Source organism: Olivibacter sp. XZL3 (assembly GCF_004368405.1).
Taxonomy (GTDB): Bacteria; Bacteroidota; Bacteroidia; order Sphingobacteriales; family Sphingobacteriaceae; genus Olivibacter.
The window spans coordinates 1-57671 of the sequence record NZ_SBJH01000024.1 but is presented as its reverse complement, the minus strand read 5'-3'; the positions used below and the strand labels follow the sequence as shown (position 1 = coordinate 57671).

The following is a 57671-nucleotide window of genomic DNA, read 5'->3' as shown; positions in this document are numbered from 1 at the left end:
CGGAAGTATCAATACTTCCGCCCAACCAGGCGCCTGTTACTTCTTCCGAAAAACCAAAATAACTTGCTATATAAGGCATAATGATCATCATCGGAATTGCTGTGATAAGTACCATCGACACGACGTACGACAATTTTTTGGAATCGCCCTGTATCGCTCCCGATGTAGCAATAGCCGCCGAAACACCACAGATTGAAACCGCACTCGACAACATCAAACCAAGTTCTTCATCTATTTTGAATTTTTTGCAAAGCCAAAAAGAAAAATACCAAACCGACAAAACAACAACTAAGGACTGGATAAGGCCTAGTGAACCTGCTTTAAGAATGTCTGAGAAAATCACGTTCGTTCCGAGCAGAACCAAGCCTATCTTCACCAGCAACTCAGCCGACAGCGCTTCTTTGAGCCAAACCGGCAGTTTAATCGTGTTGCCCACCAACAGCCCTACACATAAGCTAAAAATAACGGCCTCCAATCCCAGATCCTCCATTGTTTTGTTGCCGGCCAATAATAAGGCGAAAGCCGTTAGCAGGAAAACCACCGGAAAACCGAGTAGGTAAGGTCGGATTTTCCTTCCTGTGAGCAGTCCCCCAAGTACCAGGATAGCAAACGTAAAAACGAGCTGTTTTAATAAGCTAAACAAATTATCCGCCACAAAGACCGAGAATAGACTGTCGACATCCGACCATTTGTACTTAGGGGCTTCCAAATGAAACCCTAAAATAGCAAGGCCGATGATAATAAATCCTAATATTACTACCGTCCAATCTTCTGTCAGAAAATTTCGCCTAGGCAAGTTTTGCAACTCAGGAGACAAGTCCTGTTCCGATAAAACGGCTTCGGTTGAGGTTATTCCTTCATTCATGTTTTTAGTATCTTGATTAGTAAAAAGCCAAAACTATTGATAATAAGCAAAAGAAAAAAGGAAAAAATCAATTTGCGCGTTTTTAAACTATAAATTCCATAGATTTTCTCATCATACCCGTTCAAAACGATGCTACTAGCCGTTCGTGATGCGTAAGTTCACAGGTACTGCCGGATCTATTTGCTCTTCGGCAGGTTCTGCCGATACTTCCGATCTGACTACCACATCCTCTCGCACCATCGGTCCGCCTGCGGCCAGCTCGCTGCCGGGAACTTTTGATTTAAAGATCGGCCAAAGGAACTGGGCATACCACGCATCCCCCTCATAATGAGAAATGCCATACGATTTAGGATATTGTCTGGTAATCAAAGCGGTTCCAAATAACATATCCCAAAAGAAGAACATATTGCCAAAATTCCCTTTGTAATACCCAACCCCGTCATCCGTCACATCCGCATGATGTGCGTGATGGGTAGCCGGCGTTGAAATTGTCCTCTCTACCACCCAAGCCAGCGGATGCAACCACTTTTTCTCGTATAAGGGTTTATCCCACTTAATACTTGAATGGGCCATCTTTGTAATGATCGACTTGATTCCTTTCGCAAACAGTGCCGGATACCCCAAACCCAAGTAAACCAGCAAAGTAGTTAAATACGTTTGCGAAAAGAAGATGGTATAAATAATATTTTGTCTGGAAGCCATTGCCATGCCCATATAGGGCGCTGAATGATGGGTTCTATGAAATCGCCATAACCAAGGTACCTCATGGTGCAATCGATGGTACCAATACTGCGTCAAATCATCGTAAATGCAAATGATGACAAAGCCCCAGAAGAAAGGAATCCAATCCAGCGTATCTTTTGCATCCGGAAGTATAATCGGCAAAAATTTTAATCCAAAATAGGCCACTAAGGGCCTAGTTACTAATCTGGGCAAAGCGTAACAAGCTAAATCCAGGAGCTTTTCATTGCGGTTCCAATGCTTACCATACAAGCCGAATGAGAATTCAAAAACGCCAATTATGAGCGTAAGTGCTGCTAAACCCCATGTATTGAGGTTGGTAAAAACAGCTTCAATAAAGTTTGTCATTCCATTTACGTTTAATTGTCATTACTTATTTAATCCATGGTTTTTGACCTGTTATATAGAAATATAAAAACATCAATAAGATAGGCAGCGTATATATTATAATGCTCAGTAGCACATTTCTAACAATCCTATCTTTCGCTTCCTTTTCCATTTTTATCTGATTTTGTTTTAATTACTTAATTTGTCTAGGTTAATGCTACTTAATCTATTTAACGGAAGAGCAGCTGAACAAAGCGATACTCAGCAGCAAAATAATCGCCGGAATCAAGGTAATAACCACACCGATCAATATCTTTTTTAAGAGAAGCACCAAATCTTGACGGGTCATCATATTTATAGTTTAAACTTATTTACTTGTTCCAAAATCTCTTCTTTAGAACTTTGCCCTTGCTTCTTCCAAACCAACTCTTCATCTTTATAAAGCAATAGCGTCGGAAGCCCTTCAACGGCGAGCTCCCTTACTAAGCTCTTATTTTCATAAGCTTCGATATCCACCAGTTTAAGCACTTCGCTTTGTGCCGCGACTACTTCTTCGACAATTGGTTTTAATTTTTTACAGCCACCGCAGTAGCGCGACCCTACGTCCACCAATACTAATTGATCGGCTTTAATCTGTTGATTGAAATCGACTAACGACAATCCCTCTCCTACCGTAGATTCAACTGGTTTTCCTTGTCCGATCCATTTGCTGAGCCCTCCCGGAAATTCATACACTTCTTTAAAACCCTGCCTATGAAGCTTAGCTGCCAATACCCCGCTCCGGCCATTTCCGATTGAATAAACAAACACAGGTTTATTTTTAGCCAACTGTTGACTAAGTGCCGTGAATTGTTTTTCATTCGCTACATTCACTGCACCTTTAACATGGTTCTGCCGATATTCTTCTTCTGATCGTGCGTCTAAAATTTGTGCATTGGACCCCGCAACCGCAAACTTTTGCTCGAAGTCTGCAAAAGAAAGCAATGATTGTTTTTCTTCTTGGCCTATGGCTGCTCCGAATGTGAAGAGCAAGGCAATTACATACATGTTTTTTTTCATATCACCTTCTATTAGTTAAATTTACACGTCTATTATTGATATCATTCCGGTCAATTAAGGGATAAAGATTGTTCTTCTTCGCCTCTTCCTCGAACAGTTTCTTGAGCTCTTCCAGCTTTTCAGGGTTCTCTTTAGCCAGATCATGCAGCTCGGTAAAATCCTTATCCAGATTATAGAGTTGCCAATCGTTATTTAATTGTATCTACTACACTGATATTCTGCACGCCACCAGCGTCATGCTTGAACGCCTGACCGGCTTTCCAGCCATCCTTATAAATGGCTTTGGAACCGAAGATGTAGTAGTATTGCTGGGTATGACGCGATGGAGCCGATCCATTTTCAAAAGAATAAACAAGCGATGTACCCTGAATGGTATCCTGCTTAACACCTCTAATATAAACAGGTGCATCTATCCCTACATATTCCAACGTAGTAGGCAACAAATCGATTACATGTCCATACTGATGACGGATGCCCCCTTTTTCTGATATACCTTTCGGATAAAAGACGACCAGCGGGTTACGTGTACCTCCTTCCGAATGAGCATCCTGTTTCCAATATTTAAAAGGGGTATTCGTAGCCTGTGCCCAACCCAACGGAAAATTGCCATTCGTCGCCTCTGGGGTTCCAATAATATCAAAATCTTCCAAATGCGCTTTTACCGCCTCCTCCTCTGTCAATTCTTGTGTTAGTGCTGCGGCATGACTTCTTTTGATGGTTCCATACAAGGTTCCCTCTTTACTGGCGCCATTATCGCCGATAACCAGCAAAATCAAGGTGTTATCCAATTGATTAATTGATTTCAAATGATTGATAAGTCGGCCAACTTCATAATCCGTATAAGTCAGATAACCCGCGTAAACTTCAAAAAAACGTGCATATACTTTCTTTTCATCAGCCGATAGTTTATTCCAAGCTTTGATGAGAGGATTTCTGGCAGGCAGCTCGACATGAGCCGGAATGATACCCAGTTCTTTTTGACGTTTAATGGTCTCTTCACGATAAGCGTCCCACCCTTTGTCGAACTTCCCTTTATATAGATCCCGCCATTTCGCTTCCAGCTGATGCGGCGAATGCGTTGCCGCGGGTGCATAGTATAAGAAAAAAGGCTTATCGGGCGCTGCTTTCTTCTGGCGGTCAATAAAATGAATGGCCTTATCGGTAATTTGCGCACTCAAATGTCTTCCGTCTGATTCAACATGCGCATTATCTTCCACTAAATCGGGTTTATACTGATCCGTTGCCGATCCGAGAAAACCGAAGAAATGGTCAAAGCCTTTACCAGACGGCCAACGATCAAAAGGACCGGCATCGGTGGCGTCTTGATCGGGAGTTAGTCCATATTTACCCACAGCAAAAGTATTATATCCTTGTTCCCGTAGAATCTCGGCAATCGTTCCTTTGTCTGACGGAATCCGTCCATCCCATCCCGGGAAACCAAATGAAGACCATTTATGCGAAAATCCAGCTTCATGTACTCTACTTGAATTTCTGCCCGTCAATAAGGCTGCTCGTGTTGGGGCACACATCGCTGCTGTATGAAAATTCGTATAACGAAGTCCATTATTCGCCAAGCTATCGAATGTGGGTGTAGGTATCAATCCTCCGAATGTACTACTAGCACCAAAACCTACATCGTCTAATAGAATCCAAATCACATTTGGTGCGCCTTTAGGTGCTACAACCGGATCAACCCAAGCTTCTTTGGAATTATTAAACCGATCACCTATCACTCCTTTGAATGGTTCTTGTTGTTGCGTTATATTCTGACCCTGCACCGTGGGCAAGACGAACAGGCTCCATAAGCCAATAATTTTCAATGTCCGATTCATCATATTAAGTTATATTTTTAAAGTTCATTCTTTTGCGGAAGCCTCGGCTTTCGCTTTTTCATAATCATAAAACCATTTCACATCCTTATCGTAGGATTCTGCCTTCACCTGATGGTACCACTTGTCATACAAATTGACTAATCGCGCTGCCTGCTGAGGGTGCTCCTTTACTAAGTTATGCAACTCGGTACGATCGGTTGTCAGGTTATATAATTGCCAATTCTCCGATTTTTCAGCAACCAGTTTCCATTCTCCGTCCACAATCGCTCTGTTTCCTTCATGTTCCCAAAAGATTGGCTGTTTCCGTTGTAGCGGTTTCCCACGCAAAATAGGTTTCAAACTCGTGCCTACTGCTGGGATAATTGTATTCCCTTGGAACGTTTCGGGATATTGCGCTCCTGCTAAATCTACAAGTGTCGCCAAGATATCTACGATATGAGCAGCTTGTCTATCAAAAGAACCATTTAGGGAAGAAGGGATTCCTTTCGGCCAGGAAACAATCGCCGGAGAAGCTATTCCCCCTTCGTGCGTATGGTGTTTATAGGCCCAAAAAGGCGTACATGCTGCTTCGGCCCATCCCTGGCCTAAGAAAACCGTAGACTGTGCAGACCCAGGAGACGTCCCTTCATACCTAGCTTCTGCCCCCGGCTCTGCATTCCCTCCGTTATCCGACACAAAAAGAATTACCGTATTATCGAAGACACCACGTTCCTTCAATCCAGACACTAAATCCCCGATGCTTTTATCCAGATGTGTAATGACCGCAGCGTAGATCGCCATGATGTCATCATATTTCTTCTTATCCGCCTCACTTAAATGATCCCAATCAGGAACTTTAGGATTGATGGGCGGAAGTTTCCAGGAGGAATCGATCAATCCCAGTTCCAACTGCCGATTGTACCGTGCTTCGCGAAGCTTCGCCCATCCTTCTTTATATTTTCCTCGGAATCTCGCAATTTCCTCCTCCGGCGCCTGTAAAGGAAAATGAGGAGCATTATGCGCCAGATAAAGTAAAAAGGGTTTCTGCTCCTTCAACGCCTCATCAATAAACTTCAAACCGAAATCTGTCCATAAGTCAGTTGTATACCAGTTCGCAGGCAAGCGATCAGAATCATTGGCCAGCTCCTCTCCGTTCAGAAACAGTTGTACCCTTTCCGATTCTTTATAATAAAATCCACCAGCAGGTGCATTTAATGATCTATCAAACCCGCGTTTCCAAGGAACAACCCCGGCCTGCTGCCCTACATGCCATTTTCCAGTCATGGCCGTAAAATATCCTGCCGTTTGCAGCAGCTCTCCTATTGTAACCGTATTATTATTCAAATGTCCTCTGTAAGCCGGATGTTCAGGCCCTTTATCCTCCATCATATGCCCAATTCCCGCTTGGTGTGGATAAACGCCTGTTAGTAAGGCAGCTCGTGTAGGACAACACCGAGCCGTGTTATAGAAATTGGTTAAACGAATACCGTGGGCAGCCAGCTTGTCCAAATTGGGAGTGGGTATTTCACTTCCAAAACAGCCTAGATCAGCATATCCTAAATCATCCGCCAAAATAACAATTAGGTTAGGCCTTTTTTGCTGTGACCATACGGTGTTAAAACTGAATACAGCCAGAAACACCAAACTAAAAAAAACAGACTTCTTATACATATTTTTCACATTAAAGGTTATAAACATTAATTCCATCCGGGATTCTGCGTAAGCAATGGATTATTATCGATTTCTGTCTGTGGAATAGGATACAGATAATGCTTTTCAGCAGCATTCGTTTTACCGACCTTATGCAGGCTTTTGATGAGTATTCCGTTGCCTGCAGCATCTTTTTCCCTGATTAAATCGAACCATCTTTGGTATTCATAAGACAATTCCAAACGTCTTTCCAAGTAAACAGAATCGCGAAACTGATCTTTCGTCAACCCTTGGGTTAAATCAGGCAACCCGGCTCTGGCACGCACTCTATTGAGTGATTTATAAGCTTTAAGTGTCGGGCCATTCACTTCATTTTCAGCCTCTGCATGAATGAGCAGTACTTCCGAATAGCGGATAATAGTCACATTAGCGGCCGACTCTCTGGATACCGCTGTATTGTCGGGATCCCACCATTTATGCCAAAAAGGCGTCGAATCCTGTGCAACCGCCGGGTTTTGCAAAGGAAGACCGTATTTCCGACCGTTGGTCGGACTGGTAAAGCTACGCACAAAGGTCACATCCCTCCGCTTGTCGTCCGGTTTATACAGCTTATAAATACTGAAATAGTTGTCGTTACCTTCCGTATAGTATCGAACCATGTGCGCGTAACTACCACTGAGCCCGGGAATGGAGGTATAAATCGCCCTGGGATTTTCGCTATTCCCCTGGTTATTCGCGTTTGCTTTAAATTGCGCAGAAAACACATGCTCAATCCCATTTTTATAGGCGGGTAAGAACACATGCGAATAGTCCTCAAACAGATCGTAGTTATAGGCTCCGGAACCGCCATCGGCAGGAGACAATACCTCCTCCGCCTTTGTTATAGCCTGCTCATAATGCGCAGTCAGTTTTAATGGTAAAGACGCCTTTATTAAATACACTTTTGCCAGCAAGGCCTTAGCGGCACCGGCAGTTGCTCTACCTTCATCCGGAGAGCTATAGGCGTTCGGCAATACTTCAGCGGCCTCCGTTAAATCCGTTTCAATCTGCGCATAGACCGCTACGGAAGGAGCTCTTTCAATTTCATAGGCAGAAGGATCTACATAGTTTTGGTATTCCGTAATCAGCGGTACATCCCCAAACAGACGAACCAAATTGAAATAAAAGAGTGCACGCAAGAATTTAGCTTCCCCTAAAATCCGGGCTTTATTGCTCTCATTGGTAAAAGTAATATCCGGCACTTTGTCCAAAACCACATTTGCCTTCTTTATAGCAGCATAATGTTGCTGCCAAATTTCATATACCCGCAGATTACTTGATGAATGTGCCAAAACAGAGAGCGATCGTACATCAGGGTTGGTAGCGCCTGGCCCTGGATCTTCATCGTCACCCGCCATATTCATTCCTGTATTGAACAAGGTATTATAGGGCGATTGAACACTTTGTGTATTCAAATGGAAATAAACGGCGTTAATCGCATTAAGGGCGTCCGATTCGTTATTATAATATTGGTCTTCCGAAACAAAAGAGGCCGGATTCTCCTCTAGAAAATCCTTACAAGCCGCAAGAAAAAAAACGACAACGCCAATTACAAAAAGCTTTATATTTTTCATCTTATTTCCTAACTATTAAAATGTTACCAAAAGGCCTAATTGATATGATTTATTATTCGGATACACACCATTGTCCACCCCTCTGTCAATAAGCGACTGACCATTACTGCTTGCTTCGGGATCAAATCCAGTATAATTTGTCCAAGTCACTAGATTCTGCGCCGAAACATAAATTTTCAGGTTTTGAATTTTTGCAGCATCCAAGATCGATTTTGGAAGGTTATAGCCGAATGAAAGATTTTTAATTCGACAATAAGATGCATTTTCGATGAACCGATCTGAGATGGTAATGGCGGGGTCTTGATAAGCTTCTTTAACATCGGTATTCGTGTTGGTCGGTGTCCACCTATTCAATAATACGGAAGATGCATTGGTATAGCCGGTTCCCAGTTCCAAATTAGCGCGGTTCACGTTATATAATTTCCCACCTACGGATGCTTGCAAGAAAACAGATAAATCAAAGCCTTTATAATTAAACGTGTTAGTAAGCCCTCCTACAAAATCAGGTTGATTATCGATTACAATACGATCCCCCGCCTGGGTAATCCGTCCATCGCCATCGATATCCTTAAATTGCTGACCTCCCGGCCCGGAATTTGCCTGAGGAGTTAATGGCCTTGTACCTTCCTGAATAACTCCATCCGTTTGATACACAATAAAAGAACCTACAGGATGTCCAACCTTCGCTATAGACGGCGCAGAGCTGGAAGGTATATATTGGTCGATTCCCTCACCTAAACTAAGCACTTTGTTTCTGTTTCGGGAGAAGACCAAGAGCGTATTCCATTTAAAGTTGCCTATTAGGTTCTTTGAGCTGATACTTAGATCAATGCCCTGGTTGGAAACCTCTCCTACGTTTTGATACACAATAGCACCTTGGCCATTATAGATATCCGACAAGCCCGAAGTCCCGGGTACCGTTCTGGTTAATAGAAGATCTGTTGTTTTTTTATAATAGTAGTCGGCAGCAAGATCTACACGGCCGTTTACCAAGCCGATATCCACACCGGCATCAAGCTGAAAAGTTTTCTCCCAACCGAGATCTGGATTTGCAACGGTGCTTGGAGCATATCCTGCGACCGTTGTATTGGAGAAATTGTAAGGAAAATAAGTTAATGCAGCGAGCGATTGATAAGATGGGATATTTTGGTTACCTGTGGTTCCGGCACTTAAACGCAATTTCAAGTAACTGATACGCTTTACATTTCGAAAAAATTCTTCATTTGAAATATTCCAACCCAAGGCCGCTGAAGGAAAATAACCCCATTTATTTCCCGATCCGAATTTAGAAGATCCATCTGCACGCAAGGTGACGGTCAGCAAATAACGATCGTCGTACGCATAGTTTATACGCCCTAAGTAAGAAGCAAGCGACCAGTCTGTCGCCGACGAAGCAGGCGTACGACTCGTAACCCCCGCCCCCAAGTTATTATAAGTAAGGTCATCGGAAGAAAAACCAGCTGCTTCAGCCTTCAAACCTTCAGATTTTGATTGCTGTAAACTGAAACCCACCACAGCGTTTAATCTATTTTTGTCGTCCAAAGACTTTTCGTAGGATAGGGTGTTCTCATTCAGCCAGTTGAGCGTATAAAGTGACCCGACTATAGCATTCCCGCTCAGTGCAGCACCTTCATAGGTAGAAATGGGCAGGTATCGATTTTCCTTATTGTCAATTAAGTCGGCACCAATCAGCACTGTGGCTTTTAATCCGTCTAAAAGGGTATATTCTCCAGAAAAATTACCTAGAATACGATTGGTTTTTGAAACGTTGATAATGGAATTGAGGCTGTTTATCGGATTGGCATAGGCCGATTCAAATGGGCTATTAACCACAAAGGATCCGTCGTCTTGATAAATGGGCAAAGCTGGTGGCGTCAAAATCAGAGCCTGTACAATAGCGGGCGGGGCAATATTCGTACTGATCCGGCTGGCATTCAAGTTTCCCGTGATCTTTAATTTAGCACTATAATCGTGATTGACATTAATGCGCCCGGAAAAACGCTCAAAATCGGTATTGATAATCACCCCTTCCTGTTTTAGGTAATTGGCAGAAATACCCAATCTGGTTTTTTCAGACGCCGATAATATGGACAAGCTATGACTTTGTTGCGGTGCACTCCTAAATGCGGCCCCCTGCCAATCTGTACCAACGCCGGAAGTATCCAAGGAATAGCCGGACACACTTGGTAACGTAGGTGTTTTTCCAGAATTATAGGCTGCATCTTTACGCAATTCCCACCATTCACGTGCGTTCAATAACGGTAACCTACGAATCACTTCCTGCATCCCGTAAAAACCATCGTAGGTGATAGACTTCGTTCCGCCGGACCCTTTTTTGGTGGTAATAATTACCACCCCATTTGCCCCTCGGGATCCGTATATTGCCGTTGCGGAAGCATCTTTGAGCACATCGATCGATTCAATGTCGGCGGTATTGATGGTCGACAATGGATTGATGTTAGGGCCTGCTGCGACACCCGAGCTATTCACGCTGTAGTCATTATTGACAGGATAGCCATCGATTACATAAAGAGGATCACTACCGGCATTAATGGAATTATTCCCCCGAACTTGTACACTCACGCCAGCTCCCGGCTGACCGGAAGTTTGCGTAACCGTCACTCCTGATACCGAACCTTGCAAGAGACGTTCTACAGAAACCACAGGCTGGCTTTTATTTTCTGCCGGAACAGATGCAACCGATCCGGTTAAATCGCCACGCTTTTGCGTGCCATAACCCACCACCACAACATCCTCCAATTGATTAAAGTCGGGTTCCAAACCAATAGCGATGGGGCTTCCGGTAGCAACCACCTTTTTAACCTGGTACCCGATATAATTGATTATTAAGGTGTAAGGAAATTTTTGCCCGGTGACGAACTTGAAGTTTCCTTCTCCATCGGTGCTTGCCTTGTGTGTAGTGCCTTCTATGGATACGGTGGCACCCGGAAGCGGCTCCTTCGAATTGCTATCGAAGACTTTCCCGTCTAATGTCGAGTTAATCAGCGGTTTGGTAACTTGCGCTTGTAAAGCTCCATTTAAAACAAGAAGAAAAGTAAGTAGAAGAATTCGTCGTCGTGTTCTATATGACGAAATAATAAACGTATATAGCTTTGCAATAAAATCAATCATTGTATCTTTACAGTTAGGTGCATAAAGCCGTGCAATCCGCCTGAACGGTTACAGCAGCAAACATGAAATCCGGAAAATAGAAAGGAGAGAAAACGTTGTTAGCAACAACAGGAGTGGCACATGATTAATCGCATGGGAGCGATCGAAAAAACAATAGGATTGGAAACCCGTTTTACGCCGTCTTCGCGCAGTGGAAGAGTCACTTGTTGATTTGTTTTCATTTGTTCAGTTATTATCTCGATTATGATTAAGCCTCAGCTCTAACGACCTTTAATCTATTTTATCGTAAAATGCTATCCAAATACCTACCAAATAGACTACAATTTTAATAGACATTAATATCATCACAAATATAAACGTTCGTTCCTTCCCCAGTTAGGAACAAAAACTACTTATTATGTATATAAATAATGCGCATGAGTATCGACATATCCCCACGATCTTTTCCGGTAAGCTTCACCAGTGTATGCGCTCAACGAATCACAACCCTAAATTCGATTTGATAATCACCAAATTATTACCGACATTTGCAATGCTTATTGAGAAAGACGGAGGGATTAGACCCTACGAAGTCTTGGCAACCTGTGCTTACAAGGTGCTACATTCTACCCGGTTCGAGATCGGGAAAGATAAGCAAAAGTCATTTTCTAGGCTTTTTCTCAATGCAAGCATCATGTTAACAAAAACAATATCTATTAGGAGATAGATAACAACCTGTATATGGTTTACTGTGCCGTATGAGTATTAGAGAAGAACTAAACAAACGCATTTTAATTATCGATGGTGCAATGGGCACCATGATTCAGCCTTACGGACTTGAAGAGGCGGATTTTCGTGGAAGGCGTTTTTCCGACCATCCCTGTGAAGTAAAGGGAAACAATGATCTGTTAAACATCACCAAGCCTCAAATCATAAAAGAGATCCATGAGGCCTATCTGGAAGCAGGTGCCGATATCATCGAAACGAACACGTTCAGTTCGCAGGTGATATCGATGGCCGACTATCAGATGGAATCCTTGGTATATGAGTTAAACTACGAAGGAGCCCGGATAGCGAAGGAGGCTGCCACTCAATTTACGCATAAAAATCCGGAAAAGCCACGCTTTGTAGCCGGCGCCATCGGCCCTACTAACCGCACAGCTTCTTTGTCGCCCGACGTGAATGACCCCGGCTATCGGGCCGTTATGTTCGACGATCTTGTGCATGCCTATTACGAGCAAGTGCGCGGCTTGATTGATGGAGGAGCGGATGTATTACTTATTGAGACCATCTTTGATACCCTGAATGCAAAAGCCGCCATTTTCGCCATTATTCAGTACGAAAATGAACTAATAGCTGCGGGCAAACGAAACGAACGGATTGACATCATGCTATCCGGGACCATCACTGATGCCAGTGGACGAACACTCTCGGGCCAAACCGTAGAGGCCTTTCTAAACTCCATAAGCCACGGCAATATCCTCAGTATTGGACTTAACTGCGCTTTAGGCGCTAAAGAAATGCGTCCGCATATCGAAGAGCTTTCCGAGAAAGCGGGCTTTTACGTTTCTGCTTATCCGAATGCCGGACTGCCGAATGAGTTTGGTGGCTATGATGAGCAACCTCATGAAACCGCGCATCTAATCGAAGATTTTATAGAAAGTGGCTTCGTCAATATTGTTGGTGGCTGTTGCGGTACAACACCCAGCCACATAAAGTGCATCGCAGAAAAAGCGGCCAAAGCAAAACCGAGAAAAGTTCCTAAGCCGGAACCTTTCTTGCGCTTAAGTGGCTTAGAACCCATCACCTACACGCCCGATAGCGTCTTTATGAATATTGGCGAGCGGACCAATGTAACCGGTTCGCCCAAATTTGCCAAGTTAATCCTCAGCGGCGATTTCGAAGCGGCATTAGCCGTAGCACGGCAACAGGTTGAAGGCGGGGCACAAGTGATCGACGTTAACATGGACGAGGGGATGCTCGATTCCGAAGCGGCTATGACGCGCTTCTTGAACCTTATTGCCTCCGAGCCGGACATTGCAAAATTGCCTATTATGGTCGACTCCTCAAAATGGTCGGTTATAGAAGCCGGCTTGAAATGTTTGCAAGGAAAGGGAATTGTTAATTCCATCTCATTGAAAGAGGGCGAAGAGCTTTTCAAAGAAAGGGCTACCACCATTATGCAATATGGCGCAGCAGTGGTCGTAATGGCTTTCGACGAAATCGGTCAGGCAGATTCTTATGAACGACGGATTGAAATCTGTAAACGTTCTTACGATATCCTGGTAAAGGAGGTGGGTTTCCCCCCTCAGGACATCATTTTTGACCCTAATATATTGACGGTAGCTACCGGCCTAGAGGAACATAACAATTATGCGGTCGACTTTATTAACGCGACCCGATGGATTAAAGAGAATCTGCCCCTTGCTAAAGTAAGCGGCGGCGTGAGCAACATCTCTTTCTCTTTCCGGGGAAACAACGTAGTACGTGAGGCGATGCATGCCGCCTTTTTATATCACGCTATTAAAGCTGGATTGGATATGGGAATTGTCAACGCCGGGATGTTGGAAGTGTATGAAGAAATAGATCCTACCCTGCGGACCTATGTAGAAGATGTACTGCTAAATCGGCGGGAAGACGCTACCGAGCGCCTTGTTGAATTTGCTGAAACCGTTAAGAGCAAAGGCAAAACAGAGGTAAAAAGCGCAGAATGGCGGAGTACCTCAGTCGAAGAACGGCTATCGCATGCGCTCGTTAAAGGTATCATCGAATTCCTGGATGATGATGTGGAAGAAGCACGGCAAAAATACCCTCGCCCCTTGGAAGTTATTGAAGGCCCCCTAATGGACGGGATGAACATTGTAGGCGATCTCTTTGGAGCGGGAAAAATGTTTTTACCGCAGGTCGTAAAATCCGCACGGGTAATGAAGAAAGCCGTTGCCTACCTGCTTCCTTTCATAGAAGCTGAAAAAGCGAAGAATCCCTCGGCTGGAGACCGGAAAAATGCTGGAAAGATTTTAATGGCTACGGTGAAGGGCGATGTACACGATATAGGCAAGAATATTGTTGGCGTTGTACTGGCCTGTAACAACTTCGAAATTATCGACCTGGGCGTTATGGTTCCCAGCCAAAAGATACTGGATGAAGCCCGAAAACACGAAGTTGATATTATCGGACTAAGCGGGCTCATTACTCCTTCGCTGGACGAAATGGTGCATGTTGCGAAGGAAGCGGAACGGGAGGGTTTTAAAATTCCCATCATGATTGGAGGTGCTACCACCTCTCGCATTCATGCGGCTGTAAAAATCGCCCCTAATTACTCAGGTACCGTTGTCCATGTATTGGATGCGTCGCGCAGTGTAACCGTTGCCAGCAACCTGTTAAATGCCGAAGGCCGGGAGAGCTACGCCGCCACAATCCGAGCAGAATACGACCAAGCTAGAGAAAATCACCTGAGAAAAAAATCGGATAAAAAACTCATACCCATTGGACAGGCAAGAGCCAAGGCCTTTAAACTGGATTGGACAAGCTACCAAGCGCCGAAACCGGCCTTCCTTGGCACCAAGGTATTCGACGATTTCCCCTTGGAAGACTTATTGCCTTACATCGACTGGACGCCCTTCTTTCACACCTGGGAATTACGCGGTAGCTATCCAAGGATATTGACAGACAAAACAGTCGGCACCGAAGCAACAAAACTCTTTGCAGATGCGCAAAGACTGTTACAGGAAATCGTCTCCAATAAACTGTTAAAAGCGAAAGCCGTTATCGGATTCTGGCCTGCTAATACCGTCGGCGACGATATTATCTTATATAAGGATGAGGAAAGAGAAGAAGTGCTGACCCGTATTCATACCTTGCGTCAACAGGCCGAAAAAGCAAAGGACCAACCCTATTATGCTTTGTCGGACTTTGTTGCACCGGTCGATAGTGGTATTAACGACTATTGGGGAGGTTTTGCGGTTACCACCGGTATCGGTTGCGACGAGCTCGTGGCTGAATACGAAAAAAACTACGACGATTATAACAGCATTATGGTGAAAGCGCTAGCCGATCGACTGGCAGAAGCTTTTGCCGAGAAGATGCATCAAATGGTACGCAAAGAATATTGGGGCTATTCCAAGGATGAAGAGCTCAGCAATGAAGAACTCATCAAGGAGCAGTATGCCGGAATTCGGCCCGCACCTGGATACCCCGCCTGTCCGGATCATACCGAGAAAATTACGCTTTTCAATATGCTACAGGCGGAACAGAGCACTAGCATCTACCTAACAGAAAGTTTGGCTATGCATCCCACCGCCGCTGTCAGTGGATTTTACTTTTCACATCCCGAGTCTAGGTATTTCGGCGTCGGAAAATTGGGGAAAGACCAAATAGAAGATTATGCTAAACGAAAAAACGAATCTGTAGAAGCTGTTGAAAAATGGCTGGGACCGAATTTGGGATATTAAGAGAAAGTAGCACTTGCAGTAGCACTAAACTTTGAATCTACTCCGATCTATTTTATATATTTAAGGCACTAAACACGAATTATGGCAACTGGAAGCTTTAAAGAATTACGAGTTTATCAACTAGCATATGCTGCTGCAAGAAAAATATTTCTTCTTTCGAAATCATTTCCGAAAGAAGAAACTTACGCGTTAACAGATCAAATTCGCCGATCATCCCGGTCAGTCTGCGCAAATATAGGAGAAGGTTATAGAAAAAGGATTTATCCAAAACATTTTGTAACAAAAATGTCTGATGCAGACGGAGAAGCAACGGAAACCACAATATGGTTAGATTTTGCTTTAGATTGCGGCTATATTGTACATGATGACTTTAACAACTTACAAGACACTTATAGCGAAATTGGAAAAATGTTAAACGCGATGATAAATAATCCAAACAGGTTTTTACCTAAAAACAATAACACGAATACACCTGCCACTGCAACTGCCAGTGCCACGTCAAATACTATTACTAGATGAAGATTGTCGACCACATCGCTAACGCTAAAAAAACCCTTGTCTCCTTCGAACTACTCCCTCCCATCAAGGGGCAGAGTATTCAGGGCATCTTTAACACCATCGATCCCTTAATGGAGTTTAATCCGCCTTTTATCGATGTAACCTATTTACGGGAAGATTACATCTATAAGCAGCATCCGAATGGTTTGCTTGAAAAGGTAGCGTACCGTAAACGGCCGAGCACCGTCGCCACCTGTGCCGCCATTATGAATAAATACAAGGTGGATGCGGTACCACATCTTATATGTGGCGGCTTTACGAAAGAAGAGACGGAAAATGCCTTAATTGACTTGCAGTTTTTAGGGATTGACAATGTACTCGTCCTGCGCGGCGACGCACGAAAAAGTGAGGGCTCTTTTGTACCGACTCCAGGAGGGCATGCCTATGCGTCCGACTTGTTACAGCATGTTGTCAACATGAATAACGGAAAGTATCTGCACGACTATATGGACAGCACCGAGAAAACCGATTTTTGTATTGGCGTTGCCGGATATCCCGAAAAACATTTCGAAGCGCCCAACTTAGAAACGGACTTCCAATACCTGAAGCAAAAAGTAGATTTAGGTGCGAACTTTATCGTAACGCAAATGTTCTTTGACGTCAATAAGTACAAGGCGTTTGTCGACAAATGCCGCGCCGAAGGCATTCATGTTCCCATCATTCCAGGCTTAAAGCCGTTAACAACTAGCAAGCAGTTGACAAGTCTGCCAAAAGTCTTTCATTTGGATATTCCTCTCGAACTGAGCAAAGCGGTGCAGGCCTGCAAAAATGAAAAGGATGTAAAAAACGTTGGAATAGAGTGGATGATCCAACAGTGTAAGGACCTTATAAAAATCGGTGCACCCGTTCTGCATTTCTACACAATGGGAAATCCTGAACCGACAAAAAGAATTATCGAGGGGGTCTTTTAGCCCCCCTATTCTTTAATCCTCGTATTGGTATAATAGGAAAGTATTCGGTATTCTCCCTTAATCTTGCCAAAGACAAAGGCGAAATAGTCGTCCCCCACCGTGCTGTTTTCTCCATATTGGCAATACAGCTCCAAGAGTGTGCTGCCAGGATCAATGAGATTGGCCAGTCGCTTGTAATAGTCGCCGCTGGAAGCGACATCAATTTGCTGCACCTGTTCGGCATCCCTAACAGCAACTATTCTTTTAACATCTTCATTAAAAATGCTGGCACGATATTGCTCGAACTCCTGCGCGTCTATCAACCCGTCCGACTTCTCTTCCTCACTCAAGGTATTCAAGTCATCGATCCAATAAATGGTTTGGAAAGGAAAACACATCACTTGCTTGATCTCATCTATCCTGTCGGCCTCTACATTACGCTGAAATCCTTTGTAAAAACTTTTAAATTCTTTATCAAGTTTCTGGCTAAAAGCGCTAGCGGCCAGAAGCATCAGGCAAAAAAGAACCGCATAAAGTTTAACATTAATTCTCTTTAGCATATTTTTTATTAACATTATCTACTGACTGTTATACATTTCAAACCTGCAAGCATGGTCGACACGATGAAGCTTGCTGACCTGATTATGTTTCCTTTCTTGAACAATAGCTCCCGTGCGTTCACCGGCCACCTTCTAAAGACAACTTCTCGTACAAAATCATTGCCGAATAAACAGCCTCTAACAAAAAGAAACAAAACTGCACTATATTTGTTACTAAACAAATACTAAAGAAATAAATTAATCCATTTTTTAACGATGAAAAGAAGCGCTACCGCCGTATGGCTCGGATCAGGGAAAGCAGGCCAAGGCACCCTGTCTACACAAAGTGAAGTACTTACCGAAACACCCTACTCCTATAAGACCCGATTCGAGGACGTGAAGGGCACAAATCCGGAAGAACTGGTCGCAGCAGCACATGCTGGATGTTTTACGATGAAATTAGCTTTCAATATCGACGCGGCAGGATTTGAAGCAGAAAAACTCGAAACCACCTGCAACATCGAATTAAAGGATGGAGCCGTTACCAATTCTTTTCTCACGGTACATGCTAAGATTCCGGGCATTCCCAAAACCAAAATGGATGAATTGGTAACCGATGCAGAAAAGAACTGTCCGATCTCTAAATTACTGAATACCAACATATCGGTAGACGCCCATCTAGAAAATTAAAGGCTCTATCAAATCCTTTGCAATCCTCATCACGTAAGAAACGATTGCAAAGGATTTATTCTGTAACATTTCTCAATATTTTCTCAAAAAGCGTTCCTGCTACTTTAACTTGTTAAATTAAATCCTACCTTTGGGCCGTCTCCTGCTAAAAGCTTTTAACAGGTATACTAAAACAAACGCATTTTACTTTTCATAGGTTTCTTTCTGTGCGATCGCGAATTGTTGGCGCGAAAAGATTATGTAACGTTTTAACATCACACATGGCTAACTATTTTTCAAAACTAAAATTGACCTCATTTTTTTGGCTGCCTGCAACCAACTGGCGACCTACTCTTTTACATTTTTCAATTTTCTACATCACTACATTTATACCTCGCGAGAATCCCCCTCCCATTGAGGCTATAAACCTTCAGACCTAAGGTTATGATACCGGCTTTTGACTGCCTATTTGGCAGCAAGGCGCAAAGAATGTAGTATCAACGATGAACGTCTATGGGCTGTCGCTCCACAAAAGATACAAAGAACTAAAGCGATCTATAAAACGCGCTTTATATCACTGTAGGCAATAAGTGAGCATGCATGCTTAGCTCGGCAGTACACAGGCTTCATCACCACTTAAACAATTAATTAACTCTAATGGAAATTAAAAACCAAGCATTGTGTTTATCAAAATCGTTGTTCTGTGCGATTTTGATGTTATTTATGCATCAATTGAATGCATTTGCACAAACAAGACAACTGACCGGAACAGTAATAGATGCGCAGGATCAATCGCCTATCATTGCTGCTACCATTAAAGTGACCGGCACCAGTATTGCGACATCCACTGACGTTAACGGTAAATTCCAAATTAGCGTACCGGAAAATGCCGCTTCTTTAAATATAAGCTCTATCGGCTATGACGCCAGAACGATGCCTGTCGACGCGACGACGACCACCCTCACTATAAGCCTGACGGCTTCCGCACAGCAGCTAGAAGGGGTTGTGGTAACGGCTTTAGGTATTAATCGGACACAAAAATCATTGACCTATTCCACGCAGCAGGTCGGTTCGGAAGAATTGAATAAGGCGAAGAGCCCGAACCTTATCAATACCTTGAACGGTAAAGTTGCCGGGGTAAATATCGCACCAAGCTCTTCAGGTCCCGGTGGTTCCGCTAAGGTAGTACTACGCGGTAACAAGTCGGCCTCCGGAAACAACCAGGTTCTCTATGTGATCGACGGGGTTCCCATTAACAACAGTACAACGGGGTCACAACCAGGCAATGTGTTCGGCGGCGAGCGCGACCCAGGCGATCCGATTTCGACGATCAATCCCGAGGACATCGAAAACATTTCAGTACTAAAAGGTGCTTCCGCTGCTGCCTTATACGGAAGCCAGGCGGCCAATGGAGTCATACTCGTCACCACCAAATCCGGGAAGTCGGGCAGAAGCGTAATTAATTTCTCTTCCAGCGCTCTTATTGATCAAGCGGCTTATACGCCCGAGTTTCAGAATAACTTTGGACAAGGAATGGACGGTATTTCCAACGCTTCGTCCCTCAATAGCTGGGGCGCTCCGAGCGATGGGCAGGCTTACGACAATGTCTCTCAATTTTTACGTACTGGAACTAATCTAACCAACTCATTAAGCTTATCCGGTGGTAATGAAAAAATGCAAACGTACTTTTCTTACGCCAACACCCAAGCTAAAGGGATACAACCGAATAACGATCTGAGCAGGCATAACGTCAATTTCAAAGAGACGGCAAACTTCTTAGACGATAAGTTGCAGATAGCAGCAGGTGTAAACTATATCGCTCAAAAGCTGGATAATGCGCCGCAAACCGGCTTCTACCATAATCCTATGGTCGGTTTATATTTATTCCCGAGAGGTTCGGATATTGCTCCTTATCGTACCTTTGAGCAGTTCAGCACGCAGAAAAACCTCAATGATCAAAACTGGCCGTTTCTTTCTGACAGTGAAACGACCCAGCAAAACCCCTGGTGGATTGTAAACCGCAACCAAAACCATTCGAACCGAAACCGTTTACTTTTAAACGCGAGTGCGAAGTATACGGTTGCACCATGGTTGTCTATCCAGGCACGTGGAAGCATCGACCGCACCAATGAAGTGTATAAAACCGAAATATATGCCGGTACGCACAACATTTTGGCACGTCCGAATGGGGCTTTTAACTATACCAATACCACGATTACGCAACAATATGCGGATTTGATTGCCAACATGAATTTCCAACTGGCCGACAAATTGAGCATGACAGGTGTAGTGGGTACGAGTATTACCGACTGGAAAACGGAAGGATCAAATTATAACAGCGGCACGGCCGGCTTATCAACGGCTAACGTGTTCACCATGCAGAACTCCGAAACACCGAATATCAGTACCTTGCCTAGAAATAGACGGCAATTACAATCGATATTTGCCAGCGCCAATTTATCGTACGACAGTTGGATATTTTTAGATCTTACCGCTCGGAACGACTGGTCGAGCACCTTGAGCTTCACCGATAACAGCTCGTTCTTCTATCCTTCGGTCGGTTTGGGTTTTGCGTTGGATGAAAAACTGGAGCTTCCTGAATTCATTAACTTGGCAAAAATCCGCGGTTCCTATGCACAGGTCGGAAACGATCTTCCTCCGTATACAACCTACTTATTAAATACGCTGAACCCTTACGGTGTGATCGGCATGAATACCACTACCTTTTTAAAAGAGTTGAAACCGGAGATCACCAACTCGCTGGAAATAGGTACAGAATGGCGCTTCTTTGATAGTCGTTTAGGAGTCGATTTGACCTACTATAAAACCAATACCAAAAATCAGTTCTTTAGAATCGCTGCCAGTCAAGCTTCTTTTTATGACACCTATGCAATTAACGCGGGTAACATTCAAAATCAGGGAGTGGAAGCGCTCATTAGTTTCGATGCTATACGCTCCGAGAATTTTAACTGGACAACCAGCTTGAACTATTCTCACAATAAAAACAAGATCATCGAACTTTCCGACAACATCCAAGAGTTTGCCTTAACCGGAGAAGGCCGGAATAATTACGCGTCTAAATTTGAGGTAGGCGGTTCGTTTGGTGATATTTACGGACAGGATTTCCAACGCGACGATCAAGGCAGAATCTTAGTCAGTGCCGACGGCGTGCCGTTAAAAAATTCCGAATACACCAAGCTGGGCAACTCAAACCCCCTTTGGCAGATGGGCTGGAACAACAATTTAAACTATAAACAGTTCTCTTTGTCTTTCTTAATTGATGGCAAATTCAATTATGACGTCATGTCGGTGACCCAATCCGTAATGGATGGCTACGGTGTTTCAAAAGCTACCGGCGATGCCCGACTAGCGGGCGGCGTGTCCATCAACGGAGTAGATCCGCAGGGGAACGCTGTAAACAGCATCGATCCACAGGTTTGGTATACGTCAACAGGTGGTATAGGTCCTGTAACCAGCAATTATATTTATGATGGTACCGTCGTTCGCTTACGCGAGCTGACCTTAGGTTACGACATTCCATTGAAAGAAGGATTTATTAAAAATCTAAAGGTATCGGCCGTAGGAAGAAATCTGCTCTATTTCTACAAGGACGCGCCGTTTGATCCGGAAGTAACCATGTCGACAGGCAACACGCTTAGCGGATTGGATATATTTATGATGCCTGCAACACGCAGTTATGGTTTAACGTTAAATGCTACCTTCTAATGAATACGAATCAATTTATGAAATACCTGGTCCTCCTAGCGGTAATAACATGTAGCTTCGCTAGTTGTACAAAAGACTTCGAAGACCTCAATACCGATAATACCGGCGTTTCGGATGAAGATCTAAAACCAAATGGACAAGATCTGGAGATTTTCTTCCGCCAGGCCCAAATGTCCATTTATAACTTTTCGGGAGGCGGAGATCCCAATTCCTATCAAGTACAGCAAAATTTAAATGCAGACGTATATAGTGGCTATTTCATGTCGCCTACCCCATTTAATAGCGGACAGAATAACCTGAACTATGCGATGGTTAATGGTTGGAACGGGGAGCCTTTCAAGGTGCTCTATGTAAACGTCTTAAACTCATTAAACAAGCTTAAAAACAACGGCTTAGCCGAAACTTATCCCGCTGTATGGGCGGCAGCCTTGGTGATTAAAGCAGAAGCGACCAGTCGGGTAACCGATATTTACGGCCCTATTCCTTATAGCCAGATCGGCACCACCGGAAATATCCCATACGACAGTCAAGAGGATATCTATAAGCGTTTATTTTTAGAACTCGACACAGCACGTAATTTGTTGTTAACCTTCAATAGTGGAACGGATACAACGCAAGTGCCTGCGAATATAGAAGAAGCCGACTTAGTTTACAGGGGCGTTGATAATAAGACCCGTTTTCAAAAATGGCTACGCCTGGCCAATTCACTCCGCTTGCGTTTAGCAATGCGAATTGTTAAAGCAGACCCACAATTGGCGCAAAGCGAGGCTGAGAAGGCTTTAGATCCTGCTAACGGAGGTGTTATCGACAACAATGCCGACAACTTCCGCGTAGCCATTCCATCGGGCGCTAATTTCTCCAATCCGCTTTATTTTATAGCGCAAAACTGGGGTGATACGCGTATCAATGCTTCGTTGGAGTCTTACATGGTAGGCTATGCAGATCCACGCATTGGCAAATACATGGATAAGGCTACAGACAATGGTATTGCCGGTCAGTACAAAGGTATCCGGGCTGGTGCAGCGGGGTTGACCAAAGACGCTTACCTGGGCTATTCCTCGATCAACGTGAACGATGGTACACCTTCTTTCACGGCAAGTACCGCTCCGGTACTGATGACCGCAGCGGAAGTCTACTTCTTAAGAGCGGAAGCCGCCTTACGAGGATGGGCAAATGCAGGCGGCTCTGCGCAATCTCTTTATGAGCAAGGCATACAAGCATCCTTTGCTCAATGGGGCGTACAAGGCGCAGACACCTATATGCAGAATAGTACTAACACCCCAATTGCTTATGTTGATCCCAAGAATAGCAGAAACAATGCAGCCTCTCCAACGAATATCACCATCCAATGGAATGAAGGTGCTTCTGCTGAAGAGAAGCTAGAGCGCATCATCACACAAAAATGGTTGGCCATTTTTCCGGAAGGTCAAGAAGCGTGGAGCGAGTTTAGGCGAACTGGCTATCCAAAGATTTTCCCTGTAGTGGTAAACAACAGCGGCGGACTTGTTGATACAGAAGTGCAAATCCGAAGATTGCCTTTCAGTCAAAACGAGTACAACACCAACGCTGCCGAAGTTCAAAAAGCCATTCAGCTTTTAGGCGGCCCTGATAATGCAGGAACCCGTTTATGGTGGGATAAGCCGCAGACTAATTTTTAAAATATATCATCAATAAAAAAAGAGGTTGTCTCAAAAGGGCAACCTCTTTTTTATTGATTACTAAATAGACTCCAGTAATTCCCTAAGTTGATCTTCATTCTGTAAGCCTTGTGCTTCTTTGACTAGATTTCCTTGCTTATAAACGTGAAAAACCGGTATACCCTCAATTTTCATGGCGCTTGTTAACGCCTTTGCTTGATCAATATTCAATCGATAGATCAATGCCCTATCCTTATATTCCGCAGCCAACTTTTTTAAGGTAGGTTCCATTTGCTTACAGGGGACGCACCAATCCGCATAAAAATCAACTAAAACAACCGTATTTTCCTGTAGGATTTTATCGAAATCAGCCTTTGTAAATAAGTCCTTCTTTGCGGAGCCTTCGGCTGCTGTTACCGGCAAATCTTTGTTTTTCCATGCCATAATCCCGCCCTTTAAGTCGTACACCTCCTCAAATCCAAGTTCCTTAAGGCTTGCTACCGCTGTTGCACTGCGCCCCCCACTTAGGCAATACACAAAAACCGGCTTGGTTTTGTCAAAGTGATCGAGTTTTCCTTTGAAATCGCTGTCTTTAATATTGATATTATGCGCGTGTTCTATGTGCCCCTCAGCAAACTCTTCCGGCGTCCGTACATCGATTAACTGGATCGTTTCCGACGAGTTGTCTTTCATCTTCTGCTGGTATTGTTTGGCCGTCAGAGGCCCCTCGTCTTGTGCAGTCACCCCACAGCCCTCTAGCGATAAAACACACAGACATAAGGTGAACACGCTCCAAAAATTTCGTAAAATCATATCGCTTCCTAGATTAGTATACAAAAGTAACAGATCCAACGTTTAAATGCTACTTAAAACGTATAACTTAAAACTTACAACCTAAACGGGGTTCTGTGCGTGAGGAAAATCGGGGTTTTCACCATCCCTGCCGGAGACAAGCTTTTTTAATTTTTAATTTTTAATTTTACCTTATTACGTACCTTTGATGTTGACTGGTATACGATGACGGGAACAGGCGTCCAACATGGACACAACACTTAAGTAGCCGAAAACAATAAATACCAGACAATCGAAGGTCTTAACCACATTAAAAAAACAGATGCTCAATCGCTTATTAATTAAGAACTACGCTTTAATAGACGAACTTGATATACAACCGGCCAAAGGGCTTAATATCCTGACAGGCGAAACCGGTGCAGGGAAATCAATTATACTGGGCGCTTTATCTCTTATTCTAGGCCAGAGGGCCGAAAGCAAGTACTTTTACAATCAAGCACAGAAATGCGTCATTGAGGGATTTTTCCAGGTAGCGGAATATGATCTGCAAGGCTTTTTCGCCGACCAAGATCTCGATTACGAATCCGAAACCATCCTTCGGAGGGAAATAAGCGCAGACGGGAAGTCCAGGGCCTTCGTTAACGACACCCCGGTTAACCTGGCTACCTTGAAAGCACTGGGAGAGCGTTTAATCGACATCCATTCTCAACACGCCACCTTGGAGATTAATAGCGAAGAATTTCAACTCATGACACTCGATAGCGTCGGAGGGAATGCGTCGCTTCTGAAAGATTATCAAGAAGTCTTCAAAAAGTATAAAAAGGCAACACAGTCGCTACAGGACTTAATTGCTGACAATAAGCAGGCACAGAGTGAGGCCGACTACCATCAATTTTTATATGATGAACTCGCTGCTGCGAAATTGAGCCGTGACGAACAGGAGGCCCTCGAGCAGGAGCAGAATCAGTTGAGCCATGCCGAGGAAATTAAGCGTGCGCTATTAGCTGCTAATTTTTTGTTGAGCGAACAAGAACATCCGGTTATTAATTCGCTAAAAGAAGCTCTGCAGCAGATACAGCAAGCAGCGCGTTATGTAGGCAATCTCAACGAATTAAGCGAACGACTACAAAGTGCCTTGATTGAAATCAGGGATATTGCAGAAGAAGTAGAACGCAACGAACAAAGCATTCTTTTCGACGAAGCACGACTAGCGGAAGTGAATGATCGCATCAGCCTTCTTTATCAGCTACAGCAAAAGCACCACGTGGGCACTGTGGCAGAATTAATAAATATACAACAAGATTTAGCAGATAAGCTGGCCAAATTATCCTCCGACGACGAGGAAATTGAAAATCGGAAAGCTGAATGCGACAAACTTCGTACAGCCAGTGAAAACCTTGCGAATGAACTGAGTGTCAATCGGCGGAAAGCCATCCCAATTGTTCAGGAAGCAGTTACCAATGTGCTTACGGAAGTTGGCATGCCAAACAGTATACTCGAAATTGAAATAGAAGAAACTCCTTCTTTACGATCCTCTGGAGCGGATGCTGTACGTTTTCTTTTCACTGCAAACAAAGGGCAGGTACCCCAACCGCTTAATAAGGTGGCATCCGGAGGCGAGCTATCGCGGTTGATGCTGGCCATCAAGTCGCTCATCGCAAAAAGTTCCTCCCTACCCACCATCATTTTCGATGAAATTGACACCGGGATTTCCGGAGAAGTCGCTTTAAAAGTCGGAAATGTGATGGAAGAAATGGCCAAACACATGCAGGTAATTGCCATTACCCACCTGCCGCAAATTGCCTCAAAAGGGAATGCCCATTATAAAGTGTATAAAGCAGATGATGGGGACGTTACGCGCACGAATATGCGAAAATTAGAACCGGAGGAACGCGTAGTAGAAATTGCCAAGATGTTAAGCGGCAGTAATCCCGGCGAAGCCGCTTTACAACATGCTAGCGAGTTGTTAAAAAAAGTGTAATTTTACCGCCTTATACAAATACAGTTTACAATAAATCAAATCGATATGGCATACAACCTACTGAAAGGTAAAAGAGGAATTATATCCGGCGCTTTAAACTCCAGCTCTATTGCATGGAAAGTAGCCGAAAAAGCACATGAAGAAGGTGCTACATTTGTATTAACCAACGCTCCCATCGCGATGCGTATGGGCGAGCTCAACGAATTGGCGTCCAAAACAGGTGCGGAAATCATTCCCGCCGATGCGACCAGCGTAGATGATTTAACCAATCTTTTTACGAAATCGCAAGAGATATTAGGTGGTAAGATCGATTTTGTATTGCACTCCATCGGTATGAGTGTGAACGTGCGTAAGAGCATTCCTTACACCGAAGCCAATTACGACTTTTTCCAAAAAGGAATGGACGTATCGGCTTTGTCTTTACATAAAATGCTACAAGTAGCGATGAAATTAGATGCGATCAACGAATGGGGGAGCGTAGTTGCCTTAACCTATGCTGCCGCGCAACGCACCTACTCTTTCTACAACGATATGGCCGACATCAAAGCTGCTTTGGAGTCGATCGCAAGAAGCTTCGGTTACCATTACGGTGTAGCCAAAAAAGTACGCGTCAATACAATTTCGCAGTCACCTACCAAAACCACGGCTGGACAAGGTATTAAAGGCTTTGGCGACTTCTTCGATTTCGCGGATGCCATGTCGCCACTAGGCAATGCCAGTGCTGAACAATGTGCAGAGTACTGCATCACTTTATTCTCCGATTTAACGCGGATGGTAACCATGCAGAATTTATACCACGATGGAGGATATTCTTCTACAGGGGTAACTAGTAGTATTTTGGAGAAATTTGGTATTGAAGGCTAAGTTTTAAAAACTATATAAAACAGAAAAAGCAATGGAGTATTTCCGTTGCTTTTTCTGTTTAGTAAGACGGCCGAGTAAATAGCACTTCAAGACGACCAATGTTGTAATTTCCTGTTTCGATCATTAATCGTCTGATCTAGTTATAAACAGGACTCCTATTTTAGTTTCAACAACTTCTCCAAGTACGCCACCTTAGATTTTTCGGCCTCAAGAAGCCGTTCATATAATTCAACAATTTTATCGAGAGGATTGATTGTACACATGTAATTGTTATTGTTTGAGCTGTTGTCTTGGAATGTATTGTTGATGATATTGAAGATTGCCTCTTCGCTGAAATTCTCAATGGCTTCCGGAGTAACACCCAAAATGCTCGCTACCTGAGCCAGTACATCGGCTTCGATAGCAGCACTTTTCTCCATATTGGAAACTGTCTGCTGACTTACACCCAATTCTATAGCTAAGGCCTCTTGCTTCATACCGCGCAATTCGCGAATACGACTAATTTTTCTGCCGATATGGTTTGTTGCGTTGATTGTACTCATAATCCCAAAGTTAACAAATATTCAGCGTTCAGAACACGAAAACATGAGAACATGGTATTATACGAGCAAAGTGCTTGTAGTATACTAGTAAACATTGTTTTATACAAGCTGTTTTGGTTCGGTACGAAGCTTTAGTGCCGTTCCTTTACAACAACAATTTAAAACTTATCAAATAAATATGGCAACAATTAAAAATGATGGGCATCATTCAGAAGCGTATAATAATGACTTATCAACACGAACAACTAATCACATACATCTCCATCCAGGACACCATACTGGTGAATTTGAAAACTGGATGCGTAAGATCGGAGGATTATTGCAGACTGGGTCGGAAGCCGCAAATCTTAAGCCGTTATTGGATTTAATAGTTGCTCTCGTAGAACCCGAGAGAATCTTTCTTTACACTTTTCCTGAAATTGTTGAAAATCAGATTAAGTCCTACACTGAAATCCTTTTACTGGTAGATACTCGACGAAAAAATCAGGTCGACGAATTAAAAGGGTTTATCAAATTAGCGTGCTATAAACATCATGATGTCATGATAACCTTACGCACAGGTAGTGACGATACACACCCTACAACTGACGATATAACGGGTTATGAAGTACTGCATTGCCGTGAAGAATTTTTAATATTTTCCAATAGCCCTTACAGATTAAGCACATATACAAAAGAACAGGTACACGAAAGCTATAATAATGTCCTGGACTTATTTGATGTGCATTATGAAAAGGCCATAAAAGGCTTTGAAACCGCTAAGCTATTATGGGCGCAAAATCAAATCTATCAAGCCTATGTATTTCTGATTTGTGTGATGGAACAGGTATACAACGCTATCGCGTATGCATTTGATCCCCTGTACACCTATTATGTTGGAACCCCATTATCGTCGCTTCAAGCCAAGGCTTCTACGTACCTCCCACAATTGTTCTATCGACACAACACAGATAAATTCGTAAAGCTATCTGCGTACCTTTACGACAGGGAACGTTTCGTTGAAGATCATCTAGTAAACAGTTTTAAAGATGGTTTTCAGATCGTAGAAGAGTTTTTGCCCCTTGTAAAGCGCTGTTTCGAGTCCAAACTAAACTACCTATTAAAGTATGAGAAATGAGACGTAAACCATGTAGCTCGAGAACGAAAGTAAACTTAACTGAAAAAGAGACCACTTTACGATAGCCTTTGAGAACTCCTTTGCGGAAATGAATTTGCCTTCCTGGACACTTGCTGACGATTAGAAATGTTGCTTCGATTCTGAGGCTAAAAGCTTCAATCTAGAGGCGTTTTAAATTTTCAATTTCATTTATAAATTATTATCTTGTGCGTGCCCTATTATGATAACGGCTCTTTTAACTTGACCTTAAAAAAAGAAAATTTCTCTGAAGCACGAAAATACCAAGGCTGGGATTGCTAGATACTTTCTTCGGGGTGAGTCCAGGGTGCGTCCAGGTTTTTACCGCAAAAACCTAGACGCACTCTAGATACAGTGTAGAAAGAATCTTTTGTAAATGCGAAGCAAGTCCTTCGCGGGTATTATGATGATGTTGAGACGGGGGAAGGGATATGAAAGTGGGGGTATTAGAAGTCGCCGAAAACACTGACTTATAAAAACAAATATACGATAATTATGGCTAAAATAAACAAGAAAGGGCGTCCTAGCGGAAAAATGAGAGATGTTGTTTATCGAGAGTTAAACAATGAATCCATTATGCAAAGCATGCCTGCAAAGGTGAACCAAACCATAAACACGAAGATTGCAGCGCAGGAGTTTGGCATCAGTAGTAATGCTACCAAAATTATTCGCCAAATAGGAGGTTTGCTTTTTGAATATACAGATCCTTATATATCCGGCAGATTAAATGCGATCATGCAAAAATGCGTTGCGCAGATACCGGAAGCTCCTGGGAACAAAAACCTAAATCATATAGATCCCAGTCCTTTCATTGGTTTTCAATTTAATTTGGAGGCTCCTTTTGAAAAAACCTTATATGTCTTTCCTCGCTGTTCGATCCAGTTGGACGGTACGGTGGAGATCACCATCGATGCCATTACACCTAAAAAAGACATCCCCTTCTTACAACGCAATATCAGTCCAGATCCCGGTGCCTTTTTACGCGTAGCGCTCGTAAGTATAGATTATGTTCAAGAAGAGTATCAAATATTGGCGCAGGACGAGATTATACTTGCCAAATCAAAAACGGAACAGCCTCCGCTGCCGGCTACCTTCGATGTGCAGTGGAGATGCCTTAAAAAACTACCTAAAGAGGCTTTAGTATTTGTCTATTTCTCCCTGCACTATTACCTATTAGACTGGCTAGAACATCGAAAAATGATCGGTGAAAAAACAATCAATCCGGCGGGCTTCTTACATGCTTTCTCCGTTGACGAGGAAATGTACGCGAAAAATCAGGCCGTCGCCATTGGCCCAGAACACCAACCTTTAAGGGAAGCCGAATGGTTTTACACCATACTTTCAACAAAAAAGGAAGAAATCGAGCGTATTAAAGCAAAAGCAGAAAAAACAAAGAAGAGGTGATTCAGAATATATAAAAATCAGCACCCAAAATTTCACGTTTTTCTGGGGTGTCTTAATTATTGTAACTATTCTATATAATCCGAATCGGAAAGTATAATCTTTACTACAATTTGATCAGCAGGAGGAACTAAATCGATCTCCGGATCGATTATTGGATCTTCCACTTTAAGAGTTACTACACCAACGCTATAATTGACCGAGTAAGCATACCCATTAAAAGTTGCTGGTAAAATATGACAACTATTTTCCGAATCGGTGCTAACAGATACAGTTACATTCCCTTGTTCCAAATAATATCTTTCGAGCTCAGGTAGAGTGACATCATTCAATAGAGTCTATAAGCCTTAAGCTTAGGCACCGTTTGGGTCTTCGATTGTCATCTGCCTTAACATTGGTTAATACAAGCACTTAAGCAATCAACTTGCTGACCTTCGCGCATCAGACCTTGTTATTCTATGTAGTCCGACTCAGAAAGGACAATTTTGAAAATAATATCGCCAGTTGGAGGACTTAACGTAATATTCGGATCGGCTAGCGGATCTTTAACCGTTATTAAAACAGAGCCGACAGCGTAGTTCACTGAATAAGCCAACCCTTCAAAAGTAGAGGGCAGTATATCGTATGACCCCTCTCCGTCAAAACTTGCCGCAACGCTAACATTTCCTTGATCCATATAATATCTATCGAGTTCAGGCAGATTAATATCGTGCTCTAGTGTCGTCCTATTGTTAGAGAGCACCCAATCTCCCGGCGACACAGTATATATGAATGTTTTATTGGGCATAATAGTTTCAATCACTTCTGTCTTCTCACACCCACTCATACCTACCAAGCCTACTAAGGCAATCATTAAAAATAAATACTTCTTCATTCGCTGTTTGTTTTTGGTTATTCGTTGTTAGTTATTTGTTGTGCGATATCAGTTATTTGTTTTTTAGTATCAGCTAGGCTGGTGTCAAGACGAAATCTACATATACTTCTATTACCACCAGCTGTAAGCCATAAGCATTAGGCCATAGGCCACTATTCCCCAACTCCTATCTCCTTTACTTTAGAGTGACAAAACTTCAAAAGGTTTAAGCAAGAATCGCTCCATATTTTTAATTTAGTGATTAGGGATTAGTTAGTAGTGAGTAGCATTTTTCTTGCTTATGATTCGTTATTCTCACGAACGAATTGGGCCTACTTCTTCATAAAAGCACTAAACTCTTTGGGATGCAGAATATTTAATACAGGAAAAGATAAGTCATTAAAGACATTGAAGTGTTTATCAAATGTCAATAAAGCATCTGCAGAAGCTGAAAGTGCAAGATCAGCAAATTTATTGTCATCTGGGTCTTCTTTAATAATTTTCCACCGATAATAAGCTTCGGTAAAAATAACATTGGTTGCGGTACACAAGATATCTAGAACGAAATTAGCTGTTGCTTCAGAATAGAAATTCGTCAACTGCTCAGCATATTCAGTTAATATCTCCGTACTTACAATCCATTCAAAGGCCTTTTTCTCGAAAGCTTCATAAATAGCAAATTCGGGGTTACTACGGTTTATCGTCGTAATCAGCACATTTGTATCAATTACTAATTTGGGTTTAAGTCCGGCCATTATACTACCCGTTTCGTAGCTTATCGTAATCCTCGCTGGTAATATTCTTTTCAGTAACCGCCCGGTCTACTTCATTTTTTAGCTTACTTGAGTAATGCTGCACAAGAAGGTCTCTAATCTCAATAGATTCTTCGTAACTCATTTTACGATTGAACATACGAAGTAAACTTAATTGAACGTCATTTAACCCTATCACTTGTTTATCAACGCTTGCCATAGTAATCCTTTTTATTTTTTACAATTTAGATAAATTGTATTTATATGCAAAATACATAAATAAGCTATAAAATGCAAATTATCGACTGCTCACTGCTATCAGAAATCAGCTAGTTACGAGCGGCCGTAAGGATTAGCGGGCAGGCAAACACTATCATCAAATTGGCTAATTAAATCAACAATTTAACGTCTCAACTAAATTGGCTAATCATCGCATTGGTTAATTTCCTACTGAACTACTCTTCAACAAAAAAGCGTTACGCAGTGCGTAACGCTTTTTTAATATTAAGCCGATTCTTAAAACTAGTAACTACTTACTTTTGCTTCCGTCTTTTTCGTCTTCGTGCTCCTTTTCGATATCTGTGGGCTTAGCCGGCTTTTTGTTATCACTCTTATGCGATCCATTTACCACAATTTCTTCTTTTTCTTTATTGTAGTCGATCTCAAGTGTAGCACCGTCTGCCAAGTCACCCTTTAAAATTTCCTCCGCAATCGGATCTTCCAGATACTTCTGAATAGCACGTTTCAATGGACGCGCACCGAAGTTACTGTCAAAGCCTTTCTCGGCGATGAATTCCTTGGCTCCATCGGTTAAATTCACAGCGTAGCCGAGACCTTGGATTCGAGTAAACAAGGCTTTGAGTTCGATGTCGATAATCTTGAAGATTTCCTCTTTTCCAAGTGAGTTGAAAACAATCACGTCGTCTACGCGGTTTAAGAACTCAGGAGCGAAGGCACGCTTCAAAGCGTTTTCAATTACACTCCGAGAATGCGTTTCCGCCTGTGTAGCTTTCGCACTGGTAGTAAAACCAACACCCTGACCGAAATCTTTGAGCTGACGAGCGCCGATGTTCGAGGTCATGATTACAATCGTATTCCTGAAATCGACTCTTCTACCCAAGCTATCGGTTAATTGGCCTTCGTCCAACACCTGTAACAGTAAGTTGAAGACATCCGGGTGAGCCTTTTCGATCTCATCCAATAAGACTACTGAATAAGGCTTACGGCGAACCTTTTCGGTAAGCTGCCCTCCTTCTTCATAACCAACGTATCCCGGAGGCGCTCCCACTAAGCGGGAAACCGCGAATTTCTCCATGTATTCACTCATGTCGATCTGAATCAGCGAATCCTCGCTATCGAACATAAAGCGGGCTAACTCTTTTGCCAACTCCGTTTTACCCACACCTGTTGGCCCTAAGAAGATGAAGGAACCAATTGGTTTCTTCGGATCTTTCAGTCCTGCACGAGTACGTTGGATCGCTTTCACTAGTTTCTTCACCGCATCGTCCTGTCCGATGATCCGTCCCTTCATCGAGTCGGCCATATTCAACAGCTTTTGGCTGTCGGTCTGTCCTACCCGCTGAACTGGGATGCCTGTCATCATAGACACTACCTGCGCAACATCGTCTTCTGTAACGGTATAACGTTTTGTTTTGGTTTCCGCTTCCCAAGCTTGCTTTTCACGTTCCAGCTCTTCCAACAGCTTCTTCTCCGTATCGCGAAGCTTAGCAGCCTCCTCATACTTCTGACTCCGAACCACTTTGTTTTTCTCTACCTTGATATCTTCAATTTTCTCTTCGATATCAATGATGCTTTGTGGCACGTGAATATTGGTCAAATGGACACGCGAACCTGCTTCGTCTAAAGCGTCGATTGCCTTATCCGGTAAGAAGCGATCCGTGATGTAGCGAGTCGTTAAACTCACACAGGCTTCAATGGCTTCCGGCGTAAAGGTCACCGCATGGTGCTCTTCGTACTTATCTTTAATCCGGTTAAGGATTTCGATGGTTTCCTCATGCGTAGCCGGCTCAATCATCACCTTTTGGAAACGACGGTCCAAAGCACCATCCTTTTCAATATACTGGCGATATTCATCCAAGGTGGTGGCACCAATACATTGAATTTCTCCGCGTGCCAAGGCAGGCTTAAACATGTTTGAAGCATCCAGTGAGCCGGAAGCTCCTCCAGCTCCCACAATAGTGTGGATTTCGTCGATGAACAGAATTACGTCCGGAGACTTTTCCAGTTCGTTCATCACCGCTTTCATACGCTCCTCAAACTGACCGCGGTATTTGGTACCTGCAACCAATGAAGCTAAATCTAAGGTTACTACTCGTTTATTAAAGAGCACCCTAGACACCTTTCTTTGTACAATCCTTAATGCCAAGCCTTCAGCTATGGCGGATTTACCCACCCCCGGTTCTCCGATTAAGATGGGGTTGTTCTTTTTACGACGTGAAAGAATCTGAGATACGCGTTCAATCTCTTTTTCACGTCCAACGATCGGATCCAAACGACCTTCTTCCGCAGCTTTGGTTAAATCACGACCAAAGTTGTCCAATACCGGCGTTTTCGATTTAATATCTGACACTTTTTTAGGTTGGCTGAAGCTATCTTCGTCACGGAAATCATCATCACCAGCTGCCGAACCGGCCGCTTGATCCGTGATTTCTGTTTTGTTCTGCTCTACCTCAGCTTTGAAAATATCATAATTGATATGGAACTGCTGAAGTATCTGAGAAGCAATATTATCTTCGTCTCTTAAGATAGAAAGTAATAGATGCTCGGTGCCAATAATTTCGCTCTTAAATATCTTAGCCTCTAGGTAAGTAATCTTGAGCACCTTTTCCGCCTGCTTCGTCAGGGGAATATTGCCAAGATTTGCCGAAGTTGACGACGTCCCTTTTACCGCTTCCTCAATGGAGCGGCGTAAACGGGCGGTATCTACTCCTACATGCTTTAATATTTTGATTGCTAAACCATCTCCCTCGCGGATCAGGCCCAGCAAGAGGTGCTCGGTGCCGATGTAATCGTGTCCAAGTCGAAGCGCTTCTTCCCTGCTATAGGAGATAACGTCTTTTACGCGTGGCGAGAATTTTGCTTCCATGAATGTATTTACCTTTCTTTTAATGCTCTAATGTATAAAAATTATCAATTAAACTTTGAGCGCTGTATGTAACTTTTATCAACAATTACGCCATTTCTTTCAGCCGCAATTCTTGTCAGTGTTTAAGATATCTAAAGTTACGCCTTTATGACTAAATATCGCCATCTTTGCAGGACAATTTTATCACAGATATGTCAGACGAGAAAGTAATATTTTCGATGGCCGGTGTAAATAAGATTTACCCGCCTCAAAAACAGGTACTAAAAAATATTTATTTATCTTTCTTCTATGGCGCCAAAATCGGCGTAATCGGGTTAAATGGATCTGGAAAATCTTCGCTATTAAAAATCATCGCAGGTTTGGATAAGTCCTACCAAGGTGAGGTCGTCTTCTCCCCGGGATATTCCGTCGGCTATTTGGCGCAGGAACCGGTGCTAGATCCCGAAAAAACAGTAAAAGAAACGGTGGAAGAGGGTGTCGCGGAAACCAAGGCAATTTTAACGGAGTACGAAGAAATCAACGAAAAGTTTGGATTGCCTGAAGTGTATGAAAATCCAGATGAGATGGAGAAACTGTTAAATAGACAAGGCGAATTGCAGGATAAAATCGACGCTACAGGCGCTTGGGAGCTAGACAATAAACTGGAGCGGGCCATGGATGCACTTCGATGTCCCGACCCTGAAGCAACGATTGCCAATTTGTCAGGTGGCGAACGCAGACGGGTGGCATTATGTCGTCTTTTATTACAAGAACCGGATGTACTTTTGCTGGACGAACCAACAAACCACCTCGATGCAGAATCGATCGACTGGCTAGAGCAGCACCTACAACAGTATAAGGGAACGGTCATCGCCGTGACGCACGACCGCTACTTTTTGGATAATGTTGCCGGATGGATCCTTGAATTGGACCGTGGTGAGGGGATTCCATGGAAAGGAAATTATTCTTCCTGGCTAGATCAGAAGGCAAAACGCTTGGCTCAGGAAGAGAAGACAGAAAGCAAACGCCAAAAAACGCTTGAGCGCGAATTGGAATGGGCGCGGATGGCGCCTAAAGCGCGGCATGCGAAGTCGAAAGCGCGTCTGGCCAATTACGAAAAGTTGGCATCGGAGGAAACTAAGGAGCGAGAAGAAAAGTTGGAACTTTTTATACCGCCGGGACCCCGACTGGGAAATGTGGTAATTGAGGCTCAAAACGTAAGCAAAGCCTATGGCGATAAAATTTTATTCGAAAATCTCACCTTTTCCCTTCCGCCCGCCGGTATTGTCGGCATCATCGGGCCGAACGGTGTCGGAAAAACCACTTTGTTTCGCCTCATAACGGGCCAAGAACAACCCGATAGCGGATCTTTCCGAGTCGGCGAAACCGTCGCTTTAGGATATGTGGATCAACTGCACGATGATCTCGATCCGGACAAAAATGTTTGGGAAAACATTACAGGCGGCCACGACAGTCTCATCTTAGGGAACCGAACGATTAACTCGCGGGCCTATGTCTCTAAATTCAATTTTAACGGCGCCGATCAACAGAAAAAAGTAGGCGTACTTTCCGGAGGAGAGCGCAATCGGGTACATTTGGCCATTACACTTAAGAAGAGCTCCAATGTCTTGCTGCTGGATGAACCAACCAACGACATCGATGTCAACACGCTCAGAGCCCTGGAAGAAGGACTGGAGAACTTTGGAGGTTGTGCCGTGATTATATCGCACGACCGTTGGTTCTTAGATAGAATCTGTACCCATATCCTTGCTTTTGAAGGAGATTCCCAAGTGTATTTCTTCGAAGGAAACTATGCGGAATACGAGGAAAACAGAAAGAAACGGCTCGGCGATGCCGGTCCGAAAAGAGTTAAGTATAAGAAATTGGTGAAGTAACTTTTGAGCAGCACTAGCAATCGAATGCATAGCTATATGATAGTGCTTATGCTACTGCCAGTGCTGCTTTTCTTACAATTCAAATTTCATCCAAGATTCTCCTTCTTGGCCGAACACGAAATACTGCGGATAAAGCACCTCCGCTACGAGCTCCACATCATCGGCTATTTCAGGAAGCACTCCCCGTAAACGTTTTTCGCCATCGATTAGAAAAATCTTATTCTGTTTAATAGCAGGCGTATTTTCCCATTCCTCATCGGCCAATAAGGCCGGAATTTCCCCCAACAATTGAAACATGCTTTTGTTTTTCGCTAAAAAGATAAAAAGCTCAGGCCCCTCACCCCCCGTTATGGAATCGGTATAAATCCGACCGCCGGCAGTTTTTATAACGGTATTTATATACCCTTCTGTACCCTCGTCTGCATCACCTGCTACAAAGATCTTAACGGAGGGACGTTGGTTATCTGGAATGTATTTTAATTTATGGACAATAATATTGGTACGTTCTGCAAGCGCTTCTATCAGCAGGCTCGCTTTTTCCGACACATTTAATTTGGCTCCGATCGCTGTTATATACTCATAAACTTCATCTACATGATGAAGCCTCCTAGCTCTACTAACTACATCGTTCTCTAACAGCTTCACGCATGCTTCATCCAAACCCAAGGCCTTTATGACTGCTACCAAGCCAACCATATTATCGTGCATAATTTTATTCTTTTTCAACGCAAACTTAGAGAAAATGCCTCTTATATACAATTCCGGCATTCGGCAAACAGCGATTTCACTTTTCACATACAGATAAAGGTGTTTATATCAAAAGAATGTTTTTTTTATTACTTTTTTCCTTTTTCCGCAAAAAGTAACCAAAACCGACCGTAGGGAGCTCATGAGCACGAAAAATGGACAGAATGCGAATAAACTCATCGCTTGGAACTGATATTTTAGCAAAACGAAGCGTTTTTACTTTTAACCTGACGTATTAACTCTAGCTTTGACTATGGGCCAGTGTAGGGAAAAAACGGCCTTGGAGGATACCGACGCAACGAGCAGCGAAGCGTTTGCACGGCTGCTCATATTGCAGTATCCAAGCGGATTGAGGAAGTGACACGGCTCCAATACGCGCTAATGATGCTTCGCAATCAGGTGCAAGGTAGCCTACACCAGCCTTGATCTTTGTGTCGGTTTGGATCAAGCCAAAGCGACAAAAAAAGTGATAAAAAAACGTTCCTTTTTAAAAGCGAAGCCGACCAACGGGAGTTCACTGAAGGTAATCCCTGACTCGGCAACCAGATGAAACAGCGAGATTCTACAAAAAAAGGGCGCTCCACTTTTTCATCAGCAGAGCGCCCTTTCTGGATAAAAGGATTTTTATTCTGACAATTTAACTTCTCTTGTAATCGAAGTATTATCGCCTTTCAGCTCATTTCCGTCGGCTCCTACTAAGGTTAATTTAACCTTCAAATCACCTTTTGGAGCTCCTTTAATTTCATAGGGACCCCATTTATCCAAGGTGATAGTCGTGTCGTTTATTTCGGCCTTTACCTTATTACCGGAAGCCGACAGCTCGGTGTTCACTAAGTAGAAGTCTAACAACAGGTTTTCCGTATCTTTTCCTTTGTATTCGCCTTTCGGACGACTGTAAAACAGCGCCGCATCGGTCGGCACAGGCAATTCCTCGTATTTACCTTCGTCGGTAATTTTGAAGTGCTTTAACACATATGCTTTTGGCTCTTTAATCGATTCGTGGTAGGAGCGCGAAAGAAAAGACAACAGATAATGCTCGCTACCTTTCTTCACGCTCGCACTGTTTTCCGGTTTGTAAAGCGCCACATAGGGTTGATTATCCAAAATAAAATGGATGTGCTGCCCTTCGGCAGAGTTCGCCATATGATCTGCATTATGATCAGCAGTGTGCTCTGTTAACGTAAAATTCTTCACCGCATATTTAACCTCTAATTTCACTGAATCGTCCGACGCTCCCGGTGTAGCGGTAATAGACGAGATCGCTAATTCCGCACCTGGAAATGCTTTGGAGTCGGCAACAGGCGTAACGGTGATGGCGCTGCTTGCTGCCTCTGTCATCGCGGTACTGTCCGATCCTTCTGTTGAGTTTGTACCAGATTGATTACATGCTGACAGAGAAGCTGCTATAAATGCGCCCGTTGCCAGCGTCATGATTTGAGATTTAAATTTCATATTGCTATTTTTTTTACGATATGTTGTAAATTTAGATTAATATCTAATCTAATAATACAGCTAAGTAACGTATTTTGTTTATAAAGGACGAAAATATCCTGTAAAATATTGGTTATTGGATGCTTTACGCTATAGGCCGTTAACTACAAGCTTCAGGGAGCAAGGTTCACGCACAACCGGCAACTCACAACTAGCAACCGGCAACTGACAACTAATCTGTTGATAATTAACCCAATGTTAACAAATAAACTATAATAGCTTTACTTTTAAGCACTTCAAATACATTAACTTTATGCCATAGATCGGAACGCAGGCAAGGGCTATTTGGATTTTTAACGTAATACCTTATTTATGACCTGGAAAAAATTTAGCGGAGAACCCATTCGCAAACCGCTTCTCGAAGAAGTAAGCGCAGCTATCTCAAAAGAATACGCCTTAGGTAACAAGCTCAAAGTCTGCATTGGCACTGACTCGCAGGTAAAGGGACAGATCACCGATTTCGCTACGGTGATTGCTTTTATCCGTGAAAAGAAAGGCGGTTTTATGTTTATCCATCAAGAACGGACATTGCTTAAAATGAGCATTAAAGAGCGCATGCTGGCCGAAGTGCAGCGCTCCATTGAAACGGCCTATTCACTTTGCGACATTCTAGATACTTACCATGTCGATCTCGAGGTGCATGCAGACATCAACACCAATCCTATGTTCAAATCCAATCAAGCTCTTCACGAAGCAATGGGTTACATCTTAAGCATGGGCTTTGTGTTTAAGGCGAAGCCAGAAGCGTTTGCAAGCTCTACTTGTGCGAATAAAATCGTGCAGTAAAAGGATTTTTTTAGTTGCCCGTTGTGAGTTGCGGGAGATGTTGAGTAGGGAAATAGTCAAGTAGTAGAATAGAAATTAGTAGCAGTGGCGGTAGCAGTCTTACATCTTAAGCCCTACACCTTATAGCTTATAGCGACAGTCGCATGCACTATTGTAATTCATCTTCTTTTTCAATATGTTTGCTAACAGATTTTTAGCAAATGAAGTATATTTTCCTTTTTCTGGTAAGCTTTCTACCGATATTTTCCCAGGCACAAGATCAACAGGAATGGTTGGTTAAACTAGGCGATAAAGCGCCTGATTTTTCCTTCACGCTCGCCGACAGCAGCTTGAAAAAGTTGCACGATTATAAAGGAAAAGTAGTGTTGATCAACTTTTTTGCCACTTGGTGTCCGCCATGCCGAAAAGAGCTGCCACGCGTTCAACAGGAAATATACGACCGGTATAAGGCTAACAAAAACTTTGAACTTTTTGTCTTCGGCCGCGAAGAGAACTGGGATAAACTTCAGCCGTTCATTGAAAAAACAGGCTATACTTTTCCTATCCTACCGGATGCAAAGCGAGAGATATTTTCCAAATACGCCAATAGTGGCATTCCAAGAAACGTCGTTGTAGATAAAGAGGGCAACATTATCTACTTGTCGCTCGGCTATACAGAGGCGGAGTTCGACAAGCTATTAGCGCTCCTAGCCGAAAAACTTAATTAAGCGCTTTGTATTTTAAGATCTCGATGGGCACCACTTGTCCGACTTGATAGCGATTGGTGGCTTTATTAATGCACCGTAACTGAAGAGCTTCACGGGATAGTATAATTTCTTCGTAGAAACCTTTGAAGAGAATACCTTGGACTGTAAATAAAGTCCCTTCTTCTCCTATACCTATTTGTATCCACTCCGGATGAACAATGACTTCTTTGGCCTGTATTTCGGGCAACAGCTGGGCTATTTGCTTTTCCGATAACACATTACTCTTTGCCAGTAGCTTGGCAGCATAAGCATTGGGCGGATTATTGTATATTTCTTTCGGACTCCCCACCCCCATCAATCTTCCGTCCTGTAAGATAAGCAAGGCATCGGATAAAGCCAATACCTCGCTCGGATCATGCGACACCATAATCACGGTGAGTCCGATTTCGTCAACGATTTTCCGGATATCCTGCTGTAGCTGATCGCGGAATGAAGCATCGACCTGATTAAAAGGCTCATCCATCAATAAAACCTGTGGCCCAGTTACCAAAGCCCGGGCAATGGCCACCCGCTGCTTCTCACCTCCGCTCAGATCGGCAATGCGTTGCTTCGCTAGCCGCAATATCTTCAGACTGTTTAAAGCGATCTCTGTTTTATCGTGTTTCTCCTGTAAATTTGTGTTGGATAAACGGGAGGCTACATTGTCCCACACGTTGGCATAGGTATTTAGATCATCAAAGTGCTGGGAAACCAATCGCATCGCTTCGTGCCCCGGAATCAATTTATCATCCGGCCCGGGAACCTTCCAACCTTGGAAACGAATTTCACCCTCATCGGGACTCAGCAGCCCGTATATCAGGCGCAATAACGTACTTTTCCCGCTTCCGCTCTCTCCAATAATCGCTGTAATCTTACCCTGCTCGATACCAAAAGACATCTCCATTAAGCCCAGACTGTCGGGTTTATCGGAAAACCGCTTGGATAGATTATCTACCTGTATATAGGCTAGCCCTTGTTTTTGCGTATCAGAAGCAATAAAATCGCAAGAAGAGGTATTTGTATTGTTTGCCATCAAAAAAACGTACACTTATAGTGTAAACGCTTCGAAGATAAAAAAATTTTAGGCATTTCATGAACTATAGGTCGATCGTGCCCACGGCTGATCGACCTATAAAAGCGAAAGTTTTTAGAAGAAGAACATCAAGCCGAAGGACATATTCCGTAAGCCTTCTTGTTGCGGGCTGTTTTCGAACATATCGTTAAAATAGTACTTCGCGTACAAACCGACCCATTGATAGCCTACCCGTGCAAAAGCGCCGTAACGGAATTTAGCATAGTTAAAATCGTCCTTTACCTTCCGTTTTCCCTCTTCATCGCTCTTGAATTTCTGACTTCCGCTCAGTAAGAAGCCACCGATCGGGCCATAAGCAATACGCAGGTCGCGGTCCAGGCCTAGTCGATGTTCAAATGTGATCGGTATTCTCAAATAACTGGAGCTAAAGCGATTCTTGCTGTAATTTATGTCCGATTCTGTATAACTCAGTGGCGTCGTATTGCGATCGAAGATAATATTATTTTGAAGGCGGATATGTGTCCAATCAAAGCCTGCCGACAGAAACAATCTAAACTTTTCATTAAAACGATAGCCAAATTGGAATACGTCAAAACCTACGTTGATTGTTTTCCAAGTTCTGTTTTTAAGGAAGTCGTTCTCCGGACTCAAGGTAAAACTACCGTTATCCAACAAGGTGGTAAGGCCTAAATCAAAACGGGCAAAGGTCACCCCTAATATTACCTTGGGCTTCTGTTTCAAAAAGTCGGCACCCTTGCTTTTCTTTAAACTGTCGCAGGGATTGCAGCGCTCTACTTCTACGATGTTATCACCATCGGAGCTCCACTTAATGGTAAGCTTCCGCTTCTTTTCCGTCTTGACGGTATCCATATTCGTTGTGTCGACGACGGCCTCGGCGTTGAACAAATTACTGGAAGCGCCATAAGCCTGCACACCGCTTGTCAGCGCAAAAAAGGTTAAACTGCTTAATAAAAAATGTTTCATCTGTAAATAATTTTAATTTTTATCCATCGGTCAGATGGAGCTTACCATGTTTAAATCCCGAAGGGTTCATGAACACAAATTGTGATTTAAAATCCGTGACCAAATTCACAATTCCCCCCTGTGATAAAAATGAATCTAAACATGGATGGTTCATATATTGCTTGTTGTTAATTTCCTTAGTTATCGAAGAGACCTCTTCCGATTTTACAATCCTTTTGCATGAAAGCTTACTACAACCTAATTTTAATAGCCTTCAGGTCAACCGCAACCTTTAAAGTCCCTTCGTCGTCGCTCGCAAAAGACAACACTTTCTCTTCACCATGCCCCACAGACCTTACTACATAGTTCAATATCTCATCCACTCCAAAGCTCTTCTTTTCTCTTAATTTGAAGGACTTATCAGACAGGACTGGTGTTTTAACCAAAGAAAGTTGCACATGGCTTGGCGAGCCATCGCCGCGCTCATACGAGGGAGCCTCCACGGCAAAGACCTCTTCTTCGATGACTGGTCTGCGTAGTTCCACATGCTCCGCTTCGGCCGCCCGACTTTCAAGTGCGATTGCCGCTTGCTCTTTACGGCGAACATTCGATGCATAATCGTATGATTTGGAGGCTTGGCGATCATCCACTATATCACCGCTCTTTGTTTCCAAGCGTACTGACGCCTTTGCCTCCTCTTCTTTTACTTTTTTATCTATCACTTCTTCTTTCGCACTTAAGTACACCACCTCCGATGTCGGACGAACATAATACATGCCAAGTCCTATTAAAACCGCGACAGCAGCCGCTACGCGCAGCCAAGTGAATGTATTTTTTCTTTTGGCACGGCCTGCTATAGGCATCATCGGGTTCTCATCCAACTGTTCCGCTATACTCGACCATAAGTCGTTGGGAATTTTCGGCTCAAAAGATTCGAACTTCTCCCGAATCCCCTTATCAAAGGTTTCATCCGGCATACGATCCATAATTACCCCCTCTTTCTAACATGACTAACTTACTTTTCAACCAAGCTCTTGCTCGCGACAATTGCGATTTCGAAGCACCTTCACTTATATTTAATGCTTCCGCGATCTCTTTATGCGAATAGCCTTCAATCGCATACATATTAAACACCATCCGATAACCGTCGGGCAGTCCCTGAATTAGGCGCAGCAGATCACGTACCTCCAGTGCGTCCATATCAAAAGTTTGCTGTTCTTCTTCAAAGATCTGATCAACACTTATCACCTGTTGCAAGCGTTTATTTTTACGAACGGTCTCGATGGCCGTGTTAACAAAAATTCTTCGTAACCATCCTTCAAAGGAGCCCTCGCCCCTAAAGCCCGGTATACATTGAAACACCTTTATAAAGCCATTCTGCAGTATGTCTTCTGCTTCGGCTTCCGACCCAGCATAACGCAAGCAAATATGGAACATCTTTGACGCGACTGCTCGATATAAGGATTCTTGCGCCTTGCGTTCTCCTCGTTGGCAGCCGTCCACTAAATCATCGATGGTGTATACTTGCTTCAAATGACGTTCCTTTTTCTCTTAGATGTCGAGAACCCGGAAAAGGTTGCATGCCTTTGGTAATTTTTTTTCTCTTGCGGGGCGATTAAGTAATTTTTATGGTTGGTTCATTAAGCAGTAGTCGCAGCAGTAGCGGATGCTTTCAACCCTTGACGACTAACAACAGGCAACTAACAACGACTATGATGATGTGATAATATGAGAACGATTCAAGGCCTCGCCGAGCAGATGCTGTCGAAGACTGATAGCTGATAGCTAAAAACAATTTATTAAGTTTGCGGAATACGAAAACAAACAGAAAACGCAAAGCATTTGGAAAAGACCCACATTAGCATTAAAGAAGCTGATCTACGCCAATTTACGGAACAAGTATTTTTAGCGATTGGCTGTTCCACCGAACACGCAAAACTTGCTGCTGACGTATTAATTCAAGCCGATTTAAGAGGCATTGATTCTCATGGAACGGCAAGATTAAGTGGATATGTCCGTCTATGGCAGAAGGGGAGATTAAACCCGTCCCCTCATATGCGTATTGTACACGAAACGCCTACTACAGCTACCGTGGACGGCGATCGCGGGTTGGGATTGGTGGTTGCTCCCTATGCTATGAATATAGCCATCAAGAAAGCGAAAGAATATGGCTCCGGATGGGTGGCTGTCCGTAATTCCAATCATTTCGGTATTGCCGGATACCATGCTTTGTTGGCGGTAGAACAAGACATGATCGGCTATGCCATGACCAACGCCAGTCCGCTTGTAACGCCCACCTTTAGTAAGGAACGCATGTTGGGAACCAACCCAATGTGTTATGCCTTTCCGGCAGGAAAATACCCTCCTGTTGTAATAGACATGGCAACTTCTGCCGCAGCCAACGGCAAACTCGAGATTGCACAACGAAATGGACTGCCGATACCGGAGGGATGGGTACAAACGAAGGAGGGCGCCCCCTCCATAGACCCCTATGAGCTGAAAGCAGGCGGCGCATTGCTACCCTTGGGTGGCGACCGCCTTCACGGCAGCCATAAGGGATTTGGCCTGAGTGCCACAGTCGATATATTAAGCGCAGTCCTTTCAGGCGCCAACTACGGACCTTGGGCTCCGCCTTTCGTTGCTTACTTAGATCCGCATCCGCAACCCGTAGGCGAAGGTTTGGGCCATTTTCTGGGCGCTCTCCGTGCTGATGGGTTTCGCCCTATCGATGATTTTAAACAGCACATGGACAACTGGATCAGCCGGTTCAAAACAGCAGAACCGATAGATAAAGCGCAGCCAGTAATCATTCCCGGTGAACCGGAGCTAGCGGCTTCCGAAGAGCGAAAAGCAAAAGGAATCCCGATTGTGAAGAGCGTATTGGATGATTTGCTTGCCCTGGCAAACGACTTAAAAATATCGGCACTCGTGACGGATTGAAGTTTTCTGGCATTAATTCTGAAACAAATTGGTTCAGCTATACGCCTTTGTAAAATGAATTGTCGAAGCACCTTTAATTAAGAAACAACGACAGGTTTAGCTACTAAAACATAAAAAATATCAATGATTATTAAAGCACATAAAATCACTAATTCTCTTTTAACGCTCAGTGTAAGCCTTTTTTTACTAATAACCGCCAGCAGCTGCCATTCGGGCTCATCGGATACGAACGGTGACAACAGCAAACTTTTAAATCTACCCGTTTTTATGGTGGATACCGGAACCGCTTTAACCGAACGCGACTATCTGGGAACAATAGAAGGAAAAGTAAATGTAGAAATCCGTCCACAGGTTGAGGGTATTCTCGAAAAGATTTATGTGGATGAAGGCTCTTATGTAAAACAAGGGCAAAATCTTTTTAAAATCAACGAACAACCCTATTTAGAAGCACTAAAAAACGCCGTTGCTGAGGAAACCGTTGAGAAGGCTAAAGAAAAGAATGCGCGGCTGGAAGTAGAAAGTTTAAAACCGCTGGTAGAGAATGAAGTCATTTCAGATGTTCAGCTCCGTACGGCCCAAGCCAACAACGAGGTTGCCAAAGCATCGGTAGCGAAAGCAGCGACAGCAGTCGCAACTGCCAAAATAAATTTAGATTTTACCAATATTAAAGCCCCTTCCAGTGGCTATATCGGACGGATTCCCAAGCGCATCGGAAACCTGGTTACCAAAGGCGATTCCCAACCGCTCACGGTTCTTTCGGATACGCGCGAAGTATACGTCTATTTTTCCATGAGTGAGGCCGACTTCCTCCACTTTGCCAAAGGAGGAAGATCTAACGACTCAACGGTCAATAACGACAAGCTGATTCCTTATGTCCGCTTAATATTGGCAGACGGCACAGAATACGCAGAAAAGGGAATCGTCGATGCAATCGATGGTCAGGTAAACCGAACAACCGGAGCAATCTCGCTCAGAGCTTCCTTTCCAAACCCACATGATGTGTTAAGACAAGGAAATACCGGTACCCTGAAAATGGAAGAACGGAAACCAGGCGTACTACTCATGCCTCAAGTGGCGGCCATTGAACTACAAGACAAAACATTCGTCTACATTGTCACGCCCGACAATAAGGTGAAAATGCGGGCTGTTGTGCTCGACGGAGTAAGTGGGCCAAATTATATTGTAAAAGATGGATTGAGACCCGGCGACCGTGTTGTACTGTCTGGTTTCGACCGACTTGAAGACGGATTAGCGATCAATCCGCAGCTGCAGAATGCCAAACGTAGTTAGCAATCGCTTATTCAGAAACCCTAAATAAACTCAATTAACGAGAGGAAAAACTATGTTAAAAACGATCATAAGCAGGCCCGTTCTTGCCACAGTTATATCCATTTTATTGGTTATGCTGGGCATTGTCGGCATGCTACAGTTACCTGTTACCCGCTTTCCCGAGATCGCTCCCCCCAGCGTGAGCGTCACCTTATCATACCCAGGGGCAAACGCAGAAACCGTTGCCCAAAGTGTTTTATTACCAATTGAAGAAGCTATTAATGGAGTCGATAACATGACCTATATACGGTCGACCGCCAGCAATACTGGGTCGGGCAGTATCAATATCTTCTTCAAAGCTGGCACTAACCCTGATCAGGCGGCCGTCAATGTACAGACGCGTGTATCAAGAGCCGCCAGCCAAATTCCGGCAGAAGTAAACGAGGCGGGTATCAGCGTCATGCCGAAGCAAAATGGGGTGATCATGACCATGAACATTTTCAGCGACCACCCCGAAACGGTATACGATGAGACCTTTTTACAGGCCTATGCACAGATCAATATTAACCGGGAACTATTAAGGGTGCCGGGTGTTGCCGCTATCAGTCGTATTGGAGCACGCGATTATTCCATGCGTACATGGCTTAATCCCGAGAAACTAGCATCCTATGGTCTGGTACCTCAAGACGTAATCGATGCGATCAAAAACCAGAACTTTGAGATTGCGCCCGGTAAATTCGGAGAAGCCTCTGATGAAGTTTTCGAGACGGTGCTCAAACACCGCGGTCGCTTCAGCGATCCGGAAGATTACGAGAACCTGGTTATCAAAACCAATGAAGATGGATCCGTGCTCTACCTAAAAGATGTAGCGCGGATAGAATTCGGCGCTTCTAACGTGGGGTCGGACAATAAAGTAAACGGCTTTCCGGGATTAACGATCAATATCGTTCAAACCAGTGGATCGAACGCCGTGGAAATTGATGGGGCAATAAGGAAGGTAATGGAACGCCTACAGGCTTCCTTCCCAGAGGGTATCAAGTACGAAATCACCTATAGTGTGCGTGATCAAATCGACGAATCAATTAGCCAAGTAAAGCATACACTTTTTGAAGCTTTCTTCCTGGTCTTTATCATCGTATTCATTTTTCTACAGGATTTTCGCTCCACACTCATTCCTGCTATTGCTATTCCAGTATCTTTAGTAGGTACCTTCTTCTTTCTCTTGCTGTTTGGCTTCTCCATTAACGTTTTGACGATGTTTGCTCTCGTACTGGCTATTGGTATCGTGGTAGATGATGCGATTGTCGTTGTGGAAGCTGTTCACCAAAAAATGGAGCGAACCGGTCTATCGCCGAGAAAAGCCACCCTCTCTGCCATGAGCGAAATAACAGGCGCTATTTTATCTATTACGATGGTGATGGCGGCTGTATTCCTTCCGGTCGGTTTTATGGAAGGTCCTTCAGGGTTATTCTACAAACAGTTCGCCTACACCCTTGCCACCGCTATTCTTATTTCCGCGTTAAATGCGCTTACATTAAGTCCAGCACTATGCGCTCTCTTGCTGAAGAACACCCACCACGACGAGAAAGAAAAGGAGCTTAAGGGTAACAAATTCGCACAATATTCCCGGCGGTTCTTCGACGGCTTTAATGTTGCGTTCGATTCCTTAACGAACAAATATATCCGTTCACTGAACTTCCTTTTACGCCGAAAATGGTGGACACTGCTAGTACTTGCCGCTCTTTCGGCCGGTGGTGTCTTTTTGATGAACAGAACTCCTTCCAGCTTTATTCCCACGGAAGATGACAGCTTTGTTACTTTCTCCATGTCCATGCCGCCGGGCGCTTCATTAGCCAGGACAACAGAAATTTTACAGAAAGCCGACAGCATGGTTAGAAGACGCGAGCAAATTGCGGGGATGACCACTATTTCCGGTTATAATGCCATTGACGCTACCGCCAGCCCCGCTTTTGCCGTTGGATATATTAATCTAAAAGAGCACAAGGAACGCGGCGACATCAAAGACATCAATGCGTTTATGGACAGCATTCGAGCGGACCTCGCCACGATCAGTGAGGCCTCCTTCAGTGTGTTTCCACGCCCTACGGTCCAGGGATTTGGTGATTTCAGCGGATTGGAGTTCGTGCTACAAGACCGCTTAGGCGGAACCTTCGCTTCCTTTAGTAGCGTAGCCGATAAATTTATTCAAGAACTTCAAAGAAGGCCCGAAATTGAAACTGCCTTTACACCCTTTAAAGCGAATTTTCCTCAATATCAATTGGAGGTTGATTTTGTGAAAGCACAAGCACTGGGCGTTCCGGCCAAAGAACTCATGACAACGATACGTGGATATTACGGACGGGTACAAGCGGGCGATTTTAGTCGATTTGGAAGGCAATACCGTATTTACATGCAGGGCGATGCTCGCTTCACCAATAATCCGGAATCCTTTAAGTCCATTTTCGTTCGCAATAGCAACGGCGATATGGTTCCCGCCAATACGCTGATCAAACTACGGAAAGTGTTCGGCCCAGAAACGGTAAATCGGTATAATCTTTTCAATGCAATAGCTATCAATGCAACGCCGGCAGCCGGGCATAGTTCCGGTGACGCAATGAAAGCGGTGGACGAAGTAGCCGAAAAAGTGTTGACTGCGAACTACAGCTACGAGTGGACGGGCATGAGCCTTGAAGAGCGGCAAAGTAGCGGACAAACCGCGCTGATATTTACCCTTAGTATTCTATTCGTGTATTTTCTGTTAGCCGCGCAATACGAAAGCTATATTTTGCCGTTCGCCATCTTGCTTTCCGTCCCTGTCGGCCTAGTGGGTGTTTATACCGCTGCAAATGCAGCTGGACTTGAAAACAACATCTACGTACAGGTAGGTTTAATCATGCTTATCGGTCTGCTTGCTAAAAATGCGATCCTGATCGTCGAATTTGCGGTTCAACAGCGGAAATCGGGCTTATCGATTTATGACGCAGCTATTGAGGGGGCACGCCTGCGATTACGACCCATTTTAATGACCTCACTCGCTTTTGTGGCCGGGCTAATTCCCTTAATGTGGACCGTCGGCCCGTCCGCCCAGGGAAATCACTCCATTAGTATTGGCGCTGCCGGCGGGATGCTATTTGGCGTAAGTGTGGGCGTGTTTGTAATACCAGTTCTTTATATGGTTTTCCAGCATTTTGACGAAAAAGTAAAATCGAAAATGATTCAAGAAGAAGATGAGTAAGAGATATAAAAATATAAAAACCGCCGGGCTAACCGTCATTTGGCTACTCCTCGGCAGTATACTACTAAATAGTTGTAAAGTGGGCAAAGACTACCGGCGCCCGCACCTCAATCTACCGGAAAAGTACCGCGATGAAATCACTCCCACAGATTCCGTTGGCATTGGCAACATCTATTGGCGCGATTTTTTTGTCGACACGACACTCCGGCAAATTATTGATACAGCCATCGTTTACAATTACGATATGCGCAAAGCCTTGAAGAACATTCAGATCGCCAATCAACGCGTTTTTCAGGCAAGGGCCGAATTTTTACCCGACGTCAATGCCACATTGGCCGGTGTAAATAGACAATATAGGTCTGAAAACTTTTATTCCAACCCTTCTTCTAAATACTATGAAACCAAAGGAAAGGACGCCCCGGAGAATATGTATGACTACACCATGCAACATATAAGCGGCATCGGTTTAAGTTGGGAGCTCGATATCTGGGGAAAAATCCGCCGAATGAATGAGCGTACATTGGCCGAGTATCTACAGACCTACGAAGCACGTAAGCTCCTGCAAACGCAGTTGGTAGCCAATATCGCTGAAGGCTATTATAACCTGCTGATGTTAGATGCACAGCTGGAAGTTGCCCGGCGAAATTTACAGCTGACAGACAGTACACTGCGCATCGTTAAATTACAACGCGATGCAGGGCAGGTTACGTCGCTCGCTATTCAGCAAACCGAGTCGCAGCGCCTTGCCGCACAGTCGTTAATTCCGCAGTTAGAGCGACAAGTGGTTGTTCAGGAAAACACCTTAAAAGCGTTAGCAGGTCAGCTGCCGGATAACATTGAAAGAAGCTCCTCGCTCACAGACTTCCTCATCGAGGATTCGGTTTCAGTAGGTATTCCGCTCTATATGGTGAGTCACCGGCCAGACGTGAAAGCGGCAGAGCTTGCTTTGCGCGCAGCCAATGCCAATGTAGGCGTTACCCAGGCTTATCAATACCCGATGTTGACGATAGAAGCGGAAGGCGGGGTGAATAGCATGTTATCAAAAAACTGGTTTAAAATTCCCGGATCGCTGTTTGGCAGCATTATAGGAAACCTCACAGCTCCCGTATTTAATAAACGGAGAATAAAGACCGATATAGAAGTAGCAAAGCTTGAGCGAGATAAAGCAGAACTGGATTTTCAGCAAGTGGTATTGGATGCGATCAATGAAATCACCAACACACTGATAACATTCAAAAAACTACAGGAAGAATACGATATTGCGGAAAACCGTGTAAAGGTCGCTCAGCTAGGTATTAAACAGGCGGGGCTATTATTTAAGGCCGGCTACGCGACATATCTGGAAGTAATTACTGCCCAACAGAACGCCATCGATAGTGAACTTGAACTCGTTAGTCTCAAGCAGCAGTTACTCCTTGCTCGGGTTGAATTATATAGAGCATTGGGTGGAGGAGCATAGTGTTCGTTATTAGTTGTTAGTTATCAGTATTAAACCCAGAATCCGCATTAGCTCATGAACTGCAATGAAATGGATGTTTTGGATCATTCCCTTTCGTTTTAATTCCTAACGCGTAATCTGGGTTAAAAGGGATTCCGACGTAACCAAAGGAATGACCTGTAACTTAAAACATATAATTTGTGGCTTCTTGTGTTTTATAAAAAAGGGGGTGTCTCCTATGTTTATTGCAAGCAATGTAGGAGACACCCCCTTATGTCCAATAAGGATGAACTTGTCAACGGGTAACCAAGTTAATGGATTCCCATGAAAATGCGGTTCCACCGTATTTTGTCTAAGAAAGACCCTTTATCATCCAGGCTCAGCCATACAAATAATGCTTTGCCGACGATATGGTCTTCAGGAACAAAACCCCAAAACCTAGAGTCTAAGGAGTTATGTCGATTATCCCCCATCATCCAATAATAATTCATTTTGAAGGTATAGTTTGTCGCTTTGGCGCCATTTATATAATAACCGTCGCTCTTTTCTTCAAAGGTATTACCTTCATAAACAGTAATAGCACGTTCATACAAAGGAACGGTCTGCTCGTTCAACTGAACGGTCCAACCCTGATGGGGCACGATAATGGGGCCATAATTATCGCGGTTCCAATCCGACCCTTGCGGAAATATATCTTGCGTAGGTTCCGGCGTTCCTTTCGGATAAATAACCGGCTTTACTTCCTTTATATTTGCCCATCCTTTAATTGTATTAGCAAGGGAAGGCGTAAGATAGAAAACATATTGATTCGGTTGTCCGGTTGGTCCCCCATCGATGCGCATATCATTGATACGATCGGGGTTCACATCGGTTCCGTCCGTTATCACCTCATACATAAGCTGTCCTTCAACCGGCGTATGCCCCTTTTTGCCATTTACGTAAACCTGCGTATTAACAATAGAAATCGTGTCGCCCGGTATACCAATAGCCCGCTTTATATAATTTTCACGTTTATCCACCGGCCGATTAAACGGCGCATCGGCTTCCATGGGATAATTAAATACCACAACATCATTGCGTTTGATCGGTTGCAAGCCCGGTAATCGACGGTAGTCCATCTCCAATCCCTCCCAATAAGCCTTGGTACCGGTTACTGGCATGGTATGGTGCGCAAAAGGAAAGGCAATCGGCGTCATTGGCAGGCGTGGCCCATAGTTTATTTTACTTACAAACAGAAAATCGCCCGTAAGGAGACTGCGTTCCATAGAGCCTGAGGGGATCATGTACGCTTCTATTAAAAATGTTCTTATCAAAGTCGCCGCTACAACAGCAAAGACGATGGCATCTGCCCATTCCCTGGTTGCAGATTTCTGGTATGGATATTTTTTCTTGAATTCCTCTGTAGCCGATGGTCCCCAATAGGTTACCTTTTTGTCGGCTCCCCACAAAGGGAATACGATAAAAGGAACCACAATAGTCCCTACTTGGTCGAGAAAAGACCTTCGACCAAAGCTTCTAACAAAGTCAATATATAAACCGATACCAATAAACAGATTGATGATTGGTATAATCAATAAGATTACCCACCACCAAGGTCTGCCGGTAAGCTTTGTAATAATGTATTCGCGATAAAACGGTACGAGCGATTCCCAACCTGGTCTGCCTGCCTTTATAAACAGTAACCATAAACCAATCTGGGTGCCCAGAAAAAATACCACTAGAAAAGCTATTAACATGCCGTATAAAATTCAAAAGTCAAAATTAAAAAGTCAAAAGTCAAAAGCCTGCCTCCCCGAGGGATAGCCTGCCTACCGAAGGGATGGTCAAAATTAAAGAACCTGCTAGCCCTAAGTGTTTAGTATTTTACGCTAAACTAGTACCTAAAGCCTGACAGCTAAGCCTATCCAAAATCAAACATATCCGTTACCGAGTAAAAACCTTTTTTACCCTGCAACCATTCGGCGGCAATAACCGCCCCCAAAGCGAAGCCTGCGCGGCTGTGTGCCGTATGTTTAAATTCAATCTGATCTACCTCCGAACTGTACAACACGGTATGTGTACCGGGCACTTCTTCAATCCGGTGGGATTCGATCAACAATTGGTTCTTTTTCGGTATGAGTTCTTCCCCCTCACCTACTAAATTGTTTACCCATTCGGTTTTATCATCAATATGATCTAAGATGCCTTCAGCGATGGTAATGGCCGTCCCACTCGGCGAATCCAACTTTTGTGTATGATGAATCTCTTCTACCTGAACGTCATATTGCTTATAGGGTCGCATCGCTTTAGCTAATAATTTATTAATGTAGAAAAACACATTAACGCCAATACTGAAGTTAGACCCATATAGTAATGTTTTGTTACCTGTTTTACATTTTTCTTCTATTTCCGCCAGATGATCATACCAACCGGTCGTGCCGACAACCATAGGCGTGTTCGCCTCCAGGCATAAGTAGATGTTCTCGAGAGCTCCTTGTGGGGTACTGAAATCGATGGCCACATCAATATCCGAGAAATCTTCAGCAACAATTTCATGACGGTTTTTTTTGTCGACAATCAATGTGACGGTATGACCTCGCTCGGAGGCGATTTTCTCTATTATACGGCCCATTTTACCGTAACCAATCAAGGCAATATTCATTATATCAGTGCTATGTGTTTAGGTTTGCAATATACGATTTTACTTAAAAACCGTAAATCCAGCAAATGTTGTTACTTCACAGAAAAGGTAGCCTTTAATCCGACAACCGGCGCCGAGCGGTAAGCGAGCATTCCCGGCGCTTGTATCAAGGTGGGGCGAATATTGAAGGTCAGGTCATCGCTCATGTCATAACGCTTGAACTTAGCATCGATGTAGGCGTCAATGACATTTAGGGCATACCATCCCACAGTGAGCAAGACAGTCAGATCACGATTTCGCCGATAAAAGTCTTTCGCCCCAATTAACCATTCCGTACTTACATTCTGCGGGTACTTCGGATTTTCGTTGAGTCCTTCATTTTCCAACCGAAAACGCACTTCCTTTAATGTCTCGCTATAGTTGTTCTGCGCAAAAACAAAAGAATAGCCGAGACCGCCGAAACCGGCCCAAACGATTGGTGCTTTTACGTAGCCCCAGCCCCCATTGAATAGCTGCCCCCAGCCCGGCAAAATTAACGAGCGGCGAACGGCTTTTTTGGTCAAGGCCTCTAAAGCCAGGCGTGCGGAATCTTTATAAATGATGGGTTTCTGCTCTTCTTGCTGCTTCTCTCGACCTCTGCGTTCCTTTGTAGACACATTAGCGGTGTCGGTCATATTGAAACGATCTCTGCTGATATCGTCGGGTGTCCGAATGCTATCGGGCACTTGGGCTATCGCAACAGAACAGGCCATTGCAAAAACAACGAGTGGAAGGAGCAACCGAAATAATATCATTACCAATCTAATAATTCCAGAATTCGGCTCAGGTCGTCTTCCGACATAAACGGAATTTCGATCGAACCTTTTCCGTCCTTACTTTTTACGTTGAGCTTGACTTTTGTAGAAAATTTGGAGGCCAAGTCGTCCTGGATTTTTTGAAACTCAAACGATAGTGGTTTCTCTTTCGTATTAAGCTTCGTTTTATTCTTGTTCGCACTATCGTTCACCAATCGTACAAGCTCTTCTACTTTACGTACAGATAGGCCTTTTTCAATAATTTCCTGGAAGATATACAGCTGCTTATCAACGTCCGTCACGTTAATCAACGCTCTGGCGTGCCCCATACTCAATTTCCCATCGCGGATGGACGCTTGAATAGCGGGTGGCAATTTGAGTAATCGCAGGTAATTGGTAACGGTAGAGCGGTTTTTACTTACCCGATCACCAAGTTCTTCCTGTTTCAGGTTACACTCATCAATCATCCGCTGAAAACTTAATGCAACTTCAATGGCATTCAAATTCTCGCGCTGGATATTTTCGATCAGGGCCATTTCCAGCATTTGCTGGTCGTTTGCGGTACGAATATACGCAGGAATTTCCGTTAGACCTGCGATCTTAGACGCTCTTAAACGTCGTTCGCCGGAAATTAGCTGGTAATTTCCGCTACCAACTCTGCGTACCGTAATGGGCTGTATCAATCCCTGTACCTTAATGGAATCCGCCAATTCGTTTAAGGCTTCCTCGTCGAAATCTGTCCTCGGTTGAAAGGGGTTAACTTCTATCGCGTCGACTTTAATATGGCTAACCGATCCAGGAGGCACATCCTTACCTACTATTTCTGCTGTTGACTGATGATGGGCAGCTGCTTGCTTTACAACTTCATCTGTATCATTCAGCAGCGCACTTAAACCTTTTCCTAATCCTGTTTTTCGCTGTTGCGCCATTATATCTTTGCCTCCTGTTGCTCTTTCTGTAAACCGTTTTTAATTAAAATCTCTCTTGCCAAATTTAGGTAATTAATCGCTCCTTTTGAGTTGGCATCGTGCATAATAACCGAAATCCCGAAACTGGGCGCTTCACTTAGCCGCGTATTCCGCTGAATAATGGTATTGAAAACCAAGTCTGTAAAATGCGACCGCACCTCTTCGACCACTTGATTAGACAAACGCAAGCGAACATCATACATCGTCAGTAAAATCCCTTCAATTTCCAGATTCGTGTTCAACCTATTCTGAACGATTTTAATCGTATTTAGCAGTTTACCGAGCCCTTCTAAGGCAAAGTATTCACATTGAACCGGAATAATGACGGAATTGGCAGCCGTTAGCGCATTGATGGTAATGAGTCCGAGTGATGGTGAACAATCAATGATAATGAAATCATAATCGTCAACCACCTGCCCAAGGACCGATCTCAGTTTATATTCCCGGTCGTTCAAATTGATCATCTCGATCTCAGCACCTACCAGATCAATGTGTGCCGGAAGTAAATCCAAGTTAGGCGTTTCAGTTTTCTGAATAGCCTCTCTCGGGTCTAAATCATTGATAATACATTCATATACGCTTGATTTGATCGCCCGCGGATCGAAACCTATACCTGAAGTTGAATTAGCCTGAGGGTCCGCGTCCACTAATAGTGTTCGGTACTCTAATACAGCAAGACTCGCTGCTAAATTGATTGAGGACGTGGTTTTACCCACCCCTCCTTTTTGATTGGCTAACGCTATGATTTTACCCATTGTTAAGTTATAAGTCCTAAGTCATAAAAACAATTCGCTTAATGGACCACCCTGCTTTGCTGTCACACCTGTCCATTAAACTGGGATGATTACATAATAGTGTGTTTGCCGGTACTTTATATGAACAAATTTGCCCGTCTTCCCGAAAAAAACCCTCATCCTTTCTTATCTATTTATTGAAAAACACGTTTAATTAGTATATTCGCAGTTTTACAACACCTTAAACAAGGTTGCTAAGATACAAAATTTACACAGCTTAAAAACCAGAAGGGGTTCAGATTTTACACATATTATTAACAATGATTACAATTATAGCTGGCACGAACCGCAAGGACAGCTACTCACTGAAAGTGGCAAAATATTACCAAAAGCAGCTGGATCTGAAGGGATACGGCTCAGAGGTTATTTCGCTTGAATCGTTGCCGGATAACTTTATTGTAAGTGATCTTTATGGTGCCAGAAGTGATGCCTTTCAATCTATACAAGACCGCATTACGACTAGCACCAAATTCGTTTTTATTGTCCCGGAATATAACGGAAGCTTTCCAGGTGTCCTGAAGACCTTTATTGACAGCTGTTTGTTCCCCGATAGTTTCGTAGGAAAGAAGGCCGCTTTAGTGGGCATCAGCTCCGGAAAATACGGTAACATCCGTGGAGTAGAGCATTTCACCGGCGTCTGTCATTACCTTAATCTTCATACACTCCCGCTGCGCATTCACATCCCTTATATTAAACAGGAGTTAAACGATGAATTGGACTTTTTTAAAGAAGATACCCTGCGCTTCACGGATCAACAGATAAGTGCGTTTATTGCTTTTTGAACCGAAGGCTTTAAAGGGTTTAAGGTGTATGCAGTAGGAAACAGGGGGTAAGGAATTGTTGTCTTGTCCTGATATAGGTTGACAGTTTATTATTTACAAACTGACAAGCATGATGGCGAAATTACAGAGAATGACCGTT

General features: G+C 43.7%; 44 protein-coding genes and 1 riboswitch (1 of these 45 running past the window's edge). Of the genes, 18 read left to right on the top strand and 26 right to left on the bottom strand.

What is annotated here, in order from left to right:
• The 8 genes from EPX21_RS06415 to EPX21_RS06385 form a co-directional block, all read right to left on the bottom strand.
• Positions 1–865: the 5' portion of a YeiH family protein gene (locus EPX21_RS06415; RefSeq protein ID WP_134088840.1), read on the bottom strand. It extends 452 nt beyond the left edge of the window; the window shows 865 of its 1317 coding nt (coding positions 1–865); the start codon lies at positions 863–865; its stop codon lies beyond the left edge, outside the window.
• A gap of 135 nt (positions 866–1000) precedes the next feature.
• Positions 1001–1954 (bottom strand): sterol desaturase family protein, encoded by a 954-nt coding sequence (locus EPX21_RS06410; RefSeq protein WP_134088839.1) that lies wholly within the window; start codon positions 1952–1954, stop codon positions 1001–1003.
• A gap of 205 nt (positions 1955–2159) precedes the next feature.
• On the bottom strand, positions 2160–2285 hold the full coding sequence (locus tag EPX21_RS23225) for a hypothetical protein (protein WP_255502020.1): 126 nt from the start codon (positions 2283–2285) through the stop codon (positions 2160–2162).
• A gap of 2 nt (positions 2286–2287) precedes the next feature.
• Positions 2288–2992 (bottom strand): thioredoxin domain-containing protein, encoded by a 705-nt coding sequence (locus EPX21_RS06405; protein ID WP_134088838.1) that lies wholly within the window; start codon positions 2990–2992, stop codon positions 2288–2290.
• A gap of 188 nt (positions 2993–3180) precedes the next feature.
• The gene (locus EPX21_RS06400) at positions 3181–4827 is read right to left on the bottom strand and encodes an arylsulfatase (protein ID WP_240768561.1); all 1647 of its coding nucleotides are present in this window, start codon (positions 4825–4827) and stop codon (positions 3181–3183) included.
• Between the two features lie 21 nt (positions 4828–4848).
• Complete coding sequence (locus EPX21_RS06395; RefSeq protein WP_134088837.1) at positions 4849–6474, bottom strand: arylsulfatase; 1626 nt, start codon at positions 6472–6474, stop codon at positions 4849–4851.
• 26 nt (positions 6475–6500) lie between these two features.
• On the bottom strand, positions 6501–8066 hold the full coding sequence (locus EPX21_RS06390; RefSeq protein ID WP_134088836.1) for a RagB/SusD family nutrient uptake outer membrane protein: 1566 nt from the start codon (positions 8064–8066) through the stop codon (positions 6501–6503).
• Between the two features lie 15 nt (positions 8067–8081).
• A complete protein-coding gene (locus EPX21_RS06385) occupies positions 8082–11198 on the bottom strand; it encodes a TonB-dependent receptor (RefSeq protein ID WP_134088835.1) in 3117 nt (1038 codons plus the stop codon).
• Between the two features lie 533 nt (positions 11199–11731).
• Positions 11732–11834, top strand: a riboswitch (SAM riboswitch).
• A 101-nt stretch (positions 11835–11935) separates the two neighbouring features.
• Here EPX21_RS06385 and metH point away from each other — a divergent pair.
• From metH to metF, 3 genes are all read left to right on the top strand, one after another.
• Entirely contained in the window at positions 11936–15628 is a 3693-nt protein-coding gene (gene metH / locus EPX21_RS06380; RefSeq protein ID WP_134088834.1) for a methionine synthase, read from the top strand.
• Between the two features lie 81 nt (positions 15629–15709).
• Positions 15710–16147, top strand: coding sequence for a four helix bundle protein (locus EPX21_RS06375; RefSeq protein ID WP_134088833.1), 438 nt, complete (start codon positions 15710–15712; stop codon positions 16145–16147).
• On the top strand, positions 16144–17097 hold the full coding sequence (metF, locus tag EPX21_RS06370; protein ID WP_134088832.1) for a methylenetetrahydrofolate reductase [NAD(P)H]: 954 nt from the start codon (positions 16144–16146) through the stop codon (positions 17095–17097). The genes EPX21_RS06375 and metF overlap by 4 nt, the downstream gene beginning before the upstream one ends.
• Before the next feature lie 5 nt (positions 17098–17102).
• Here metF and EPX21_RS06365 read toward each other — a convergent pair whose 3' ends face one another.
• Positions 17103–17636 carry a hypothetical protein gene (locus tag EPX21_RS06365; RefSeq protein WP_134088831.1) on the bottom strand — a complete coding sequence of 178 codons (534 nt, stop codon included), beginning with the start codon at positions 17634–17636 and terminating at the stop codon, positions 17103–17105.
• A gap of 255 nt (positions 17637–17891) precedes the next feature.
• Between EPX21_RS06365 and EPX21_RS06360 the strand changes: the two genes are divergently transcribed.
• The 3 genes from EPX21_RS06360 (at position 17892) to EPX21_RS06350 (ending at position 23668) form a co-directional block, all read left to right on the top strand.
• Complete coding sequence (locus EPX21_RS06360) at positions 17892–18305, top strand: OsmC family peroxiredoxin (protein ID WP_134088830.1); 414 nt, start codon at positions 17892–17894, stop codon at positions 18303–18305.
• A gap of 636 nt (positions 18306–18941) precedes the next feature.
• Positions 18942–22010: a SusC/RagA family TonB-linked outer membrane protein gene (locus EPX21_RS06355; RefSeq protein WP_134088829.1), complete on the top strand. Its 3069-nt coding sequence runs from the start codon at positions 18942–18944 to the stop codon at positions 22008–22010.
• Positions 22010–23668 carry a RagB/SusD family nutrient uptake outer membrane protein gene (locus tag EPX21_RS06350; RefSeq protein WP_134088828.1) on the top strand — a complete coding sequence of 553 codons (1659 nt, stop codon included), beginning with the start codon at positions 22010–22012 and terminating at the stop codon, positions 23666–23668. The genes EPX21_RS06355 and EPX21_RS06350 overlap by 1 nt, the downstream gene beginning before the upstream one ends.
• Before the next feature lie 60 nt (positions 23669–23728).
• Here the strand turns inward: EPX21_RS06350 and EPX21_RS06345 are convergent, their stop codons facing one another.
• A complete protein-coding gene (locus tag EPX21_RS06345) occupies positions 23729–24460 on the bottom strand; it encodes a thioredoxin domain-containing protein (protein WP_134088827.1) in 732 nt (243 codons plus the stop codon).
• Between the two features lie 301 nt (positions 24461–24761).
• Here EPX21_RS06345 and recN point away from each other — a divergent pair, with 301 nt between their 5' ends.
• On the top strand, positions 24762–26420 hold the full coding sequence (recN, locus tag EPX21_RS06340) for a DNA repair protein RecN (protein WP_134088826.1): 1659 nt from the start codon (positions 24762–24764) through the stop codon (positions 26418–26420).
• A 45-nt stretch (positions 26421–26465) separates the two neighbouring features.
• Positions 26466–27284 carry an enoyl-ACP reductase gene (locus EPX21_RS06335; RefSeq protein WP_134088825.1) on the top strand — a complete coding sequence of 273 codons (819 nt, stop codon included), beginning with the start codon at positions 26466–26468 and terminating at the stop codon, positions 27282–27284.
• 155 nt (positions 27285–27439) lie between these two features.
• Here the strand turns inward: EPX21_RS06335 and EPX21_RS06330 are convergent, their stop codons facing one another.
• Positions 27440–27826, bottom strand: a complete 387-nt coding sequence (locus tag EPX21_RS06330) for a helix-turn-helix domain-containing protein (RefSeq protein WP_134088824.1) — start codon at positions 27824–27826, stop codon at positions 27440–27442.
• Between the two features lie 178 nt (positions 27827–28004).
• On the opposite strand from EPX21_RS06330, the gene EPX21_RS06325 reads away from it, so the two are divergent.
• The gene (locus EPX21_RS06325; RefSeq protein ID WP_134088823.1) at positions 28005–28943 is read left to right on the top strand and encodes a hypothetical protein; all 939 of its coding nucleotides are present in this window, start codon (positions 28005–28007) and stop codon (positions 28941–28943) included.
• Positions 28944–29456: 513 nt separating this feature from the next.
• On the top strand, positions 29457–30365 hold the full coding sequence (locus EPX21_RS06320; RefSeq protein ID WP_134088822.1) for a hypothetical protein: 909 nt from the start codon (positions 29457–29459) through the stop codon (positions 30363–30365).
• Between the two features lie 448 nt (positions 30366–30813).
• Here EPX21_RS06320 and EPX21_RS06315 read toward each other — a convergent pair whose 3' ends face one another.
• The 4 genes from EPX21_RS06315 to EPX21_RS06300 form a co-directional block, all read right to left on the bottom strand.
• Positions 30814–31236 carry a hypothetical protein gene (locus EPX21_RS06315; RefSeq protein WP_134088821.1) on the bottom strand — a complete coding sequence of 141 codons (423 nt, stop codon included), beginning with the start codon at positions 31234–31236 and terminating at the stop codon, positions 30814–30816.
• 311 nt (positions 31237–31547) lie between these two features.
• Positions 31548–31970 carry a putative toxin-antitoxin system toxin component, PIN family gene (locus EPX21_RS06310; protein ID WP_134088820.1) on the bottom strand — a complete coding sequence of 141 codons (423 nt, stop codon included), beginning with the start codon at positions 31968–31970 and terminating at the stop codon, positions 31548–31550.
• Positions 31971–31974: 4 nt separating this feature from the next.
• On the bottom strand, positions 31975–32187 hold the full coding sequence (locus EPX21_RS06305; RefSeq protein WP_134088819.1) for a hypothetical protein: 213 nt from the start codon (positions 32185–32187) through the stop codon (positions 31975–31977).
• Positions 32188–32496: 309 nt separating this feature from the next.
• On the bottom strand, positions 32497–35073 hold the full coding sequence (locus tag EPX21_RS06300; RefSeq protein ID WP_134088818.1) for an ATP-dependent Clp protease ATP-binding subunit: 2577 nt from the start codon (positions 35071–35073) through the stop codon (positions 32497–32499).
• A 191-nt stretch (positions 35074–35264) separates the two neighbouring features.
• On the opposite strand from EPX21_RS06300, the gene ettA reads away from it, so the two are divergent.
• Positions 35265–36947, top strand: a complete 1683-nt coding sequence (gene ettA, locus EPX21_RS06295) for an energy-dependent translational throttle protein EttA (protein ID WP_134088817.1) — start codon at positions 35265–35267, stop codon at positions 36945–36947.
• 72 nt (positions 36948–37019) lie between these two features.
• On the opposite strand, the gene EPX21_RS06290 is transcribed toward ettA, so the two are convergent.
• Complete coding sequence (locus tag EPX21_RS06290) at positions 37020–37742, bottom strand: hypothetical protein (protein WP_134088816.1); 723 nt, start codon at positions 37740–37742, stop codon at positions 37020–37022.
• Between the two features lie 576 nt (positions 37743–38318).
• Positions 38319–39146, bottom strand: a complete 828-nt coding sequence (locus tag EPX21_RS06285) for a hypothetical protein (protein ID WP_134088815.1) — start codon at positions 39144–39146, stop codon at positions 38319–38321.
• A gap of 351 nt (positions 39147–39497) precedes the next feature.
• On the opposite strand from EPX21_RS06285, the gene EPX21_RS06280 reads away from it, so the two are divergent.
• Positions 39498–39971 (top strand): ribonuclease H-like YkuK family protein, encoded by a 474-nt coding sequence (locus tag EPX21_RS06280; protein ID WP_134088814.1) that lies wholly within the window; start codon positions 39498–39500, stop codon positions 39969–39971.
• A gap of 200 nt (positions 39972–40171) precedes the next feature.
• Complete coding sequence (locus tag EPX21_RS06275; RefSeq protein WP_134088813.1) at positions 40172–40678, top strand: TlpA disulfide reductase family protein; 507 nt, start codon at positions 40172–40174, stop codon at positions 40676–40678.
• Here the strand turns inward: EPX21_RS06275 and EPX21_RS06270 are convergent.
• The 4 genes from EPX21_RS06270 to EPX21_RS06255 all read right to left on the bottom strand — a co-directional run bounded on the left by EPX21_RS06270 (position 40671) and on the right by EPX21_RS06255 (position 44225).
• Complete coding sequence (locus EPX21_RS06270; protein ID WP_134088812.1) at positions 40671–41729, bottom strand: ABC transporter ATP-binding protein; 1059 nt, start codon at positions 41727–41729, stop codon at positions 40671–40673. The two genes, EPX21_RS06275 and EPX21_RS06270, sit on opposite strands and share 8 nt — an antisense overlap.
• Positions 41730–41843: 114 nt before the next feature.
• Complete coding sequence (locus tag EPX21_RS06265) at positions 41844–42713, bottom strand: PorT family protein (RefSeq protein ID WP_134088811.1); 870 nt, start codon at positions 42711–42713, stop codon at positions 41844–41846.
• A gap of 230 nt (positions 42714–42943) precedes the next feature.
• Entirely contained in the window at positions 42944–43678 is a 735-nt protein-coding gene (locus EPX21_RS06260) for a hypothetical protein (protein ID WP_134088810.1), read from the bottom strand.
• On the bottom strand, positions 43659–44225 hold the full coding sequence (locus EPX21_RS06255) for an RNA polymerase sigma factor (RefSeq protein WP_134088809.1): 567 nt from the start codon (positions 44223–44225) through the stop codon (positions 43659–43661). The genes EPX21_RS06260 and EPX21_RS06255 overlap by 20 nt, the downstream gene beginning before the upstream one ends.
• Positions 44226–44534: 309 nt before the next feature.
• On the opposite strand from EPX21_RS06255, the gene EPX21_RS06250 reads away from it, so the two are divergent.
• From EPX21_RS06250 to EPX21_RS06235, 4 genes are all read left to right on the top strand, one after another.
• On the top strand, positions 44535–45632 hold the full coding sequence (locus EPX21_RS06250; protein ID WP_240768557.1) for an Ldh family oxidoreductase: 1098 nt from the start codon (positions 44535–44537) through the stop codon (positions 45630–45632).
• Positions 45633–45755: 123 nt separating this feature from the next.
• Complete coding sequence (locus EPX21_RS06245; RefSeq protein WP_134088808.1) at positions 45756–46922, top strand: efflux RND transporter periplasmic adaptor subunit; 1167 nt, start codon at positions 45756–45758, stop codon at positions 46920–46922.
• A gap of 52 nt (positions 46923–46974) precedes the next feature.
• On the top strand, positions 46975–50136 hold the full coding sequence (locus EPX21_RS06240) for an efflux RND transporter permease subunit (protein WP_134088807.1): 3162 nt from the start codon (positions 46975–46977) through the stop codon (positions 50134–50136).
• Entirely contained in the window at positions 50129–51595 is a 1467-nt protein-coding gene (locus EPX21_RS06235; protein ID WP_134088806.1) for an efflux transporter outer membrane subunit, read from the top strand. Before EPX21_RS06240 ends, EPX21_RS06235 begins: the two co-directional genes overlap by 8 nt.
• A gap of 290 nt (positions 51596–51885) precedes the next feature.
• Here the strand turns inward: EPX21_RS06235 and lepB are convergent, their stop codons facing one another.
• The 5 genes from lepB to EPX21_RS06210 all read right to left on the bottom strand — a co-directional run bounded on the left by lepB (position 51886) and on the right by EPX21_RS06210 (position 56711).
• Positions 51886–53310 carry a signal peptidase I gene (gene lepB, locus EPX21_RS06230; RefSeq protein ID WP_134088805.1) on the bottom strand — a complete coding sequence of 475 codons (1425 nt, stop codon included), beginning with the start codon at positions 53308–53310 and terminating at the stop codon, positions 51886–51888.
• Positions 53311–53474: 164 nt separating this feature from the next.
• On the bottom strand, positions 53475–54215 hold the full coding sequence (gene dapB, locus EPX21_RS06225; RefSeq protein ID WP_134088804.1) for a 4-hydroxy-tetrahydrodipicolinate reductase: 741 nt from the start codon (positions 54213–54215) through the stop codon (positions 53475–53477).
• A gap of 71 nt (positions 54216–54286) precedes the next feature.
• Entirely contained in the window at positions 54287–54988 is a 702-nt protein-coding gene (locus EPX21_RS06220; protein ID WP_134088803.1) for a DUF5683 domain-containing protein, read from the bottom strand.
• Positions 54988–55917 carry a ParB/RepB/Spo0J family partition protein gene (locus tag EPX21_RS06215; protein WP_206106017.1) on the bottom strand — a complete coding sequence of 310 codons (930 nt, stop codon included), beginning with the start codon at positions 55915–55917 and terminating at the stop codon, positions 54988–54990. The genes EPX21_RS06220 and EPX21_RS06215 overlap by 1 nt, the downstream gene beginning before the upstream one ends.
• Positions 55917–56711, bottom strand: coding sequence for a ParA family protein (locus EPX21_RS06210; RefSeq protein WP_134088801.1), 795 nt, complete (start codon positions 56709–56711; stop codon positions 55917–55919). The genes EPX21_RS06215 and EPX21_RS06210 overlap by 1 nt, the downstream gene beginning before the upstream one ends.
• 299 nt (positions 56712–57010) lie before the next feature.
• Here EPX21_RS06210 and EPX21_RS06205 point away from each other — a divergent pair, with 299 nt between their 5' ends.
• On the top strand, positions 57011–57532 hold the full coding sequence (locus tag EPX21_RS06205) for an NADPH-dependent FMN reductase (protein ID WP_134088800.1): 522 nt from the start codon (positions 57011–57013) through the stop codon (positions 57530–57532).
• Positions 57533–57671 lie beyond the last annotated feature (139 nt).

What these genes read in the sequence shown, in the direction of transcription:
- EPX21_RS23225 (WP_255502020.1), bottom strand. Translation starts at nt 2,285, where the DNA reads ATGATGACCCGTCAAGATTTGGTGCTTCTCTTAAAAAAGATATTGATC.
- EPX21_RS06335 (WP_134088825.1), top strand. Translation starts at nt 26,466, where the DNA reads ATGGCATACAACCTACTGAAAGGTAAAAGAGGAATTATATCCGGCGCT.
- EPX21_RS06285 (WP_134088815.1), bottom strand. Translation starts at nt 39,146, where the DNA reads ATGAAATTTAAATCTCAAATCATGACGCTGGCAACGGGCGCATTTATA.
- EPX21_RS06305 (WP_134088819.1), bottom strand. Translation starts at nt 32,187, where the DNA reads ATGGCAAGCGTTGATAAACAAGTGATAGGGTTAAATGACGTTCAATTA.
- metF (WP_134088832.1), top strand. Translation starts at nt 16,144, where the DNA reads ATGAAGATTGTCGACCACATCGCTAACGCTAAAAAAACCCTTGTCTCC.
- EPX21_RS06270 (WP_134088812.1), bottom strand. Translation starts at nt 41,729, where the DNA reads ATGGCAAACAATACAAATACCTCTTCTTGCGATTTTATTGCTTCTGAT.
- EPX21_RS06215 (WP_206106017.1), bottom strand. Translation starts at nt 55,917, where the DNA reads ATGGCGCAACAGCGAAAAACAGGATTAGGAAAAGGTTTAAGTGCGCTG.
- EPX21_RS06260 (WP_134088810.1), bottom strand. Translation starts at nt 43,678, where the DNA reads ATGGATCGTATGCCGGATGAAACCTTTGATAAGGGGATTCGGGAGAAG.
- EPX21_RS06325 (WP_134088823.1), top strand. Translation starts at nt 28,005, where the DNA reads ATGGCAACAATTAAAAATGATGGGCATCATTCAGAAGCGTATAATAAT.
- metH (WP_134088834.1), top strand. Translation starts at nt 11,936, where the DNA reads ATGAGTATTAGAGAAGAACTAAACAAACGCATTTTAATTATCGATGGT.
- EPX21_RS06240 (WP_134088807.1), top strand. Translation starts at nt 46,975, where the DNA reads ATGTTAAAAACGATCATAAGCAGGCCCGTTCTTGCCACAGTTATATCC.
- EPX21_RS06315 (WP_134088821.1), bottom strand. Translation starts at nt 31,236, where the DNA reads ATGAAGAAGTATTTATTTTTAATGATTGCCTTAGTAGGCTTGGTAGGT.
- EPX21_RS06390 (WP_134088836.1), bottom strand. Translation starts at nt 8,066, where the DNA reads ATGAAAAATATAAAGCTTTTTGTAATTGGCGTTGTCGTTTTTTTTCTT.
- EPX21_RS06245 (WP_134088808.1), top strand. Translation starts at nt 45,756, where the DNA reads ATGATTATTAAAGCACATAAAATCACTAATTCTCTTTTAACGCTCAGT.
- EPX21_RS06275 (WP_134088813.1), top strand. Translation starts at nt 40,172, where the DNA reads ATGAAGTATATTTTCCTTTTTCTGGTAAGCTTTCTACCGATATTTTCC.
- EPX21_RS06300 (WP_134088818.1), bottom strand. Translation starts at nt 35,073, where the DNA reads ATGGAAGCAAAATTCTCGCCACGCGTAAAAGACGTTATCTCCTATAGC.
- EPX21_RS06355 (WP_134088829.1), top strand. Translation starts at nt 18,942, where the DNA reads ATGGAAATTAAAAACCAAGCATTGTGTTTATCAAAATCGTTGTTCTGT.
- EPX21_RS06210 (WP_134088801.1), bottom strand. Translation starts at nt 56,711, where the DNA reads ATGGGTAAAATCATAGCGTTAGCCAATCAAAAAGGAGGGGTGGGTAAA.
- dapB (WP_134088804.1), bottom strand. Translation starts at nt 54,215, where the DNA reads ATGAATATTGCCTTGATTGGTTACGGTAAAATGGGCCGTATAATAGAG.
- EPX21_RS06405 (WP_134088838.1), bottom strand. Translation starts at nt 2,992, where the DNA reads ATGAAAAAAAACATGTATGTAATTGCCTTGCTCTTCACATTCGGAGCA.
- EPX21_RS06395 (WP_134088837.1), bottom strand. Translation starts at nt 6,474, where the DNA reads ATGTATAAGAAGTCTGTTTTTTTTAGTTTGGTGTTTCTGGCTGTATTC.
- EPX21_RS06265 (WP_134088811.1), bottom strand. Translation starts at nt 42,713, where the DNA reads ATGAAACATTTTTTATTAAGCAGTTTAACCTTTTTTGCGCTGACAAGC.
- lepB (WP_134088805.1), bottom strand. Translation starts at nt 53,310, where the DNA reads ATGTTAATAGCTTTTCTAGTGGTATTTTTTCTGGGCACCCAGATTGGT.
- EPX21_RS06410 (WP_134088839.1), bottom strand. Translation starts at nt 1,954, where the DNA reads ATGACAAACTTTATTGAAGCTGTTTTTACCAACCTCAATACATGGGGT.
- EPX21_RS06220 (WP_134088803.1), bottom strand. Translation starts at nt 54,988, where the DNA reads ATGATATTATTTCGGTTGCTCCTTCCACTCGTTGTTTTTGCAATGGCC.
- EPX21_RS06330 (WP_134088824.1), bottom strand. Translation starts at nt 27,826, where the DNA reads ATGAGTACAATCAACGCAACAAACCATATCGGCAGAAAAATTAGTCGT.
- EPX21_RS06310 (WP_134088820.1), bottom strand. Translation starts at nt 31,970, where the DNA reads ATGGCCGGACTTAAACCCAAATTAGTAATTGATACAAATGTGCTGATT.
- ettA (WP_134088817.1), top strand. Translation starts at nt 35,265, where the DNA reads ATGTCAGACGAGAAAGTAATATTTTCGATGGCCGGTGTAAATAAGATT.
- EPX21_RS06235 (WP_134088806.1), top strand. Translation starts at nt 50,129, where the DNA reads ATGAGTAAGAGATATAAAAATATAAAAACCGCCGGGCTAACCGTCATT.
- EPX21_RS06345 (WP_134088827.1), bottom strand. Translation starts at nt 24,460, where the DNA reads ATGATTTTACGAAATTTTTGGAGCGTGTTCACCTTATGTCTGTGTGTT.
- EPX21_RS06320 (WP_134088822.1), top strand. Translation starts at nt 29,457, where the DNA reads ATGGCTAAAATAAACAAGAAAGGGCGTCCTAGCGGAAAAATGAGAGAT.
- EPX21_RS06365 (WP_134088831.1), bottom strand. Translation starts at nt 17,636, where the DNA reads ATGCTAAAGAGAATTAATGTTAAACTTTATGCGGTTCTTTTTTGCCTG.
- EPX21_RS06400 (WP_240768561.1), bottom strand. Translation starts at nt 4,827, where the DNA reads ATGATGAATCGGACATTGAAAATTATTGGCTTATGGAGCCTGTTCGTC.
- EPX21_RS06375 (WP_134088833.1), top strand. Translation starts at nt 15,710, where the DNA reads ATGGCAACTGGAAGCTTTAAAGAATTACGAGTTTATCAACTAGCATAT.
- EPX21_RS06205 (WP_134088800.1), top strand. Translation starts at nt 57,011, where the DNA reads ATGATTACAATTATAGCTGGCACGAACCGCAAGGACAGCTACTCACTG.
- EPX21_RS06360 (WP_134088830.1), top strand. Translation starts at nt 17,892, where the DNA reads ATGAAAAGAAGCGCTACCGCCGTATGGCTCGGATCAGGGAAAGCAGGC.
- EPX21_RS06280 (WP_134088814.1), top strand. Translation starts at nt 39,498, where the DNA reads ATGACCTGGAAAAAATTTAGCGGAGAACCCATTCGCAAACCGCTTCTC.
- recN (WP_134088826.1), top strand. Translation starts at nt 24,762, where the DNA reads ATGCTCAATCGCTTATTAATTAAGAACTACGCTTTAATAGACGAACTT.
- EPX21_RS06385 (WP_134088835.1), bottom strand. Translation starts at nt 11,198, where the DNA reads ATGATTGATTTTATTGCAAAGCTATATACGTTTATTATTTCGTCATAT.
- EPX21_RS06350 (WP_134088828.1), top strand. Translation starts at nt 22,010, where the DNA reads ATGAATACGAATCAATTTATGAAATACCTGGTCCTCCTAGCGGTAATA.